This window comes from Aeromonas sp. 130281 (genome assembly GCF_056642115.1).
Genome location: NZ_JBWVQS010000005.1, coordinates 171,483 through 228,036, shown reverse-complemented (window position 1 = coordinate 228,036; position 56,554 = coordinate 171,483). Strand labels below are relative to the sequence as shown.

General features: G+C 63.4%; 52 protein-coding genes, 1 tRNA gene and 1 other RNA gene (2 of these 54 only partly in view). 29 read left to right on the top strand and 25 right to left on the bottom strand.

All coding sequences use genetic code 11. The features are described 5' to 3' along the window. Positions 1-121: the 3' portion of a GTP cyclohydrolase II gene (ribA, locus tag AC1IN8_RS14945; RefSeq protein WP_005327814.1), read on the top strand. It extends 473 nt beyond the left edge of the window; the window shows 121 of its 594 coding nt (coding positions 474-594); its start codon lies off the left edge, out of view; its stop codon occupies positions 119-121. Between the two features lie 71 nt (positions 122-192). Here the strand turns inward: ribA and AC1IN8_RS14940 are convergent, their stop codons facing one another. After that, complete coding sequence (locus AC1IN8_RS14940) at positions 193-1,119, bottom strand: LysR family transcriptional regulator (protein WP_479759405.1); 927 nt, start codon at positions 1,117-1,119, stop codon at positions 193-195. Positions 1,120-1,212: 93 nt separating this feature from the next. Between AC1IN8_RS14940 and AC1IN8_RS14935 the strand changes: the two genes are divergently transcribed. Beyond that, positions 1,213-2,433 carry an MFS transporter gene (locus AC1IN8_RS14935; RefSeq protein WP_479759403.1) on the top strand — a complete coding sequence of 407 codons (1,221 nt, stop codon included), beginning with the start codon at positions 1,213-1,215 and terminating at the stop codon, positions 2,431-2,433. A gap of 13 nt (positions 2,434-2,446) precedes the next feature. Here the strand turns inward: AC1IN8_RS14935 and AC1IN8_RS14930 are convergent, their stop codons facing one another. From AC1IN8_RS14930 to AC1IN8_RS14910, 5 genes are all read right to left on the bottom strand, one after another. After that, entirely contained in the window at positions 2,447-3,001 is a 555-nt protein-coding gene (locus tag AC1IN8_RS14930) for a VOC family protein (RefSeq protein WP_265436952.1), read from the bottom strand. Then, positions 2,995-3,759, bottom strand: coding sequence for a DNA repair protein (locus tag AC1IN8_RS14925; protein ID WP_247626372.1), 765 nt, complete (start codon positions 3,757-3,759; stop codon positions 2,995-2,997). Before AC1IN8_RS14925 ends, AC1IN8_RS14930 begins: the two co-directional genes overlap by 7 nt. Before the next feature lie 159 nt (positions 3,760-3,918). Next, the gene (gene nfsA / locus AC1IN8_RS14920; RefSeq protein WP_139745560.1) at positions 3,919-4,644 is read right to left on the bottom strand and encodes an oxygen-insensitive NADPH nitroreductase; all 726 of its coding nucleotides are present in this window, start codon (positions 4,642-4,644) and stop codon (positions 3,919-3,921) included. 67 nt (positions 4,645-4,711) lie between these two features. Then, a complete protein-coding gene (locus AC1IN8_RS14915; protein ID WP_042650274.1) occupies positions 4,712-6,274 on the bottom strand; it encodes an AbgT family transporter in 1,563 nt (520 codons plus the stop codon). Between the two features lie 154 nt (positions 6,275-6,428). Further along, positions 6,429-8,369, bottom strand: coding sequence for a putative bifunctional diguanylate cyclase/phosphodiesterase (locus tag AC1IN8_RS14910; protein ID WP_162519326.1), 1,941 nt, complete (start codon positions 8,367-8,369; stop codon positions 6,429-6,431). Between the two features lie 169 nt (positions 8,370-8,538). Here AC1IN8_RS14910 and AC1IN8_RS14905 point away from each other — a divergent pair, with 169 nt between their 5' ends. From AC1IN8_RS14905 to AC1IN8_RS14890, 4 genes are all read left to right on the top strand, one after another. Next, positions 8,539-9,240: a DUF2982 domain-containing protein gene (locus AC1IN8_RS14905; protein ID WP_139439587.1), complete on the top strand. Its 702-nt coding sequence runs from the start codon at positions 8,539-8,541 to the stop codon at positions 9,238-9,240. Positions 9,241-9,317: 77 nt separating this feature from the next. Beyond that, positions 9,318-10,262 carry a LysR family transcriptional regulator gene (locus AC1IN8_RS14900; RefSeq protein ID WP_202045912.1) on the top strand — a complete coding sequence of 315 codons (945 nt, stop codon included), beginning with the start codon at positions 9,318-9,320 and terminating at the stop codon, positions 10,260-10,262. Positions 10,263-10,308: 46 nt separating this feature from the next. Continuing rightward, positions 10,309-11,331 carry a response regulator gene (locus AC1IN8_RS14895; RefSeq protein WP_139439326.1) on the top strand — a complete coding sequence of 341 codons (1,023 nt, stop codon included), beginning with the start codon at positions 10,309-10,311 and terminating at the stop codon, positions 11,329-11,331. Between the two features lie 110 nt (positions 11,332-11,441). Then, on the top strand, positions 11,442-11,873 hold the full coding sequence (locus AC1IN8_RS14890; RefSeq protein WP_042650276.1) for a PAS domain-containing protein: 432 nt from the start codon (positions 11,442-11,444) through the stop codon (positions 11,871-11,873). A 67-nt stretch (positions 11,874-11,940) separates the two neighbouring features. Here AC1IN8_RS14890 and ltaE read toward each other — a convergent pair whose 3' ends face one another. The 3 genes from ltaE to AC1IN8_RS14875 form a co-directional block, all read right to left on the bottom strand. Next, a complete protein-coding gene (gene ltaE / locus AC1IN8_RS14885; protein ID WP_319912425.1) occupies positions 11,941-12,957 on the bottom strand; it encodes a low-specificity L-threonine aldolase in 1,017 nt (338 codons plus the stop codon). Positions 12,958-13,043: 86 nt separating this feature from the next. Next, a complete protein-coding gene (locus tag AC1IN8_RS14880; RefSeq protein ID WP_479759399.1) occupies positions 13,044-13,751 on the bottom strand; it encodes a Rossmann-fold NAD(P)-binding domain-containing protein in 708 nt (235 codons plus the stop codon). A 71-nt stretch (positions 13,752-13,822) separates the two neighbouring features. Then, on the bottom strand, positions 13,823-14,230 hold the full coding sequence (locus AC1IN8_RS14875; protein ID WP_111913373.1) for an XRE family transcriptional regulator: 408 nt from the start codon (positions 14,228-14,230) through the stop codon (positions 13,823-13,825). A gap of 178 nt (positions 14,231-14,408) precedes the next feature. Here AC1IN8_RS14875 and AC1IN8_RS14870 point away from each other — a divergent pair, with 178 nt between their 5' ends. Continuing rightward, positions 14,409-15,308, top strand: a complete 900-nt coding sequence (locus AC1IN8_RS14870; protein ID WP_202045918.1) for an aldo/keto reductase — start codon at positions 14,409-14,411, stop codon at positions 15,306-15,308. Positions 15,309-15,384: 76 nt separating this feature from the next. Here the strand turns inward: AC1IN8_RS14870 and AC1IN8_RS14865 are convergent, their stop codons facing one another. Then, entirely contained in the window at positions 15,385-15,663 is a 279-nt protein-coding gene (locus AC1IN8_RS14865; protein ID WP_162519307.1) for an RNA recognition motif domain-containing protein, read from the bottom strand. Positions 15,664-15,874: 211 nt separating this feature from the next. Continuing rightward, positions 15,875-16,417 (bottom strand): hypothetical protein, encoded by a 543-nt coding sequence (locus tag AC1IN8_RS14860; RefSeq protein WP_319912427.1) that lies wholly within the window; start codon positions 16,415-16,417, stop codon positions 15,875-15,877. Positions 16,418-16,581: 164 nt separating this feature from the next. Between AC1IN8_RS14860 and mepA the strand changes: the two genes are divergently transcribed. The 21 genes from mepA to nuoN all read left to right on the top strand — a co-directional run bounded on the left by mepA (position 16,582) and on the right by nuoN (position 37,217). Next, positions 16,582-17,325 carry a penicillin-insensitive murein endopeptidase gene (gene mepA, locus AC1IN8_RS14855; RefSeq protein ID WP_139439333.1) on the top strand — a complete coding sequence of 248 codons (744 nt, stop codon included), beginning with the start codon at positions 16,582-16,584 and terminating at the stop codon, positions 17,323-17,325. Between the two features lie 42 nt (positions 17,326-17,367). Then, complete coding sequence (locus AC1IN8_RS14850) at positions 17,368-17,973, top strand: LemA family protein (RefSeq protein ID WP_162519308.1); 606 nt, start codon at positions 17,368-17,370, stop codon at positions 17,971-17,973. Beyond that, positions 17,970-18,704: a TPM domain-containing protein gene (locus tag AC1IN8_RS14845; RefSeq protein ID WP_479759396.1), complete on the top strand. Its 735-nt coding sequence runs from the start codon at positions 17,970-17,972 to the stop codon at positions 18,702-18,704. Before AC1IN8_RS14850 ends, AC1IN8_RS14845 begins: the two co-directional genes overlap by 4 nt. Positions 18,705-18,726: 22 nt before the next feature. Next, positions 18,727-19,344, top strand: a complete 618-nt coding sequence (locus AC1IN8_RS14840; protein WP_139439743.1) for a TPM domain-containing protein — start codon at positions 18,727-18,729, stop codon at positions 19,342-19,344. A 268-nt stretch (positions 19,345-19,612) separates the two neighbouring features. Then, positions 19,613-19,700 (top strand) — tRNA-Ser (locus AC1IN8_RS14835). Positions 19,701-19,756: 56 nt separating this feature from the next. Next, a non-coding RNA gene (locus tag AC1IN8_RS14830) (RtT sRNA) lies at positions 19,757-19,885 on the top strand. 436 nt (positions 19,886-20,321) lie between these two features. Then, on the top strand, positions 20,322-21,080 hold the full coding sequence (locus AC1IN8_RS14825) for a flagellar motor protein (protein ID WP_025327212.1): 759 nt from the start codon (positions 20,322-20,324) through the stop codon (positions 21,078-21,080). After that, a complete protein-coding gene (locus AC1IN8_RS14820; protein ID WP_162519115.1) occupies positions 21,055-21,933 on the top strand; it encodes a flagellar motor protein MotB in 879 nt (292 codons plus the stop codon). Before AC1IN8_RS14825 ends, AC1IN8_RS14820 begins: the two co-directional genes overlap by 26 nt. A gap of 258 nt (positions 21,934-22,191) precedes the next feature. Beyond that, complete coding sequence (locus tag AC1IN8_RS14815) at positions 22,192-22,596, top strand: NADH-quinone oxidoreductase subunit A (protein ID WP_025327214.1); 405 nt, start codon at positions 22,192-22,194, stop codon at positions 22,594-22,596. Positions 22,597-22,625: 29 nt separating this feature from the next. After that, entirely contained in the window at positions 22,626-23,300 is a 675-nt protein-coding gene (locus tag AC1IN8_RS14810; protein WP_025327215.1) for a NuoB/complex I 20 kDa subunit family protein, read from the top strand. A gap of 2 nt (positions 23,301-23,302) precedes the next feature. After that, positions 23,303-25,108 (top strand): NADH-quinone oxidoreductase subunit C/D, encoded by a 1,806-nt coding sequence (nuoC, locus tag AC1IN8_RS14805; RefSeq protein WP_406569485.1) that lies wholly within the window; start codon positions 23,303-23,305, stop codon positions 25,106-25,108. 72 nt (positions 25,109-25,180) lie between these two features. Continuing rightward, complete coding sequence (gene nuoE, locus AC1IN8_RS14800; protein ID WP_236661542.1) at positions 25,181-25,720, top strand: NADH-quinone oxidoreductase subunit NuoE; 540 nt, start codon at positions 25,181-25,183, stop codon at positions 25,718-25,720. Then, positions 25,717-27,105: an NADH-quinone oxidoreductase subunit NuoF gene (nuoF, locus tag AC1IN8_RS14795; RefSeq protein WP_479759394.1), complete on the top strand. Its 1,389-nt coding sequence runs from the start codon at positions 25,717-25,719 to the stop codon at positions 27,103-27,105. Before nuoE ends, nuoF begins: the two co-directional genes overlap by 4 nt. Positions 27,106-27,163: 58 nt before the next feature. After that, positions 27,164-29,893 carry an NADH-quinone oxidoreductase subunit NuoG gene (gene nuoG / locus AC1IN8_RS14790; protein ID WP_479759393.1) on the top strand — a complete coding sequence of 910 codons (2,730 nt, stop codon included), beginning with the start codon at positions 27,164-27,166 and terminating at the stop codon, positions 29,891-29,893. After that, on the top strand, positions 29,890-30,858 hold the full coding sequence (nuoH, locus tag AC1IN8_RS14785) for an NADH-quinone oxidoreductase subunit NuoH (protein WP_025327220.1): 969 nt from the start codon (positions 29,890-29,892) through the stop codon (positions 30,856-30,858). Before nuoG ends, nuoH begins: the two co-directional genes overlap by 4 nt. Before the next feature lie 7 nt (positions 30,859-30,865). After that, on the top strand, positions 30,866-31,408 hold the full coding sequence (gene nuoI / locus AC1IN8_RS14780) for an NADH-quinone oxidoreductase subunit NuoI (protein WP_025327221.1): 543 nt from the start codon (positions 30,866-30,868) through the stop codon (positions 31,406-31,408). Between the two features lie 9 nt (positions 31,409-31,417). Next, on the top strand, positions 31,418-31,969 hold the full coding sequence (gene nuoJ / locus AC1IN8_RS14775) for an NADH-quinone oxidoreductase subunit J (protein WP_139434264.1): 552 nt from the start codon (positions 31,418-31,420) through the stop codon (positions 31,967-31,969). After that, positions 31,966-32,274 (top strand): NADH-quinone oxidoreductase subunit NuoK, encoded by a 309-nt coding sequence (nuoK, locus tag AC1IN8_RS14770; RefSeq protein ID WP_005314891.1) that lies wholly within the window; start codon positions 31,966-31,968, stop codon positions 32,272-32,274. The genes nuoJ and nuoK overlap by 4 nt, the downstream gene beginning before the upstream one ends. Then, positions 32,271-34,118 carry an NADH-quinone oxidoreductase subunit L gene (nuoL, locus tag AC1IN8_RS14765; RefSeq protein ID WP_479759390.1) on the top strand — a complete coding sequence of 616 codons (1,848 nt, stop codon included), beginning with the start codon at positions 32,271-32,273 and terminating at the stop codon, positions 34,116-34,118. The genes nuoK and nuoL overlap by 4 nt, the downstream gene beginning before the upstream one ends. Positions 34,119-34,186: 68 nt before the next feature. Continuing rightward, on the top strand, positions 34,187-35,704 hold the full coding sequence (nuoM, locus tag AC1IN8_RS14760) for an NADH-quinone oxidoreductase subunit M (RefSeq protein ID WP_139434262.1): 1,518 nt from the start codon (positions 34,187-34,189) through the stop codon (positions 35,702-35,704). 49 nt (positions 35,705-35,753) lie between these two features. Further along, positions 35,754-37,217, top strand: a complete 1,464-nt coding sequence (nuoN, locus tag AC1IN8_RS14755; protein WP_139434261.1) for an NADH-quinone oxidoreductase subunit NuoN — start codon at positions 35,754-35,756, stop codon at positions 37,215-37,217. 296 nt (positions 37,218-37,513) lie between these two features. Here the strand turns inward: nuoN and purL are convergent, their stop codons facing one another. Continuing rightward, entirely contained in the window at positions 37,514-41,407 is a 3,894-nt protein-coding gene (gene purL, locus AC1IN8_RS14750; protein ID WP_479759388.1) for a phosphoribosylformylglycinamidine synthase, read from the bottom strand. A gap of 149 nt (positions 41,408-41,556) precedes the next feature. On the opposite strand from purL, the gene mltF reads away from it, so the two are divergent. After that, entirely contained in the window at positions 41,557-43,050 is a 1,494-nt protein-coding gene (gene mltF / locus AC1IN8_RS14745; RefSeq protein ID WP_479759386.1) for a membrane-bound lytic murein transglycosylase MltF, read from the top strand. 344 nt (positions 43,051-43,394) lie between these two features. Here mltF and AC1IN8_RS14740 read toward each other — a convergent pair whose 3' ends face one another. The 13 genes from AC1IN8_RS14740 to fdx form a co-directional block, all read right to left on the bottom strand. Next, positions 43,395-43,625, bottom strand: a complete 231-nt coding sequence (locus tag AC1IN8_RS14740; RefSeq protein WP_247626392.1) for a zinc ribbon domain-containing protein — start codon at positions 43,623-43,625, stop codon at positions 43,395-43,397. Between the two features lie 88 nt (positions 43,626-43,713). Further along, positions 43,714-45,213: a ribosome biogenesis GTPase Der gene (gene der, locus AC1IN8_RS14735; protein WP_106886585.1), complete on the bottom strand. Its 1,500-nt coding sequence runs from the start codon at positions 45,211-45,213 to the stop codon at positions 43,714-43,716. Positions 45,214-45,287: 74 nt separating this feature from the next. Beyond that, positions 45,288-46,472, bottom strand: a complete 1,185-nt coding sequence (gene bamB / locus AC1IN8_RS14730) for an outer membrane protein assembly factor BamB (protein ID WP_479759384.1) — start codon at positions 46,470-46,472, stop codon at positions 45,288-45,290. After that, positions 46,465-47,115, bottom strand: a complete 651-nt coding sequence (locus AC1IN8_RS14725) for a YfgM family protein (RefSeq protein ID WP_041205942.1) — start codon at positions 47,113-47,115, stop codon at positions 46,465-46,467. Before AC1IN8_RS14725 ends, bamB begins: the two co-directional genes overlap by 8 nt. A gap of 3 nt (positions 47,116-47,118) precedes the next feature. Further along, positions 47,119-48,396 (bottom strand): histidine--tRNA ligase, encoded by a 1,278-nt coding sequence (gene hisS / locus AC1IN8_RS14720; RefSeq protein WP_319916101.1) that lies wholly within the window; start codon positions 48,394-48,396, stop codon positions 47,119-47,121. A gap of 139 nt (positions 48,397-48,535) precedes the next feature. Beyond that, the gene (gene ispG / locus AC1IN8_RS14715; RefSeq protein WP_005324272.1) at positions 48,536-49,651 is read right to left on the bottom strand and encodes a flavodoxin-dependent (E)-4-hydroxy-3-methylbut-2-enyl-diphosphate synthase; all 1,116 of its coding nucleotides are present in this window, start codon (positions 49,649-49,651) and stop codon (positions 48,536-48,538) included. Between the two features lie 10 nt (positions 49,652-49,661). Beyond that, on the bottom strand, positions 49,662-50,591 hold the full coding sequence (locus tag AC1IN8_RS14710; protein ID WP_479759383.1) for a RodZ domain-containing protein: 930 nt from the start codon (positions 50,589-50,591) through the stop codon (positions 49,662-49,664). Next, entirely contained in the window at positions 50,581-51,372 is a 792-nt protein-coding gene (tapF, locus tag AC1IN8_RS14705; RefSeq protein WP_025327234.1) for a PilW family type IVa pilus biogenesis/stability lipoprotein TapF, read from the bottom strand. Before tapF ends, AC1IN8_RS14710 begins: the two co-directional genes overlap by 11 nt. A gap of 12 nt (positions 51,373-51,384) precedes the next feature. Beyond that, positions 51,385-52,488: a dual-specificity RNA methyltransferase RlmN gene (gene rlmN, locus AC1IN8_RS14700; protein ID WP_265436135.1), complete on the bottom strand. Its 1,104-nt coding sequence runs from the start codon at positions 52,486-52,488 to the stop codon at positions 51,385-51,387. Between the two features lie 168 nt (positions 52,489-52,656). Beyond that, positions 52,657-53,085, bottom strand: a complete 429-nt coding sequence (gene ndk, locus AC1IN8_RS14695) for a nucleoside-diphosphate kinase (protein WP_005324280.1) — start codon at positions 53,083-53,085, stop codon at positions 52,657-52,659. A gap of 271 nt (positions 53,086-53,356) precedes the next feature. Continuing rightward, a complete protein-coding gene (pepB, locus tag AC1IN8_RS14690) occupies positions 53,357-54,649 on the bottom strand; it encodes an aminopeptidase PepB (RefSeq protein WP_479759381.1) in 1,293 nt (430 codons plus the stop codon). 412 nt (positions 54,650-55,061) lie between these two features. After that, positions 55,062-56,366, bottom strand: a complete 1,305-nt coding sequence (pepB, locus tag AC1IN8_RS14685) for an aminopeptidase PepB (protein ID WP_479759379.1) — start codon at positions 56,364-56,366, stop codon at positions 55,062-55,064. A gap of 159 nt (positions 56,367-56,525) precedes the next feature. Then, positions 56,526-56,554, bottom strand: the 3' end of a protein-coding gene (fdx, locus tag AC1IN8_RS14680) for an ISC system 2Fe-2S type ferredoxin (RefSeq protein ID WP_005324284.1). The gene runs 310 nt beyond the window's last position; 29 of the gene's 339 nt are visible here — the last part of the coding sequence; its start codon lies off the right edge, out of view; its stop codon occupies positions 56,526-56,528.

The window sequence follows — 56,554 nt, the reverse complement described above, 5'->3', positions numbered from 1 at the left end:
GATGGAATCCTTTGGCATTCCGGTGGCCGAGCGCGTCCCCCTGCAGGAGGGTCGCAATCCCCACAACGAGTTCTATCTCTCCACCAAGGCCAACAAGCTGGATCACCTGTTCAAGAAGTGATGGCTCGCAGCCTGGCACCGGCATGAAAAACGCCTCCATCGGGAGGCGTTTTTGTTGGCGATCTTGCGGCCCTATCTGTTCTCCCCCAGGTTGTTGTCCCTCAGGGCACCATCCGGGGTTGGCTCTGGCTTGGCCTGTGCCAGCAGGAAATCCCGCAGCGCCCGGTTGGCCATGGAGAGGGGATCCCCCCGCCGCCAGGCCACGCAGAGATCGAGGAAGATGGGCGGAGCAAAGGGGATCCCGCTGAGAGTCGTCTCCTCCTCCAGCGCCATGCGCAGGAAGGTGGTCACGGCGAACCCTTGTCTCACCACCGCCTTGAGCAGGGGGATGAGGTTGCTCTCGAAGCCGATGTTCGGCTCTATTCCCAGGCCTTGTGCCAGCGCCTCCATGTGCTCTCTGTGGTAGAAGCCCCGCCGGAACATGGCGAGCTCCTGGTTGAAGAACTGGGGCAGCGAGACAGCGCCGGCCCCCCGCAGAGGATGCTCCTCCCCCACCACCATCAGCATCTCTTCCCGCAGCAGCTGGGCCCCCTCGAGCGCAGGCGGCAAGTCGCTGGTGATGAGGATGGCCAGATCCAGGCTGCCGTCCACCATGCGACTGAGCAGTTCCCGGGTGCCCGCCTCCTCCACGCGGATCTTCAAACCGGGGTAGCGATGCTTGAACGCCATCAGGATCGGCGGGAAGTAATAGGAGCCCATCATGTAGGGGATGCCGATGCGCACCTCCCCCCGCTCCAGTCCCTTGAGCTCGGCCATCTCCGCCTCTGCCTGGTGCATCTGCAGCAGCAGCCGCTCGGCATGACGGCAGAGCACCTCCCCCTCCGGGGTGAGCCGCACGCTGCGATCCTGCCTGTCGAACAGGCGCAGATCGAGTTGTTGCTCCAGCTTGGCGATGGCCATGCTGACGGCCGGTTGCGCCACGTGCAGGCCCTGGGCGGCCTTGGTAAAGGAGCCCGCGTCCCGCACCGCCAGCAGGTAACCGAGCTGTTTCAGATCCATATCAATTCCATTTATCATACTGATAACTTAAATATATTATATTTATATAAGGCGACCCACTACTCTGCACAAAAGTCGTCGGGACAACTCCAAATGATCGAAGTAGGCAGTCGCGAATGGATACGCGCCACCCTGGCCCTCAGCCTGGGATCCTTCCTGGTATTTCTCAATCTCTATCAGACCCACCCCCTGCTGCCTCTGCTGGCGGAGGTGTTCTCCGTCAGCTCCCTGTCGGCGGGATGGACCCTGGCGGGCTGCACCGCGGGGCTCGCGGGCTCCCTGCTCATCTGTGCCCGCCTGGCGGACAGGTTCGGGCGACGGCGGATCATGTTGTGGACCCTGACCGGCGCCATCCTGCTCTCCCTGTACATTCCCTGGGTGACCCGCTTCGATCTGCTGGTGTGCCTGCGCGTGCTGCAGGGGGCGCTCCTGGCCGGGTTGCCTGCCACCGCCATCGCCTACATGGGAGAAGAGTTCAGCAAGCGCGCCCTGCTCTCGGCGGTGGGGATCTATATCGCCGCCAACTCCCTCGGCGGCATCGCCGGCCGTGTGGTCGGCGGCCTGCTGGCAGGCTGGTTCGGGGACTGGCAGCATACCTTCCTCGGGATCGGGTTCATCAGTCTCGCCCTGTTGCCGCTGGTCATCTGGCTGCTGCCTGCCCAGACCCGCTTCGTGGCTGTGGAGGCCGCCCCGGGGCAACTGCGCCGCGCCATCCAGAGCCACCTCGGCAATCCCTTGCTGCTGGGGGCCTATCTCATCGGCGGGCTCAACTTCATGGTCTTCCTGAACCAGTACAGCTACCTCACCTTCCTGCTGGCCAAGGCCCCCTTCTCCCTGCCGACCCAGTGGCTCGGCATGCTGTTTCTGACCTACCTCACCGGCACCCTCGCCTCCTCCCTGAGCGGCCGCTGTGCCCATCGCTTTGGGGCGCAGCGCCTGCTGCTGGCGGGGATCACCCTGATGGCGCTCGGCAGCCTCGCCCTGCTGCAGGGGACCCTTGCCACCATCATAGGGGGTCTGCTGGTCTCGAGCTTCGGCTTCTTCCTCGCCCACGCCTGCGCCAGCGCCTGGGTCGGTCAGCATGTGGAGCACAACAGGGCGCTCGCCTCGTCGCTCTATCTGGTGGGGTATTATCTGGGGGCCAGTCTAGGGGGGCTTTACTTGCATCCCTTCTGGGAGCGGGGGGGTCTCTGGGGATTGGTGCTCGGCATCGAGCTGGTCTTGTGCGTCACCGCCGCCTTGAGCCTCTGGCTCGGTCATCTCAAGGGGCGCGCGGCGCCGCCCCTCTCCTGTCACGCCTCGTCACGCCAGTGACGGGGCCCGCAGCTCACAAGCCGTCGTAATAGTCCGCCGGCACCGGCACCACGGCACCTGTGTGCAGCTCCTCGTCGATCACCTCGCTCAAGGGGCGCAGATGAAACTTGATCTGCCCCGACGGCAACATCAGCCCCACATCCGGGTTGCGCCCGTCGTCCATGTTGGCCGTCTTGAACGCAAGCCCGGGATGGGCGGCCACCAGGGCCGTGAGCGAGGGCACCACCAGCTCTATGTGCTCCAGCCCCGCCTGATGGGCGCGGCCCGCCTTGGGGGCGGCCAGCTCGATGCAGGGAACCGTGACCTGCTGCCAGCAGACGGGTTGATGCAGGCGATAGGTGGCGATGGGGCGGCCCCCTATCATCCCCTCCACCAGCAGCACCCCATGGCGCGCCAGCGTCTCTTTGAGGGCGAGGTATTCCGGCAGGGTGGCGGCGCGATAGCAGAGATGATCCACCTGGGGGGCCTCGCACTCCCCCATGAGGGCGTGCATTTCAGTGAGCAGTTGGCAAACGAATGGGGCCATGGGCCCCAGCGTGGTATCCAGTGGATGAGACATGATCACCATTTCTTCTTGGGTTGGAACAGGACATCTAGCTCGTCCGCTTCTTTGTCCTTGATGTTTTGCAGCTCCTTCTCGCTGTGCTGCTGCAGATGCTCTTCCAGCTGGCGCATCCCCTGGCGCATGTCCTCTTCCCGCGCCAGCAGGTAGGGATCCTTGTCGGAGACATTGGCCAGGGCGCCGAGCCCCTTGGTATAGAGCTGGCGACAGGTGCCGTACTGTCCCTGGATCTGGGCATCCATGGCCCGCTTGATCAGGTTGGCGATGTTGATCTTGAGCTGCATCAGCTCGAGGCGGCGATCCTCCTGGGCGAACCCCTGAGGATCTATCTTGCCCTTGTTGTGCTCGACCCGCAGCACGGCCCGCATCTTCTTGGCCAGTTGCAGCATCTGGATCGCCTGACGGTCGGACTCCGGGGTCTTGAAGTGCCCTTCGTCCTGACTGCTGTAGTTCTCCTGCACGTTCTTGATCTGGGTCTGGACGTCGAGGATGCGCTGCTTGACCTGGGGGTTCGGCATCACCTGCACTATGGCGCGGTAGGCATCCAGGATCCTGTGTTGCAGCAGCAGCACCATGTTCTTGGAGAAGGGCACCAGGTTGACGTTCAGCAGCACCTCTTCGGTCTCGTCCGCCACCGCCTTGTGGCGGGCGATGGCCTGGCGCTTGTCGGCTTCCGCCTTCTGTTTGTATTGCTGCACCACGTTATAGGCGATGACCAGAAACAGGAGTGCGCCAATCGACAGCAATATCAAGGTTAAAATCATAGGGTATTCACACTCCTGTCCCAATCCAATTGCGTGATCCTACAACAGCTTACCCGCATAGGGTAGCGCCCAGATCGCACCTTGCCTCACAACAACGCAAGGGAGCCGCGGCAAGGGCGATGCCCGGGGCCTCATGCTCAATATCGCCCGCCGCCCCCATTACTTGAGGCAAAACCCCTTCGACTGGAGGAATCCCAGCATGAAGGGACGCGCCTCCTTGCCGAGGATGGCCTTGATCTGTCCGCTCCAGGTCTGCACCTTGTTGTTGCTGCTGCGGGCCAGGTAGTAGTCGTGGATTTGGCTGTCGTATTGCGCCAGCAGGGCGCGATCGAGCGTCTCTGGATAGCGGTTCTCGTGCACCACCAGCGCGCGGGGCAGCCGCGGCTTCTGCTCCGGCTGCTGAGCGGGATGACCCAGACAGAGACCGAACAGCGGGATCACCTGATGGGGCAGCCCCAGCAGCTCGCTCACCGCCGCCGGGTTGTTGCGAATGCCGCCGATGTAGACGCCCCCCAGGCCCAGAGACTGGGCCGCCAGCAGGGCATTCTGGGCCATCAGGGCCCCGTCGATGGCCCCTATCATGAGCTGCTCCACGAAGCCGGTCTGGGCCTCCGGCACTATCTGGCTGTGGCGCTGATAGTCGGCGCAAAACAGCAGGAACTCCGCCGCCTCGGCCACGTAGGCCTGGTGCCCGGCCAGCTCGGCCAGGGTGGCGCGCAGCCCCTTGTCCGTCACCCGGATAAGGCTGTTGGCCTGCAGGAAGCTGGAGCTGGAGGCGCTCTGGGCCGCGCTCAGTATCTGATCGAGTTGCGAGGCGCTGATGGGCTCAGGGGTGAACTGACGAATGGAGCGATGGGAAAGGATGAGATCTATGGTCGGGTTCATGGTGCCTCCAAAATGAAGGTCACACTGTACCCAAAAAAAGCGAGGGGCCCAAGGCCCCTCGTCACCCTCAGGGGGCAGGATAGACATAGGGGGCCTGCAGCCCGAGCGGGAAGCCCAGCGCCCAGTAGAGCAGCAGGAAGCAGGTCCAGCTCACCAGGAAGGCCAGGGAGTAGGGCAGCATCATGGAGACCAGGGTGCCGATACCGGTGCTCTTCACATACTGCTGGCAGTAGACCACCACCAGGGGGAAGAAGACCATCAGCGGGGTGATGATGTTGGAAGCGGAATCCCCTACCCGATAGGCGGCCTGGGTCAGCTCCGGCGAGATCCCCACCGCCATCAGCATGGGCACCAGGATGGGGCTGATGAGCGCCCACTTGGCCGAGGCCGACCCCACCACCAGGTTGACGCTGGCGGTGAGCAGTATCATGCCGACTATGGTCACTTCCCCCGGCAGTGCCAGGGCGTGGAGCACCTCGGCGCCGGAGAGGGCCAGCAGGGTTCCCAGGTTGGAGTCACCGAACGCCTTGATGAAGAGGGCGCAGAAGAAGGCCATCACCATGTAGGAGCCCATCTTGTTCATGGTGGCCGACATGGCATCGATCACATCCTTGCCGCTCTTGAAGCTCCCCGCCACGAAGCCGTAGACGATGCCGGGCAGGATGAAGAGCAGGAAGATGAGGGGCACGATGGACTTCATCACGGGCGCCGCGAAGGTGGTGAGCGATCCATCCGGTGCCCGCATCGGCGAGTCGTCCGGGGACAGGGCCAGCCCCAGCAGCACCACGGCCGCCAGCATGGCAAACCCGGCCCAGTTGAAGGCCCGGCTCTCCTGCGCGCTGTAGCGCCCCATCTCGTCGGCACTCTCCAGATCCTCGTTGAGGGGCACCTGCTTGAGGCGCGGCTCCACTATCTTCTCGGTGACAAACCAGCCCACGCAGATGATCAGCAGGGAGGAGGCACCGGTGAAGATGATGTTGCACAGGGTGTTGACCATGTAGTCGGGGTCGAGCAGCTGGGCCGCCGACTGGGTGAACCCCTGCAGCAGGGCATCCCCGCCGGAGGGGAGGAAGTTGGCGGCGAAGCCGCCGGAGACCCCGGCAAAGGCCGCGGCTATGCCCGCCAGCGGGTGACGGCCCGCCGCATGGAAGATGATGCCGCCGATGGGGATCACCAGCACATAGCCCGCATCTGCCGCCGTATGGCTGACGATGGCCACCAGGATCAGCATGGGGGTCAGGAAGCGCGCCGGGGTGACCTTGAGCAACTTCTTCAGGCCGGTGTTGATGAAGCCGGACTGCTCGGCCACCCCGACCCCCAGCATGGCCACCAGCACTATGCCAAGGGGCGCAAAGCCGGTGAAGGTGGTGACCATGCTGGCGAGAAACTCGGCCAGCCCTGCCCCGGTCAACAGGTTGTTGACCACCACGGCCTCCCCGGTGCGGGGATTGACCAGATCGAAGGAGAACTGGGAGCCTATCCAGGAGCCGACCCAGACGATCAGCAATGCATAGAGGAACAACATGGCGGGATCCGGCAGCTTGTTGCCCGCCTTCTCGACCCCGTTCAGGAAGCGGTTCAACCAGCCATTGGGACTGGCCGGACGCTCGTTCACTGCGGCTTGACTCATTATGGTGATACTCCATTACCAAGGAATGAGCGCGCATACTAGCGATAACGTCTAATGAATCCCATGATATGAGACAAAAATTCGATTAATTATGTTTAATTTGGCATGTCACGCTCCTGAAATGGGAGATGCCGCACACTTATCGGCAAGGATCTCAACGACTTGCCAGCGGATAGTGGCCAAGCTTGCAGCGGATCCCGAAGCCTGCCGCCGCCACCTCCTCCGGGGTCATGGGGGGGCTGAACAGGAATCCCTGGAAGACGTGACAGCCCTGGGCCCGCAGGGCCGCCAGCTCGTGCTCGTCCTCCACCCCTTCCGCCAGGATCCCGAGCCCCAGGCTGGTGGCCATGGCCACTGTGGCCCGGATCACCGGCAGGTTCAGCCCCACCACGAAGGAGCGATCCAGCTTGATGGTGTCGATGGGCAGGCGGTTGAGGTAGGCGAGCGAGGAGTAGCCGGTGCCGAAGTCGTCGATGGCGATTTTGATCCCCTGCTCGCTCAGGGCGTCGAGGATCTCGATGCAGCCCTTCATGTCCAGCATCAGCACGGTTTCGGTCAGCTCCAGGGTCAGCAGGCCCGCCTCGACATTGGACTCCCTGAGCTGCTGCGCCACCTGCCCCGGCAGGGAGGCGGAGAGCTGGAAGCCGGAGAGGTTGACCGAGACCGGCACCCGCACCTGCCATTGACGCTGCCACTCCCCCATCTGGGCCAAGGCGGTGGCGAGCACCCAGCTCCCGATTTCACGGATAAGCCCCATCTCTTCGGCAAGCGGGATGAACTCCGCCGGCGAAACGTGCCCGAGCACTGGGTTGTACCAGCGCAGCAGGGCCTCCAGACCGATGAGCTTCCCCTGGGCCACGTCCACCTGGGGTTGATAGCGCAGGCTCAGCTCCCCCCGGCCGACGGCCTTGGCCAGAAACTGCTTCAGGGTGAGCTTGCGGTGCAGGCTCTGCTGCATGCTGGGGGTGAAGCGCTGCCAGCGCAGGCGCCCCATCTGCTTGGCCTGGTACATGGCCATGTCGGCGCGGGTGATGAGATTGTCCCCGTCGTCCGCGTCGTCCGGATAGATGGCGATGCCGATGCTGCCGCCTATGGTGACCTCGGGCACCCCGCTCAGCTGCAGCGGCTTGCTCATCTGGGAGAGCATGAGATCCGCCACCTCCTGCGCCCGCTCGCTGGCCTGACCGAGGGGCACCAGGGCGGTGAACTCGTCCCCACCGAGGCGCGCCAGCTCCACGTCCCGCGGGCAGATCTGCTTGAGCCGGCCGGCCACCCGCTCCAGCAGGCGATCCCCCGCCTTGTGGCCATAGTTGTCATTGACCAGCTTGAAGTTGTCCAGATCCATGAACACCAGGGCAAAGCGCCCCCCCAGGCCGCAATAGGCCTCGAGGGACTTCATCAGGCCGTAGCGATTGAGCAGGCCGGTGAGGGAGTCGTGCCAGGCCAGGTGACGGTGTTCCAGCTCCTCGAGCTTGCGATCCGTGATGTCCCGCATGGTCAGCAGGATCCGGGCCCCCTGCTGGATGTGGCGGAACTGATACTGGAACCAGCGCATCCCCTTCCGGGTCCGGCACTCCCCCTCGGCCACCACCTCTCCCACCCGGGAGAGCCGGGTGTAGAAGGCCTCGTCGTCACCGGAGAAGACCTGGGCAAGCCGGGTGATGCCAGTGCCAAAGCACATGTCGAAGTGGTGGTTGCCGCTCTCGAGGCCCCCCTCGTTGTCGAACAGGCAGGCCAAAGTGTCGCCGGTGGCGAGGGAGGATTCCTGATAGAGGGTATCGGCATCGATGACCGCCTCCGTCATCATCATCTGGCGCCCGGCGAGCTGGATGCCGGAGAGGCGCAGATAGACCTGCTTTTTGACCCCCTTGGGGGAGAGGGTCCACCACTCGTTGTAACTGCGATCCTGTTGAAAATCACCGAGATAACGCTGCAACAGCAGATCGATGGCGGCGGCCATGTCGGCCGAGAAGTCGCGGGATTGCAGCTCGGCCAGGGAGCTCGCCTCCCACAATCCCAGGGCGGAGCCATTGGCCCAGTAAATGTGGTGACGCTGGATGTCATAGACCCAGATGGGCGTATGGAGCACGTCCATTGCGGTAAGCAGGCGTTCGTCTAGCGTATTCATGTTGCGTGATGATTCATGCTGAAAGCTCATGGCAGAACCAGCCTGGATCCGTCTTTGGCAAACGCGTCCGTGCTGGTACAAAATCCGTTCCGACCCATAATCTGGAAACAGGCAGCTGAAAAAGGGCCGAAATCATATGAAAACGCTACATGTGATCCCCATGGTCAGAAGAAATGGGCTCACACTGGTACTGTTGGGCATGGTCATAACCATTACTATGATTTTTATACTTTTTTTCTTTCCTGAACAACTACTAATGCCGGTCATCTTCCTCCTGCTGACGGGTCTGATGACAATTCTTGTCGGGGCGCTGAAACTGGCTGAGCCTCATTTTAGTCTCTCTCTGTGTCAGGATTGTCTGCAATATCACCATAAGTACGGTGGCTGGATCCTGAAATGGAGAAATATTCAGCGAATTGACCAGCCACGTATCCATTTAGGGTGGGATCTGGTGCCCCTGCCCTACATTGGTTTGAAGATTAAGGATTACGACGATTTCTTGACGCTGATCACACCCAGGCTGGCCGTTCGCCTGCTGACCGAGCAGCGCGCCGTGCTGTTGCAGGCCATGAACAGCGAGCGTCCCGACTGTCTCACCGGAGGCTGCGGCAGCGGTCTGCTGGGCGAGGGGCTGCTGGAGGAGAGCCGCTTTCGCTCCCCCTCTGGCCAGCAGTACGATGGGGTGATCGCCATGCTGGGCAACCGCATGGCCAGACTGCGGGATCTGCTGGGTTATGATCTGCTGGTGCCGGACAACAGCCTGGATCGCCCCCCCGCCGACTTCGTCCATCTGCTCAATCAGTACCAGCGCGAGTCGAATCTAATCCAGATCAATTAAACGCCGGATTGCGCTTGCCAAGCCTGGCGACTCTTCATAAGGTCACTGGCTTGTTACAAACACCCCCTAAGCCGCTTATGAAGTACATCGAAGAGTTCTATCTGTTCGTCAAGGTGGTGCAAGAGGGCGGTTTCTCCCACGCCGCCGCCGCGCTGGGCATGCCGACCGGCACCATCAGTCGACGCATCTCACAACTGGAAGAACAGCTCGGGTGCGCCTTGCTGCACCGATCCACCCGCAAGCTGCGCCTCACCGACGAGGGGCTGCGCTATTACGAGCGCCTGTGCACGCCGCTGGCCGAAATCGAGCAGGCGACCGGCGAGATCCAGGGCCAGGAGAGGGACATCAGCGGCCTCATCCGCCTCGCCGCGCCCATCGCCCTCTCCAATACCATCCTGGTCGACATGCTGGCAGACTTCGGTCTGCGCTATCCCGGGGTGCAGTTCGACATCAGCCAGACCAATGACCACGCCCCCCTCTGCGATCAGGACAGGGATCTGGTGTTTTTCAACGGCGAGCTCTCCCAGACCCTGCCCAATGCCCTCTGCCTCGGCCACATCGAGTACGGCCTGTTTGCCTCCCCCCTCTATCTGGAGAAGATGGGCATCCCCTCCCACCCGGCCCAGCTGGAAGAGCACGATCTCATCTACTGCTGGCCCCACCAGCACTGGCAGCTGAGCGGTCGGGATCAACAGACGGTGCAGATCAAGCGGACACCGCGCCTGAACGTCAACCAGACCCAGGCCGCGGTGCGGGCGGCCCGGCGCCACCTCGGCATCGTCAATGCCCCCCTGCACTATGTGCACCCCTTCCTGCAGGACGAGCAGCTGGTCGCCGTGCTGCCGGACTGGCAGTCGGGCAAGCGCCCCTTCTACATGCTCCAATGCCAGCCCCAGTTCACGCCGTTGCGTGTTAAGATGTTTGCCGATTTCGTCGAGAAATACTCTGCACGCTATCGCCATCATCAGCGGGACGATCAATTTTTGCCGGCCATGCCGCTGCCCGTTGCATCTGACGGTTGATCGCCCACACTTAGCGCAATCCTCGTTGCACAGGTCAGCTAACACTATGAATGTATTGATATGTGATGACTCGGGGTTCGCTCGCAAGCAGTTGATGCGCGCCCTGCCTGCCGGCTGGAATGTCACCCTGCACCAGGCCGCTGACGGCCTGGAAGGGGTCGAGCAGATCCTGATGGGCCACGGCGATCTGATCTTTCTCGATCTGACCATGCCGGAAATGGACGGCTATGGCGTGCTGGAGACCCTCAAGCGCGAGGGACTGCGCAGCAAGGTGATCGTGGTCTCCGGCGACATCCAGCCGGAAGCCCACGCCCGCGTCATGGCCCTCGGGGCCCTCGATTTCATCAAGAAGCCGGCCTCGCCCGAGAGCCTGCTCGCCCTGCTCGGCCGCCACGGCCTGTGGCAAGCGGCGCCCCAGCCGGCCGCCGCCCCCGCCCTTGCCACCGCCGGTCACGCCCCCCTCGAGAGCACCATTCAGTTCACCCCCGAGCTGCGGGATGTCTATCAGGAGCTCGCCAACGTCGCCATGGGCCAGGGGGCCGATCTGCTGGCTCGCCTGCTGGATGCCTTCGTGGTGCTGCCCATCCCCAACGTCAACGTGCTGGAGGTCTCCGAGCTGCACATGGCCCTCTCGGCCGCCGCCGAGTCGGACACCCTCTCCGCCGTCTGCCAGGGCTTCATCGGGGCCGGCATCGCCGGCGAGGCGCTGCTGCTGTTTCACGATGCCAGCTTCCAGGATCTGGCACGCCTGATGAACCATCAGGGGGTGCTGGATCACAACGCCGAGCTGGAGCTCTTGATGGATACCGCCAACGTCTTGATCGGGGCCTTCCTGCGCGGCTACGCCAACCAGCTCGACACCCCCTTCAGCCAGGGCCACCCCGTGGTGCTCGGTCAGCACAGACCCATTAGAGATCTCATTCGCACCAACCAGAGCCGCTGGCGCCGCACCCTGGCCATCGAGATCAACTACCGGGTGCAGGGCTATGCGGTGCAGTGCGACCTGCTGCTGCTGTTTACCGAAGACTCCATCGCCACCATGAACAACAAGATCATGCATATGCTCTAGCGCTAGTGGTGTGATCCCATCGCCAGCATCAATCACGAGTTCATGCATATGCTCTAGCGGTGATCCCATCGCCAGCATCAACAACACAGACTCAGGCACCAGGAGTGACCATGGAAATCCGGGAATTTCATTGGCTGATGAACATAGTCCAGAACCTGGACGTGGGGCTGGTCGTGCTCGACAAGGGCTACCGGGTACAGGTATGGAACGGCTTCATGGAGAGCCACAGCGGCCGGCTGGCCGGCGAGGTGCGCGATCAGGTGCTGTTCGACCTCTTCCCCGACGTGGATCGCGCCTGGCTGGAGCGTAAGGCAAACATGGTGTTCAAGCTCAACAACCGCGCCTTCAGCACCTGGGAGCAGCGCCCCTATCTGCTGCGCTTCTCCAACTATCGCCCCATCACGGGCTCGGCCCCCCACATGTACCAGAACCTGACCCTGGTGCCCCTGGCCGATTTCGGCGGCGAGGTCACCCATCTGGCCATCATGATCTACGACGCCACCGACGAGGCCATGCTGATCACGGGCCAGCGCCAGGGATGAGCCCTCGGCACAGAGACACAAGAAGGGCGCCATCAGGCGCCCTTCTTTTCATGCTTGCCGATCACCCTCAGCCGTTCAGGAACTCGGTGAAGGCATCTATTACCTCGTCGATGTCGTCATCGGTGATCTGCAGATGGGTCACCAGCCTCAGCTCCCCGTAGCCGGAGAAGAGGATGCCGCGCTCCTTCATGAAGCCGAGCAGGGTGGCGGGATCTCCCTGGGTCAGGCGCAGGAACACCATGTTGGTCTGCACCTCTTCCATATTGAGCGAGATACCGGGCAAGGAGGCCAGCCCCTCAGCCAGGCGCCTGGCACGGCGATGATCGTCCGCCAGCCGGGTGACGTGCTGATCCAGGGCAAACAGCGCAGCCTGGGCCAGGATCCCCCCCTGACGCATGCCGCCCCCCAGCATCTTGCGCAGCCGTCTGGCCCGCGCGATGAAGCCATGGGAGCCCACCAGCAATGAACCGACCGGCGCCCCCAGCCCCTTGGAGAGACAGACGGAGATGCTGTCGAAGGGGGCCGCTATGGCCGCGACCGGCTCGCCGCTCGCCACCACCGCATTGAACAGACGGGCCCCGTCCAGGTGCAGCAGCAAGCCGTGTTCATTCACAAAATCGCGCATCTCGCGCAGGTAGGACAGCGGCAGCACCTTGCCGTTGTGGGTATTTTCAAGGCACACCAGCCGGGTCTGGACGAAGTGGGCGTCATCGGGGGCGATGGCGGCCCGCACGTCCCTCAGCGCCAGGGTACCGTCGGCCTGCATGGGAACAGACTGCAGGGCCACAGAGCCCAGCACGGCAGAGCCCTGCGCCTCGTAGCGATAGATGTGGGAGGCGGAGCCCAGCACAGCCCCCTCCCCGCGCTGGCAGTGGCTCATCATCGCCAGCAGGTTGGACATGGTGCCGGATGGCACGAACAGGGCCGCCTCTTTGCCCAGCAGCTCGGCACCCCGACGCTCCAGCGCATTGATGCTGGGATCTTCCCCGTAGACATCATCGCCCACCTCGGCGTGCAGCATGCTCTGGCGCATGGCTTCCGTGGGTTGGGTCACGGTATCACTTCGTAAATCGATATAGCGCATGTCATCCTCCTGATGCAGGAGCATGACATTAACCAGCCGGCACCATGCTGGCAAGGGATGGGGGGCGGGAATGTGAGCCCGGCGGCTCACCAGGGCAGCGGCTGGCCGCGCAGGTCCACGAAGCGGCCGGAGTGCGCCAGGGTCAGCGAGGCCAGGAGATCCAGCAACTGCGGCGCCACCAGGGCGGGATCCTGCAACAGGGCGGGGTCAAGCCCCTGCCGGAAGGGTTGCTGCATGGGGGTGTCCATGAGCCCGGGGTGGACCGTGATGACGCCGGCGCCGGGGAAGCGCTCGGCCCACTCGGCGGCCAGGATCCTGGCCCCCATGTTGAGGGCCGCCTTGCTCATCCGGTAGCTGTAGCGCCCGACGGCCTCCAGGTTGCCGGTCCCCAGGCTGCCCGCCAGATCCGAGACAGAGCAGAGCCACAGCCGGCTCTCGGGGCTCATGAGCCGGCTCAGGCTGGCACCCAGGGCCAGGTGGGGCCAGGCATTGGCCTGCAGACTTTCCCCCAGCCACTGGGGGCTTACCTCCTCCACCCGCCGCTCCGGCATGTGATTGAGATCGTGCAGCAGGCCTATGGTGTTGATCACCACAGTCGGCAGCGTGGTGGCGTCATAGAGGGTGAACAGGGCCTCGAAGGAGAGCGGGTCCACCTCCTGCAACGGGAAATAGCAGGCGGGATCCAGCCCTTTGGGCAACTGTCTGCCCGCCAGCAACCACTCTTCGCCACGTCTGGCGAGTTCGTGGGCCAGGGCCCCCCCCAACCCGCCACTGCCCAGGATCAGATAACTCATCTGTGTGTCCTTGGATTTGTCCATTGCTTAGAGGGTATCAGAAGAATGGCGCCCTGCCGGGGCCCGCGGCCTCAGGCCTCTGCCAGATGACGGCCGAACTCCCGCGCCCGCGCCAGATCCAGGAAACCGTCCGCCTGCTTGTGGCTGCGCAGGAACTGGTAGTAGGCGAGCAGGGTGACCAGGTGCTGCTCGTCCGGCAGCGGCTGGCCGGGGAGCGTCTCCTGCACCAACGCCCCCGCCGCCGCCAGCGCGTCCCTGTCCACCACCTCGGCCTGGCGGTAGAGATAACCGCAGCCGGTGGCGAGCCACTCTAGGGAGCAGTTCGCCCCCATGGCGATCTGGTTCGCCTTGCCAAGGCCGGGCTCGGCCCCTTTCAGATACTTGCGGATCAGGGCCTCACTCAGCCCCACCTTGCGGGCGAAGGCGCTGACGCTGCCCTCCCCGATCAGGCTCTGCAGCCTGGCGGCAAATCCTTCCATCACCACCTCTCCATCGTCTTTCTGGCCCGCCTCTGCGCCCGGGCACCGTTATCGGTCAGAACCATAGTTCGAATTCGCGAGGGGGGCATTATTGCCTTGTCCGCCAGAAGAGACCAAGATGCTGGCAGCATTGATTCTGCCTTTTTTTGTCCGTCTCTTTATCCGTAGAGGAGTCACCATGTCCGTATCCCGTCTTGCCCTGCACCATCAAGGCCCCACCTTCTCCCGCCTCATCATGGGCTACTGGCGCCTGATGGAGTGGCAACTCTCCCCGGCCGCCCTGCTGGATCTGATGAAATACCACCTGGATCTCGGGGTCACCACCATAGATCACGCCGACATCTACGGCGGCTACCAGTGCGAGGAGGCCTTCGGCCAGGCCCTGCGTCTGGAGCCCTCCCTGCGCAGCCGGATGGAGATTGTCAGCAAGTGCGGCATCGCCCTCACCGCCAAGCCGGAACACGCCCTCAATCACTACAACACCAGCAAGGGCCACATCGTCGCCAGCGCCGAGGCCTCCTTGCAAAAGCTCGGCACCGATCACCTGGATCTGCTGCTGATCCACCGCCCCGACCCTCTGATGAATGCCGACGAGGTGGCCGAGGCCTTCATCAGCCTCAAGCAGGCGGGCAAGATCAAGCACGCCGGCGTCTCCAACTTCACCCCCCACCAGTTCAATCTGCTGCAATCACGCCTGCCCTTTCCCCTGGTCACCAACCAGCTGGAGATCTCGCCGCTGCACCAGGAAGGGACGCTGGATGGCGCCCTGGATCAGTGCCAACAACTGGGCATCAAGCCCATGGCCTGGTCCTGCCTCGGTGGCGGACGGCTGTTCAACGATCCCGCCTATGCCCCGCTGCGAGCCGAGCTCGAGCAGATCCGCCAGGAGGTGGGGGCCCAGCACCTGGAGCAGGTGGTCTACGCCTGGGTGATGATGCTGCCGAGCCAGCCGCTGCCGCTCATCGGCTCGGGCAAGCGGGAGCGGATCGCCGCCGCCGTGGCGGCGGAGTCCATCGTGCTCAACCGCCAGCAGTGGTTCCGCATCCGCAAGGCCGCCCTGGGTTACGATGTGCCCTGATCCCGCCCGCCACTGAGCGGGAGGCAAACAAAAACGGCATGGATTGCTCCATGCCGTTTTTCGTTATCGAGACGATTCAACGATGGCGCTGGGGGCGACCACGAGGTGCATCTGTCTTCGGTTTGGCCTGGTTGACTGTGATGGTCCGGCCACCTATTTCGGTGCCATGCAACTCGGCGATGGCCTTCTCGGCATCCCCGTTGACAGGCATTTCAATGAAGCCAAACCCCTTGGACTGACCGGTATCGCGATCGATGATGATATCGACCTTGTCTACCTGCCCAAATTGGCTGAACACGGTTGTCAGTTCGTCGGCCGTCATCCGGTACGACAGATTACCTACGTAAATCTTCATGCCATCCACTCTCGATTCAAGGTGCCTTCTCTATGCATCCACCGACCTGGAGTAAGGGCACAACCCCCCTGCCGGACCAGCCATGGCATCATGCCGTGGCACTCCCTGCCTCGAGGCCCAAGTCGTTGATCTCTTGGACTATCGGAGCAGGAAAGATCAATTCGAATCAGAGGGAGTATCTGAGCTTTGCGATAGATTGTCGAGAAAATAGTCAGGCTGGCTGCAGCGCGGCCAACAACCGGCTCAGGGCGCGGCGGCTGTGCCAGGCCCGTTTAAAACCGAAGCGATAGACGCCGGGGGCCACCTCATGGGTGCCTTCCCGGGTCAGACCCAGCAAGGCGGTGGCGTCGGCCAGGGCCTCCCCATCCAGCCCCAGATCCAGGCTGAAGTCGAGCCACTGACCGTCGTGCCCCACCTTGCGATCTCGCTCTATGCCCACCAGTGCCGCCCTCGGCAGGGCCAGGGCCCTGTCTTCGCCACCGTTGAGCAGATAGAGGTGATGGTCGTCCCAGGCGAGCTCCGCCAACCGCCAGCGCTGCCAGTTGCGCGGCAACACCATCATCACCAGCACTATGCCGCCAAACACCAGACCGACCCAGGGCAGCAGCCCCATCTCGGGATAACCCAGCAAGAGCGCGGCCACCACAGTCCCCAGGCTCGCCAGCAACAGGCAGATCATGACCCCGTAGAAGCGCCGCGCCGGGGGCATCAGCCAGTTCACTCCCCCCTGCGATGCCAGTTCACTGACTCTCATCTCATCCTCCTCACATGATGGAAACGGCCCTGCCGCATCGGTGTTGGCCCGCATTGTGCGCGAGCCCGCCCATGGGTTGCAACCGGCGCGGCAGCACGGATGACGGCCAACCGCAACTCTTGGTATGCTTGGGGCTGTCTGAGCCCGCCATCTTCAGGAGTTCCATGTTCGCCACTGCCCTGCTGCTCACCACCAGCGCCCTCTATGCAGAAGCCATCGGCGGCTACGCGGCCGGTTGCCTTAAGAATGCCGTGGCCCTGCCGCTGACCGGGCCCGGCTATCAGGTGATCCGCAGCAAGCGGCTGCGCTATTACGGTCACCCCGATCTCATTCACTACCTGCAGGGCCTGGCCAACCAGACCAGGCTGGCCGGCATGCCGGATCTCTATATCGCCGATCTCGCCATGGCGCGGGGCGGCCCCTTCACCTCCGGTCATCGCAGCCACCAGACCGGCCTCGATGCCGACATCTGGTTTCGCATGGCCGACAGGCCCATCAGCAAGTGGGAGCAGGATGCCCCCAAGGAGTGGGCGCTGATCGACGAGCCCAGCTACCGTATGCTGCCCGGCCGCTTCGGCCCCCGGCAGCTCAATCTGCTGCGCCTCGCCGCCAACAAGCCCGAGGTTGCGCGCATCTTCGTCAACCCCGTCATCAAGGCCGAGGTGTGCAAACGGGCGGCCGATGAACCCTGGGTCGCCAAGCTGCGCCCCTGGGTCGGCCACTTCAGCCACTTTCACGTCAGGTTGCGCTGCCCGGCAAACAGCCCGGATTGCCAGCCCCAAGCCCCCATCCCCCCCGGCAACGGCTGCGATGCCGAGCTGGCCTCCTGGCTCAAGGACAAGCCCCAGTTGCCCAAGGTCTCCATGAGCTACCGAGCCCCCGTCTTGCCGAAGCGTTGTGAGGGCTGACCACAAGCTGCTATGGTGAGCCGATATCCGTCAGAAATTTCAATGGAGAACAACAAGATGGCCACTTCACTCCGGCACAGGGCCACCCAGTGCCTGCTGACTTTCACCCTGCTGCTGGGATTGACCGGGTGCGGCATGAACAACATTCCCACCCTGGATGAGCAGGTCAAGGCGAGCTGGGGGCAGGTCGAGAACCAGTACCAGCGCCGGGCCGATCTCATTCCCAACCTGGTGGCCACCGTCAAGGGGTACGCCAGCCACGAGCAGGAGACCCTGAAAGCGGTCACCGATGCCCGTGCCCGGGTCGGCAGCGTGCAGGTGAGCGATCCCTCCCAGCTCAAGGCCTTTGAAGCGGCCCAGGATCAGCTCTCAAGCGCCCTCTCCCGCCTGATGGTGGTGGTGGAACGCTACCCGGATCTGAAGGCGGATCAGCAGTTCCTGACCCTGCAGGCCCAGCTGGAAGGCACCGAGAATCGCATCGCGGTGGCGCGGCGCGACTACATAGAGGCGGTACGCCAGTTCAATACCGAGATCCGCACCTTCCCGGGGGTCATCTGGTCCAAGCTGCTCTATTCGGATCTCGAGGCCAAACCCAGCTTCAGCGCCAAACCCGGTGCCGATGAGGCGCCCAAGGTCAGCTTCCAATGACGATGATGCTGCGCGCGCTGCTCCCCTTGCTGCTGCTCTGGACGGCGGCGCTGCACGCCGCCCCCGCTTTTCCGACGTTGAGCGGCCGGGTGGTGGATGAGGCGGCCCTGATGTCACGCAAGCAGGCCCACCAGCTGACCCAGCAACTGGCCGCCTTCGAGAAACGCAGCGGCATCCAGCTGGTGGTGGTCTCCATCGACAGCCTGGATGGGGAGACCATAGAGGAGTACGGCTACCAGCTCGGCCGCCACTGGGGCATAGGCCAGAAGGGCAAGAACAACGGCGTGCTGCTGCTGATCGCCCAGGATGAGCGCAAGGTGCGCATCGAGGTGGGCTATGGCCTGGAGGGCGCCCTGCCCGATGCCATCGCCGCCAACATCATCCAGACCCGGATCCTGCCCTCCTTCAAGCGCGGCGACATGGTGGCTGGCGTGGTCGCTGGCAGCCAGGGCATCATGCAGGCCCTGGCCGGGGAATACCAGCCGGTGGACAACGCCAGCAAGGAAGACAAGCTCGGCGGCCCCTGGCTCTTCATCCTGGTGGTGGTCGTGATGCTAGTGCTGCACAACCTGCGGGGAGGCGGTGGCGGCGGTGGTCGCGGCCGGCGCCGCGCCGCTTACATGGCCGGCGGTTTCGGCGCCGGACGCTCCGGCGGTGGCTTTGGGGGCGGCGGCGGTTTCAGTGGCGGTGGTGGCAGTTTTGGGGGCGGTGGTGCCTCCGGTGGTTGGTAATCAGGGAGCAAGAGACAAGACAATGATTTCAAAACAGTTCTATCACACCTTGCAGGCCAGGGTACGACAAGCCGAGCAGGCCACGGACGCCGAGCTGGTCACAGTGCTGGCCCCCGCCAGCGATGGCTACCGCTACATTCCGACCCTCTGGGCCGCGCTGCTGGCCATGCTCACTCCCCTGCTGGTGTTCCAGCTCGGCTTCTGGCTCGGCTGGTACGAGATCCTGCTGGTGCAGTGGTCGGTCTGGCTGCTGCTGAGCCTGCTGTTCCACTGGACCCCCATCAAGATGCGGCTGATCCCGAAAAAAGTGCGTCAGCACAGGGCGGCCCTGATGGCCCGCCTGCAGTTTGTCGAGCAGGGACTGCACCGCACCCGCGACCGGCTCGGGGTGCTGATCTTTGTCTCGGTGGCGGAGCACTATGTGGAGATCCTGGTGGATGACGGCATCGCCCAGCACATAGACAACGCGCTGTGGCAGCAGATCATCGACGACTTCGTGGTGCGGGTGCGCAACAAGGAGGTGGAACAGGGCTTCCTCGAGTGCGTGGATCGCACCAGCGCCATCCTGACCGATGCGTTTCCGGCCACCCGGGATCAAAACGAGTTGCCCGACAGCCTGATCATTTTGGACAAACCCTGAGGCGGCTTAAAAAACCGGCATTCTGTGCAAGGGATAGGCATTCGATAAAGATTCTGAAAAATAAGGGGAAAAGTGTTTGACCCCGAGTCAGCTTTCCCCTAAATTACGCCCCGTTCCAGCGCAACGGTGCAGCGAACGACGTGGTGATTGAACACGTTAAACAGCAGTCGAAAATTTGGTGAGGTGTCCGAGAGGCTGCCCACCGACGAAGTCGGTAAGTAAGCACGCGCAGCGTGCTCCGAAAGCCACTTCAAAGAAGTAAAAATTTGGTGAGGTGTCCGAGTGGCTGAAGGAGCACGCCTGGAAAGTGTGTATACGGCAACGTATCGAGGGTTCGAATCCCTCCCTCACCGCCAAATTATAAAAAACCGACCTCAGGGTCGGTTTTTTGCATCTGGTGGCATAAGAACACCCGATGCCGATGGAGGGAGGGTGAGAAGCCTCGCCGGGTTCGAGCAGAGCAGCTTGCTGCGATGAACGGCCAGAGGCCGCCCCGAAGGGGTGAGCCACGCAGTGGCGAATCATCCCTCCCTCACCGCCAAATAAAGTAAAAGGGCCTGTCGCAAGACAGGCCCTTTTACTTTATCCGGTGATGGGCGGCTCGGTTCGGACCCTGGTTCGACAAGAGGGCAGGACAGCCCCCTTGGACAGCCGAAGGCTGCCCGCAGGGTGAGCGCGAGTCAATCCCGACCCACCGCTACACAGTGCCGGCTTCCACTACCACTCCTCGCCCGTCACTCTTTTTTCATCACCGAGCCGTTGGCGCAATCTCTCTCCACTTCACCAAAGCCCCACACGCCCGTTTGCTGCCATGCAGGCACCCGCCAGCCCTCATGATCCCGCAGCTCGGGCCGACACAGGAGGATGAACCCGTGCCGGTCTGCCTCCGAATATTGCTCACCGATTGTATTTCGTTTTGAAAAACTGATAGTTAAATGACTACACTAGCCACACACAACGCATAGGGATATGGACAAATGAGTCTTATTGGTTTGCTGCTGGCCCTGGCTGCCATCCTGGGTGGCAACATCATCGAGGGGGGACACCCCAGCGCCCTGCTCGATCTCCCCGCCTTTCTCATCGTGATCGGGGGCACAGTGGGTGCCGCCCTGACCCAATTCCCCTTCTCCGTGGTTGGCAAGACCTTCAAGCGTTTCAAGTGGCTCATCTCTCCCCTGCGCCTCGACATGCTGGAGCAGGCCCAGTTGCTGGAGACCCTGGCAGGCAACGCCCGGCGCAGCGGCATGCTGGCACTGGAGGGGATGATCGATGACATCAAGGATCCCTTCCTGAAAAAAGGGGTGCAGATGATGGTGGATGGCTACGAGAAGACCAAGATCCACGAGGTGCTGGAAAACGAGATCGAGTTCGAGCAGGAAGATCTCGAGCAGACCGTCAAATTCTACGAAGCCATGGGGGGCTACTGCCCGACCATGGGGATAGTCGGGGCCGTGTTCGGCCTCATTCACGCCATGGGGCTGCTGGATGCGCCGGACAAGCTCGGTGGCGCCATCGCGGTGGCCTTCATCGCCACCATCTACGGGGTCGGCGCCGCCAACCTGATCTTCCTGCCCTTTGGCAACCGCTACAAGGGCTTCGCCCACCAGATCCGCCACTACAAGGAGATGACCCTGACCGGCATCCTCTGCATAGTGGACGGCGAGTCGCAACAGCGGCTGCAAGTGACCCTTGAACCCTACCTCGGAGGCCATGGTGGCGAAAAAGAAAAAGGCTGAAGCACCGGAGAACCATGAGCGCTGGCTGGTCTCCTATGCCGACTTCATGACCCTGCTGTTTGCCCTGTTCGTGGTGCTCTACTCCTTCGCCATGGCCAAGCAATCGGAGACCCGGGTGCTGATCCAGGGCTTTATCGAGTCTCTTGGCAAGATAGGCCTCATCTCTCTGCCCGCCGGCTCTCCCGTGATGCAGGGGGGGACCGGCATCCTGGAGCCGGAGTCCAAGACCACGCCGGGCACCTCCCAGAAGGAGGAGGTACTGGACACCCAGGCGCCGGCCGCCGCGGCCGATCCCTTCAACGAGACCATAGGCGCCTCGGAGAAACCCAGTGCCACCGAGTCATGGCCCCACAAGACCAAGGAGCAGGAGTGGGCCGCCCTCACCAAGCAAAAGCTGGATCAGCAGCTCAAGAGCCAGATTGAGTCCAAGGAGATCGAGGTGGAGCAGCTCGGCAGCCAGCTGGTGATCCGCATCGGCGAGAAGACCCTGTTCCCGGCCGATTCGGCCTTCCTGCAGCCCCAGTTCATTCCCCTGGTCAACAAGGTCTCCGACGTGCTGGCCGATATTCCGGGCATGGTGGTGGTCACCGGCCACACCGACAACTCCCAGGCGCCGGTGGAGCTCTATCGCAACAACTGGGAACTGTCGGTGCTGCGGGCGGCCACCATAGTCCATACCCTGCTCACCAACCCCAAGCTGGACTCGCGGCGCGTCATCGCCCAGGGCGTGGCAGACACCCAGCCCCGCTTTGCCAACGACACCCCGGCCCATCGCCAGGCCAACCGCCGGGTGGAGATAGTGCTCTCCCAGGGCAAGGCGGCTGAGCAAGCCCTTCCCCTCCTCCCCCCCTGATGAAAAGACCCCGCCATGCGGGGTCTTTCGTTTTGCCGATTAGTTTATTTCTCAAGCAGATCGGCTGTTTTCCCCACCACGTAAAAGCAATTGAAAATGATTCTCAAATGAGAAAATTGACCCCGCTAGCAAAACGCGATTTTCCTCCCGTTGATTAATAATTAATCCTTTGAAATGACATGTAAATCAGTATGGAACTGGCATAATACGTAGCATCCTTGTTAAGTCACATGATTAATTCGGTTAGGGAAAACACCTATGTTTGCTGATATTGCTGTCCAGCATTGGGCCTTTGCTGTCTACGTCATTGGGGCCATCTGCATCTGCCTGACCATGATAGGCGTCGCGGCCTTGCTGGGGGGACGAGCCTATGGCCGTGCCAAAAACAGGCCCTTCGAATCGGGCATCGATTCCGTCGGCAATGCCCGTCTGCGTTTCTCCGCCAAGTTCTACCTGGTCGCCATGTTCTTCGTCATCTTCGACGTCGAGGCGCTCTATCTCTTCGCCTGGTCCGTCTCCGTTCGGGAGAGCGGCTGGGTCGGTTTCATCGAAGCCACCATCTTCATCACCCTGCTGCTGGTAGGCCTCATCTACCTGTGGCGCATCGGTGCCCTCGACTGGGCCCCGAAGAAACGCGTCCTGACTGACAAGAAGCCAGACTGATTTACCGATTATCCCTTTGAGGTTGCACCATGAAGTACACCCTGACCCGGATTGACCCGGATGCGCCCGTTGAGCGCTACCCCCAGGAACAGCGCCAGACCGTCGATGACCCGCTGGCGCAGCAGGCGACCCGCGGCATCATGATCGGGCGCCTCGAAGAGGTGCTGCAAGACACCGTCAACTGGGGCCGCAAGAACTCCCTCTGGCCCTACAACTTCGGCATCTCCTGCTGCTATGTGGAGATGTGTACCGCCTTCACCTCCCCCCATGACGTGGCCCGCTTCGGCGCCGAAGTCATCCGGGCTTCGCCCCGTCAGGCGGATTTCATGGTGATCGCCGGGACCCCCTTCATCAAGATGGCCCCCGTCATCCAGCGCCTCTATGAACAGCTGCTCGAACCCAAGTGGGTCATCTCCATGGGCGCCTGTGCCAACTCGGGCGGCATGTATGACATCTATTCCGTGGTGCAGGGGGTGGACAAGTTCCTGCCGGTCGACGTCTACATCCCGGGCTGCCCGCCCCGTCCCGAAGCCTTCCTGCAGGCCCTGATGCTGCTGCAGGACTCCATCGGCAAGGAGCGCCGCCCCCTCTCCTGGGTGGTGGGTGATCAGGGGATCTACCGTCCCCAGATGCAGGCCGAAAAGGATCGCAAGCGGGAAGAGCGCATCCAAGTCACCAACCTGCGCACGCCGGATGAGATCTGATCATGAAACTGACTCGAGAATTCCCAAGCAACTACACCATGGCCCAGGGGCAGATGGCGGATCACGCCGATGCCCAGGTGGTCGGCGAGCTGTTCGCCCACTTCGGTGCCGAGCGCTTCACGGTACAGAGCACCCGTACCGGGGTGCCGGTGATCTGGCTCTCCCGCGATCTGCTGCTGGACGTGATGGGCTTTTTGCAAAAGCTCCCCTCCCCCTTCGTGATGCTGTTTGATCTCAGCGCCACCGACGAGCGGATGCGCAGCCATCGCCACGGCCTGCCGGGCAGCGACTTCACCGTCTTCTATCACCTCATCTCCATCGACCGTAACGCCGACGTGATGCTGAAGGTGCCGCTGATGGAGAGCGATCTGCACCTGCCCACCGTCAGCCGCCACTTCCCCAACGCCAACTGGTACGAGCGGGAAGTCTGGGATCTGATGGGCATCACCTTCGACGGTCACCCCCATCTCACCCGCATCATGATGCCCAAGAGCTGGCAGGGACACCCGCTGCGCAAGGACTACCCGGCCCGCGCCACCGAGTTCGATCCCTTCATGCTCGATGCGGTCAAGCAGGATCAGGAGCAGGACAACCTGCTGTTCAAGCCGGAAGAGTGGGGCATGGCCCGTGGCAACGAGAACGAGGACTACATGTTCCTGAACCTCGGCCCGAACCACCCCTCGGCCCACGGCGCCTTCCGCCTAGTGCTGCAGCTCGACGGGGAAGAGATCCGCGACTGCGTGCCCGACATCGGCTATCACCACCGCGGTGCCGAGAAGATGGGCGAGCGCCAGTCCTGGCACAGCTACATCCCCTACACCGATCGGGTCGAGTACCTGGGCGGCGTGATGAACAACCTGCCCTATGTGCTGGCGGTCGAGAAGCTGGCGGGGATCAAGGTACCCAACCGGGTCGACATGATCCGGGTGATGATGGCGGAGCTGTTCCGCATCCAGAGCCACCTGCTGTTCCTTGGCACCTACATCCAGGACGTGGGGGCCATGACGCCGGTCTTCTTCACCTTCACCGACCGGCAGAAGATCTACACCATCATCGAGGCCATCACCGGCGCCCGCATGCACCCGGCCTGGTTCCGCATCGGCGGTGTGGCCCACGATCTGCCCACCGGCTGGGCCCGCCTCATCCAGGACAACCTGCTGAGCTGGCTGCCCAAACGCTTGATGGAGTATGAGAAGGCCGCCATGCGCAACAGCATATTGCGCGGTCGCACCATAGGCGTCGCCGCCTACAACACGGCGCAGGCGCTCGCCTGGGGCACCACGGGGGGCGGTCTGCGGGCCACCGGCCTCAACTTCGACGTGCGCAAATGGCGCCCTTATTCCGGCTACGATCAGTTCGAGTTCGAGGTGCCGGTGGGCAGCAACGGGGATGCCTACGACCGTGCCACCGTGCGCATCGAGGAGATCCGCCAGAGCATGCGCATCATAGAGCAGTGCATGAAGAACATGCCGGAGGGGCCCTTCAAGGCGGATCACCCGCTCACCACGCCGCCCCCCAAAGAGCGCACCCTGCAGGACATCGAGACCCTGATCACCCACTTCCTGCAAGTGTCATGGGGCCCGGTGATGCCGGCCGCCGAGTCCTTCCAGATGATAGAGGCGACCAAGGGCGTCAACAGCTACTACCTGACCAGCGACGGCTCCACCATGAGCTACCGGACCCGGATCCGGACCCCGAGCTTTGCCCACCTGCAGCAGATCCCCTCGGTGATCCGCGGCCAGATGGTGTCGGACCTCATCGTCTACCTGGGCAGTATCGATTTCGTTATGTCAGATGTGGATCGTTGAGTCCTCTCGCCCCGGCCGACGGGGCGAAGGGCAAGACGCGCAGTAAAGGGAAAAGCCACAAAAGGTCAAGTCATGAGCCAATGTCAGTGTCACAATAACCAGACCCCCCAAGGGCAAGGGGCATGCAGCAGCAAACAGGGCGATTTCGTCCTGAGCCAGGCTGAGCGCGATGCCATCGAACATGAGAAACACCACTACGAAGATCCCCGTGCCGCCAGCATAGAAGCGCTCAAGATAGTGCAGCAGGCCCGCGGCTGGGTGCCCGACGGCGCCATTCACGCCATCGGTGCCGAACTCGGCATCCCCGCCAGCGACGTGGAGGGGGTCGCCACCTTCTACAGCCAGATCTTCCGCCAGCCGGTGGGGCGCCACATCATCCGCGTCTGCGACAGCATGGTCTGCTACATCAACGGCCACGAGCAGCTGCTGGCCGGTCTGAAAGAGGTCGTCAATCTGGCCCCCGGCCAGACCTCCCCGGATGGCCGCTTCACCCTGCTGCCCGTCTGCTGCCTCGGCAACTGCGACAAGGGGCCGGCCATCATGATCGATGACGACACCTATGGCGGACTCGATCCGGTGACGTTGCTGAAAACCCTGGAGGCTTACCCATGAGCATTCAGCCAGGCAGCAAGACACTCGCCTCCCTCGGCACCGCCAACCGCATTGCCCGCGCCCCCGAGACCCATCCCCTCACCTGGCGGCTGCGGGATGACGGCCAGCCGGTGTGGCTCGAGGAGTATCAGGCCAAGCAGGGCTATGAGGCCGCCCGCAAGGCACTGGGCCAGATGAGCCCGGATGAGATCGTCAGCACAGTCAAGGACGCCGGCCTCAAGGGGCGCGGCGGCGCCGGGTTCTCCACCGGGGTGAAGTGGGGCCTGATGCCCAAGGACGAGAGCATGAACATCCGTTACCTGCTCTGCAACGCCGACGAGATGGAGCCGAACACCTACAAGGATCGGCTGCTGATGGAGCAGCTGCCCCACCTGCTGATCGAGGGGATGATCATCAGTGCCCGGGCCCTCAAGGCCTATCGCGGCTACATCTTCCTGCGCGGCGAGTACGTGGATGCCGCCATCCACCTGCGCCGCGCGGTGGAAGAGGCCAAGGCCGCGGGGCTGCTTGGCAAGAACATCCTGGGCTCGGGTTTTGACTTCGAGCTGTTCGTCCACACCGGCGCCGGCCGCTACATCTGTGGCGAAGAGACGGCGCTCATCAACTCCCTGGAAGGACGGCGCGCCAACCCGCGGGCCAAACCCCCCTTCCCCGCCGTTTCCGGCGTCTGGGGCAAGCCCACCTGCGTCAACAACGTCGAGACCCTGTGCAACGTGCCCGCCATCATAGGCAACGGCGTCCCCTGGTATCAGGGGCTGGCGCTGCCGGGGTCGGAAGATCACGGCACCAAGCTGATGGGCTTCTCCGGCAAGGTGAACAACCCCGGCCTCTGGGAGCTGCCGTTCGGCATCACAGCCCGCGAGCTGTTCGAAGAGTACGCAGGCGGCATGAAGGCCGGCTATCGCCTCAAGGCGTGGCAACCTGGCGGCGCCGGCACCGGCTTCCTGCTGCCCGAGCACCTGGATGCCCAGATGTACGCAGGCGGCATCGGCAAGGTGGGCACCCGCATGGGTACCGGCCTCGCCATGGCGGTGGATGACAGCATCAACATGGTCGGACTCTTGCGCAACATGGAGGAGTTCTTCGCCCGCGAATCCTGCGGCTGGTGCACCCCCTGCCGCGACGGCCTGCCCTGGAGCGTCAAGATCCTGCGGGCCCTGGAGCGAGGCGAAGGGCAACCCGAGGATCTCGCCACCCTGGAGCAGCTGGTCAGCTTCCTGGGGCCAGGCAAGACCTTCTGTGCCCATGCCCCCGGCGCCGTCGAGCCCCTTGGCAGTGCCATGAAGTACTTCCGGCCCGAGTTCGAGGCCGGGGTCAAGGCCCCCCATGACAATCACAAGCTGTTCAAGGGTATCCAGCCCAATCTGCTGGGCGAGCGCTGGTAATACGCCAGGACGCATCGGGCAATAGCCGATTTCACAAAACAGGTTTCAGGGAAGTTGTATGGCAACCATTCATGTAGACGGTAAAGAGTTCGAGGTAGACGGGGCAGACAACCTGCTGCAAGCCTGTCTGTCGCTGGGTCTGGACGTCCCCTATTTTTGCTGGCACCCGGCGCTCGGCAGCGTCGGCGCCTGCCGCCAGTGCGCGGTCAAACAGTACCAGAATGCCGACGACAAGCGCGGCCGCCTGGTCATGTCCTGCATGACCCCCTCCACCGATGGCACCTATATCTCCATCGAGGACGAAGAGGCGAAGGAGTTTCGCAAGACGGTGGTGGAGTGGCAGATGACCAACCACCCCCACGACTGCCCGGTGTGCGAAGAGGGTGGCGCCTGCCACCTGCAGGACATGACGGTGATGACGGGCCACAACAGCCGCCGCTACCGCTTCACCAAGCGCACCCACCAGAATCAGGATCTCGGCCCCTTCATCAACCACGAGATGAACCGCTGCATCGCCTGCTATCGCTGCGTGCGCTACTACAAGGATTACGCCGGCGGCGAGGATCTGGGGGTCTACGGCGCCCACGATAACGTCTACTTCGGCCGGGTCGAGGACGGCACCCTGGAGAGCGAGTTCTCCGGCAACCTGGTGGAGGTCTGCCCCACCGGCGTCTTCACCGACAAGACCCACTCCGAGCGCTACAACCGCAAGTGGGACATGCAGTTCGCCCCCAGCATCTGCCAGCAGTGCTCGGTCGGCTGCAACATCAGCCCGGGGGAGCGCTACGGCGAGCTGCGCCGCATCGAGAACCGCTTCCACGGCGCCCTGAACCACTACTTCCTCTGTGATCGTGGCCGCTTCGGTTACGGCTATGTCAACCAGGCCGACCGCCCGCGCCAACCCCTGCTGCAGGATGGCAATGACAAGCTGGCCATCACGGTGGATGGCGCCCTCAACCGCGCCGCCGATGCCCTGCGCACCGCAAGCGGCATCATCGGCATCGGCTCGCCGCGCGCCTCGCTCGAGAGCAACTTCGCCCTGCGCGAGCTGGTGGGCGCCGCCAACTTCTACGCAGGCGTCGAGCAGAGCGAATGGGCCTGCCTGCAGAAGATGCTGCATGTGCTGCACCAGGGCGGGGTACGTACCCCCAGCCTGCGCGACATGGAAGAGGCAGACGCCGTCCTGGTGCTGGGTGAAGATGTCACCCAGACCGCCGCCCGCATCGCCCTGGCCCTGCGCCAGGCGGTCAAGGGCAAGGGACGCGAAATAGCCCGCAAGCTGAAGGTGGATCTCTGGCAGGTCGCCGCGGTGCAGACGCTGGCTCAGAATGAGCGCTACCCCTTGCTCATCACCAGCCTGGATCAGACCCGTCTCGACGACGTGGCCGCCGATACACTGCACGCCCCCCACGCCGATCAGGCCCGCCTCGGCTTTGCCATCGCCCACCTGCTCGACGGCTTGGCCCCTGCCCCGCAGGATCTGGACGTCGATCAGCTGGCCCAAGCCAGCCGCTGGGCCGAGCTGCTCGGCAATGCCAAGAAGCCCCTCATCATCGCAGGCAATGGTGCCCGCAACCAGGCGCTGATCGAGGCGGCCAGCAACATAGCTCACGCCCTCAAGGGTCGCGGCCAGGCCGTGGAGCTGGCGCTGGTGGCCCAGGAGGCCAACAGCCTGGGGCTGGCCATGCTGGCCGGCAACGCCGCCCCGCTGGAAGCCGCCCTCGAGCGCATCGAAGGGAGCGAGTCCCTTGCGCTGATCACCCTGGAGAACGATCTCTATCGCCGCGCCCCCCGCAACCGGGTCGATGCCACCATCAAGCGCCTGCAGCATCTGCTGGTAGTGGATCATCAGGACACCGGCACCGCCCGGCAGGCCCACCTGGTGCTGCCTGCCGCCAGCTTCGCGGAGGCCGATGGCACTGTGGTGAACATGGAAGGCCGCGCCCAGCGCTTCTTCCAGGTCTATGCCCCCGCCTTCTACGACGCCGACATCCAGGTGCGCGAGGGCTGGCGCTGGCTGGCCGCGCTGCAAGGCATGCTGGACGGCAAGTCCCCGCGCTGGAGCACCTTCGACGAGGTGAGTGCAGCCTGCGCCGCCTCTGCCCCGCTGCTGGTCACCATGCGCGAAGCCGCCCCCAACGCGGGACTGCGCATCCGCGGCATGAAGCTCGCTCGCGAGCCGCACCGCTACAGCGGCCGCACCTCCATGCTGGCGGATCAGAACGTGAGCGAGCCCCGTGTGGCGCAAGATCCCGACTCCCCGTTCGCCTTCTCCATGGAAGGCTATGCCGGCGCCCGCCAGCCCCTGCAACAGGTGCCGTTCGCCTGGGCACCGGGCTGGAACTCCCCCTCTGCCTGGAACAAGTTCCAGGACGAGGTGGGTGGCAACCTGCGGGCCGGCGATCCCGGTCGTCGTCTGCTGGAGCCAGGCAGCGAGTCCCTCGGCTGGTTCGACACCATTCCCGCCCCCTTCAGGGCAGAAACAGCCCTGCAGGTGGTCAGTTATGACCAGCTGTTCGGTGGCGACGAGCTCTCCGCCCGCAGCCCCGTCATCCAGGCCCGCATGGGGGACCCCGAGCTGGTGCTGAACCCGGCCGACGCCGCCCGTTTGGCCCTTCATGCCGGCCATCTGGTGGCCTTCTCCTGGGGGGGTCACCACTGGCGGCTGACCCTGCGTATCAGCGAGCGGCTGGCACCAGGCCTGCTCGGCCTGCCCCTGGGGGCCCATGGTCTGCCGACCGCGCTGCACCAGGCCTATGTGACTGACTTGCAGGAGGCCATCGCATGAGCAATGAGCTGATCGATCTGTTGCTGGAGGTAGGCAAAGCCTTGATCGTGCTGGTGGGGATCGTGGGGGCTGGCGCCTTCATGAGCTTCATCGAGCGCCGTCTGCTAGCGCTCTGGCAAGACAGGTACGGCCCCAACCGGGTGGGCCCCTTCGGCCTGCTGCAACTGGCGGCCGACATGGTCAAGATGTTCTTCAAGGAGGACTGGATACCGCCGTTCGCGGATCGCCGGATCTTCGTGCTGGCCCCCATCATCGCGTTTACCGCCTTCATCCTGGCGTTTGCGGTGGTGCCCATCACCCCCACCTGGGGCGTGGCGGATCTCAACGTGGGGCTGCTCTACATCCTGGCCATCGCAGGGCTTGCTGTCTATGCCGTGCTGTTCGCCGGCTGGTCGAGCAACAACAAGTACTCCCTGCTCGGCAGCCTGCGCGCCTCGGCCCAGACCCTCTCCTACGAGGTGTTCCTCGGCCTGTCGCTCATGGGCATCGTCATCCAGACCGGCAGCTTCAACCTGCGGGATATAGTGGAAGCGCAAGCCGGTTTGTGGAACGTAATCCCCCAGTTCCTGGGCTTCATCACCTTCCTGTTTGCCGGGGTTGCCGTCACCCACCGCCACCCGTTTGACCAGCCGGAGGCCGAGCAGGAGCTCGCCGACGGCTATCACATCGAGTACGCGGGCATGAAGTGGGGTCTGTTCTTCGTGGGCGAGTACATCGGCATCGTGCTGATCTCCTCCCTCATCGTGACCCTCTTCTTTGGTGGCTGGCACGGCCCCTGGCTGCCGCCCTTCATCTGGTTTGCCCTGAAGACCGCCTGTTTCATGGTGTTCTTCATCCTGCTGCGGGCCTCCCTGCCCCGCCCGCGCTTTGACCAGGTGATGTCCTTTGGCTGGAAAGTCTGCTTACCGCTTACCTTGCTCAACATGCTGGTAACCGGCGCCGTCGTGCTTATGAACGTGCAGTGAGGCACCAATGAAAATTACGAGCATTATCAAGGGTGTTGGCACCCAACTGCGCAGTCTGGGGATGGTTTTCTCCCATGCCTGGCGCCCCCGCGAGACCCTGAACTACCCGGAGCAGCAGGTTTATGCCGCCCCCCGTTTCCGTGGCCGCATCGTGCTGACCCGGGATCCGGACGGTGACGAGCGCTGCGTGGCGTGCAACCTGTGCGCCGTGGCCTGCCCGGTCGGCTGCATCTCGCTGCAAAAAGCGGAGCGGGACGACGGTCGCTGGTACCCGGAGTTCTTCCGCATCAACTTCTCCCGCTGCATCTTCTGCGGCCTGTGTGAAGAGGCCTGCCCCACCACCGCCATCCAGCTGACGCCGGATTTCGAGATGGGTGAGTATCGTCGCCAGGATCTGGTGTACGAGAAGGAAGATCTGCTGATCAGCGGCCCCGGCAAATACCCGGACTACAACTTCTACCGCATGAGCGGGATGGCCATCGACGGCAAGCCCAAAGGGGATGCCGAGAACGAAGCCAAGCCCATCGATGTCAAGAGCCTGCTGCCCTAGGAGTCAATCATGGAACTGGCATTTTATGCCGCGGCCCTGGTCGCCGTTTACAGCACGCTGCGGGTCATCAGCACCAGCAACCCCATGCATGCGCTGCTCAATCTCATCATCTCCCTCATCGCCGTGGCCATGATCTTCTTCTGCCTGGGGGCCTCCTTCGCTGGCGCCCTGCAGGTGATCGTCTACGCCGGCGCCATCATGGTGCTGTTCGTGTTCGTGGTGATGATGCTGAACCTGGGGTCCGCCCAGGATCAGGAGCGCAACTGGCTCACCCCCATGACCTGGGGTGGGCCTGCCCTGCTCTCCCTCATCCTGCTCGGCTTCCTGGCCCATGGCATTCTCGGGGTCACCGGCGGTGAACTCGGACTGACCGACGTCAGCGCCAAGGAGGTCGGCATAGCCCTGTTCGGCCCCTATGTGCTGGCGGTGGAGCTCGCCTCCATCCTGCTGCTGGCGGGTCTGGTCACCGCCTATCACCTTGGCCGTGAAGACAAGAGCGGGGAAGTGCTCTCCGTCCCCAAACCCACAGCTCGCCCATCCCAGGAAGGAGGTCAGTCATGAATGGAATCCCAATGGAGCACGGTCTGCTGCTGGCCGCCATCCTGTTCTGCATCGGGCTGTGCGGTCTGCTGATCCGCCGCAACCTGCTGTTTATCCTCATGAGTATCGAAATCATGATGAATGCGTCCGCGCTGGCGTTCGTGGTGGCGGGTAGCCGCTGGGCCCAGGCCGACGGCCAGATCATGTACATACTGGTGATTTCTCTGGCGGCAGCGGAGGCCAGTATCGGCCTCGCCCTGTTACTGCTGCTCTATCGTCGTTACCACACCCTGAACGTGGACACTGTGAGCGAGATGCGCGGATGAGCCTCCTATACCTGACTTTCCTGTTCCCCCTGCTGGGGTGGCTGCTGCTGGCCTTCTCCATCGGCCGTCTCGGCGAGCGCAGCGCGGCACTCATCGGTGTCGGCAGCATAGGCCTGTCGGCCCTGACCACGCTCTGGGTTGGCATCGACTTTCTCGGCAACATGCCGGAAGGCGGCGTCTATACCCAGACCCTGTGGCAGTGGATGTCGGTGGGCAGCTTCACCCCCACTTTCCGTCTGGCGCTGGATGGGCTGTCGCTGACCATGCTCGGGGTGGTGACCGGGGTGGGTTTCTTCATCCACCTGTTCGCCTCCTGGTACATGCGCGGGGAAGAGGGCTACTCCCGCTTCTTCACCTACACCAACCTCTTCATCGCCAGCATGGTGTTCCTGGTGCTGGCCGATGATCTCTTGTTCGTCTACCTCGGCTGGGAAGGGGTGGGGCTGTGCAGCTACCTGCTGATCGGCTTCTACTACCGCAACCCGGCCAACGGCGCCGCCGCCCTCAAGGCCTTCGTGGTGACCCGGGTCGGCGACGTCTTCCTCGCCATCGGGCTCTTCGTGCTCTACCGCGAGCTCGGCACCCTCAACATCCACGAGCTGCTGGTGCGTGCCCCCGCGATGTTTGCCGAGGGCTCCCCTGCCCTGTCGTTCGCCTGCCTCATGCTGCTCGGCGGCGCGGTCGGCAAGTCAGCCCAGCTGCCGCTGCAAACCTGGCTGGCAGACGCCATGGCGGGCCCGACCCCGGTCTCGGCGCTGATCCACGCGGCCACCATGGTGACCGCCGGTGTCTACCTCATCGCCCGCACCCACGGTCTGTTCCTGCTGGCCCCGGAGATCCTCCATCTGGTGGCCTTGGTCGGTGCCATCACCCTGGTGCTGGCAGGCTTTGCCGCCCTGGTCCAGACCGACATCAAGCGGATTTTGGCCTACTCCACCATGAGCCAGATTGGCTACATGTTCCTGGCCCTGGGGGTCGGCGCCTGGGAAGGGGCCATCTTCCACCTGATGACCCACGCCTTCTTCAAGGCGCTCTTGTTCCTCTCCGCCGGTGCCGTGATCGTCGCGACCCACCACGAGCAGAACATCTTCAAGATGGGGGGCCTGCGCAAGAGCCTGCCGCTGGTCTATGCCTGCTTCCTGGTGGGGGGCTCGGCCCTGGCCGCGCTGCCGCTGGTCACCGCCGGCTTCTACAGTAAGGACGCCATCCTCTGGCAGGTGCAGGCCAGTGGCCAGAGCGCCCTGCTGTGGGCCGGTCTGGGTGGGGCCTTCCTGACCTCCCTCTACACCTTCCGCCTCATCTTCATCGCCTTCCACGGCAAGGCGCAAACCGAGGCCCACGCCGGTCACGGCCTGGCCCACCAGCTGCCGCTGCTGGTGCTGCTGGTGCTCTCCACCGGGGTTGGCGCATTGATAGTGCCGCCGCTCGCCGGGGTACTGCCGGCAGGCCCGGGGGATCATATTGAAGAGGGACGCCACAGCCTCGAGATCCTCTCCGGCGTCATCGCCGTGGCAGGCATTGCGCTCGCCGCCTTCCTGTTCCTCGGCGAACGTCGCCTGGAGAAGGGGATCGCCGAGAGTGCCGTCGGCCGCGCGCTCAGCACCCTCTGGTTCAATGCCTGGGGCTTTGACTGGCTCTATGACTGGATCTGGGTCAAGCCCTACCTGCTGACAACTCGCTTGCTCGGCAAGGACCCGCTGGATCGGATGATGAACCTGCCCGCCGTGCTGGCCCAGGGGGGTCACCAGCTGCTGGCCTGGACAGTCTCCGGCAAGCTGCGCTGGTACGCCGCCTCCATGGGGATGGGCGCCGCCCTGATCCTGGCCCTGCTGCTGCTCGGCTGATCCATGAGCCCAATATGTGTGGCAGGCCCGGGGCCTGCCCGACTAGAACCTAGACGAGAGCTGATATCGTGACCTTACTCTGGATCTTGTTAATTCCTTTTATCGGCGGCTTGCTCTGCTGGCAGATGGAGCGGCTCGGCGGACAATTCGTTCGCTGGGTAGCCCTGCTCTCCATGAGCGCCTGTCTGGTGCTCTCCGGTGCCATCTGGCTGGGGGGTGACTTCTCCCTCGCAAGCCCCGGCCTCCCCGTCTGGGCGGCCGAGTGGCAGCAACCCTGGATCCCCCGCTTCGGCATCTCATTGCACCTGGCGGTAGACGGCCTGTCCCTCCTGATGGTGATGCTCACCAGCTTCATCGGGGTGCTGGCCATCCTCTGCTCCTGGAAGGAAATCGTGCAGCGCATCGGCTTCTTCCACCTCAATCTGCTGTGGATCCTGGGGGGCGTGCTCGGCGTCTTCATGGCGGTGGACCTGTTCCTCTTCTTCTTCTTCTGGGAGATGATGCTGGTCCCCATGTACTTCCTGATCGCGCTCTGGGGCCACTCGGTCACCGACGGCAAATCCCGGATCAACGCGGCCACCAAGTTCTTCATCTACACCCAGGCGAGCGGCCTCATCATGCTGGTGGCCATCCTGGGCCTGGTGCTGACCCACCACGCCAGCACAGGCGTCTTCACCTTCAACTATCAGGAGCTGCTGAACACCCCCATGAGCAGCACGGTACAGTGGCTGCTGATGCTGGGCTTCTTCATCGCCTTCGCGGTCAAGATGCCCCTGGTGCCCCTGCACGGCTGGTTGCCGGACGCCCACAGCCAGGCACCGACCGCGGGCTCGGTGGACCTGGCGGGCATCCTGCTCAAGACCGCCGCCTACGGCCTGCTGCGCTTCACCCTGCCGCTGTTCCCCGAGGCCTCCGCCGAGTTCGCCCCCTACGCCATGCTTCTTGGCCTGTTCGGCATCGTCTACGGCGCCCTGCTGGCGTTCGCCCAGACCGACATCAAGCGTCTGGTGGCCTACACCAGCATCTCCCACATGGGCTTCGTGATGATCGCCATCTATTCGGGCAGCGAGCTGGCCCTGCAGGGGGCCGTGGTGCAGATGATCGCCCACGGCCTCTCCGCCGCCGGTCTCTTCATCCTGTGCGGCCAGCTCTACGAGCGGCTGCACACCCGGGATCTGCGCCTGATGGGCGGCCTCTGGGGTCGGCTGCGCTACCTGCCCGGCGTGATGCTGTTCTTCTCGGTGGCCTCCCTTGGCATGCCGGGCACCGGCAACTTCGTCGGCGAGTTCCTGATCCTCATCGGCAGCTTCCAGGTGGCCCCCATCATCACCATCATCGCCACCTTCGGCCTGGTGCTGGCCTCGGTCTACTCCCTCATCATGCTGCAGCGCGCCTGCTTCGGTACCCCCAAGGACGAGAGCGTCCTCAAGGGCCTGGACAGACGGGAGCTGGCCATGATGCTGACCATAGCCGGCCTGCTGGTGCTGCTCGGTCTCTACCCGCAACCCGTGCTCGACACCGCCAGCAGCAGCCTGCTGAGCGTGCTGCACTGGTACGCGCTGCCAGCCACAGGAGCACTGCAATGATGCCCTCTCCTTCTCTCTCCCCTTCCTTGTCCACGCCGGGAGCCTTGTCATGACGTTTACCGCCGCCCAACTATTGGCCCTGCTGCCCCTGTTGCTGACCACGGGGGCCATGGTCGCCCTGATGCTCGCCATCGCCTGGAAGCGCTGCGATGACACCGCCTTCGTGGTGACCATCACAGGTCTCAACCTGGCGCTCTTCTCCCTGCCCATCGTCATGGCCCAGGGAGATCAGGGGGTCACTCCCCTGCTGCAAGTGGACGCTTACGCGGTCTTCTACATGGGGCTGGTCCTCATCGGGGCCCTGGCCACCTGCACCTTCGGTCGCTCCTGGCTCAAGGGCTACCCGGACAACCGGGAAGAGTTCTATCTGCTGCTGCTCATCGCCACCGCAGGCGGCCTGGTGCTGGCGGGTTCCCGTCACCTCGCGTCGCTGTTCATCGGGATCGAGATGCTGACCCTGCCCATGTTCGGCCTGGTGGGCTATGCCTACCGCGAGCGCCACTCCCTGGAGGCCAGCATCAAGTACATGGTGCTCTCCGCCGCCGCCACCGCCTTCCTGCTGTTCGGCATGGCGCTGCTCTATGCCCAGGCGGGCAGCCTGAGCTTCAGCGATCTCGGCCTGACCCTGGCCCAGAGCCCGGCTCACCACCCGCTGCTGATGGGGGGCTTCGGCCTGATGCTGGTGGGCTTCGCCTTCAAGCTCTCCCTGGCCCCCTTCCACCTCTGGACCCCGGATGTCTACGAAGGGGCACCTGCACCTGTGGCCACCTTCCTCGCCACCGTGAGCAAGATAGCCGTGTTCTGCGTGCTGCTGCGCTTCTACCTGGCGGTACCGGCCACCTCGGATCCCATGATCCACTGGCTGCTGGCGGCCATGGCGGTCATCTCCATCGTGGTCGGCAACCTCCTGGCGCTGATCCAGACCAACATCAAGCGGATGATGGGTTACTCCTCCATCTCTCACTTCGGCTATCTGCTGGCAGTGGTGGTGGCGAGCCGCCTCGGCCAGATGCCGGTGGAAGCGGCCGGTGTCTACCTGCTGATGTACCTCTTCACCAGCCTGGGGGCCTTCGGCGTCATCAGCATGATGTCCAGCCCCTATCGCGGCAAGGATGCGGACTCCCTGCACAGCTATCGCGGTCTGTTCTGGAAACGCCCCTATCTGACCGCCGTCATGACGGTGATGATGCTCTCCTTGGCGGGCATCCCCATGACGCTCGGCTTCATCGGCAAGTTCTACCTCATCGGCGTCACCGTCGAGGCGCAGCTGTGGTGGCTCTCCGGCGCCATCGTGCTCGGCAGTGCCCTGGGGCTCTACTACTACCTGCGCGTCATGGTCACCCTCTACCTGCGCGAACCCGGCATGCAGCTGCGCGATGCCAGGGCCGACTGGGCCTTCTCCTCCGGCGGGCTTGTGGTGCTGCTCTCCGCCATCCTGGTGGTGCTGCTCGGCATCTATCCCCAGCCGGTCATCAGCCTGGTGCAGGGCTTCCAGCACGTGGTGCTGCGCTAACCTCAAGTACAGCCCACACAGAAAAACCGGCCCTCATGGCCGGTTTTTTATGTCCGCCAAGCCCCAAACCGGCTTGCCCGTCTGAGAAGCGGCGCCAGAGCGGTGTCCCTCAATCAATGCAGGTCCGGAGTACCTCATCCTCCAGCAAACGGCTGACGGAGCTGCGAGCACGGGGATGACCCGCTCGCCCCCCCATCGCGCTCGTCTCTGCCTGCCCTCCCCATCGTCAGATCAAGGCCCATAAAAAAACCGGCCACGGGGGCCGGTTTCTGATTCTCTACCACGTCAGCGCGGGATTAACCCAGACGCACGCGAGCGTTGCGGAACATTCGCATCCAGGCGCCGTCCTCGCCCCAGTTGTCCGGGTGCCAGGAGTTCGCCACTGTGCGGAACACCCGCTCCGGGTGCGGCATCATGATAGTAGCGCGGCCGTCCGTGGTGGTGACCGCTGTGATGCCCGCCGGAGCCCCGTTCGGGTTGGCCGGGTACTGCTCGGTGACCTGACCGCGGTTGTCCACGAAGCGCAGTCCCACCAGGCCGCTCTGTTGCAGCGCGGCAAGGTGAGCGGCGTCGCGCACTTCCACCCGCCCTTCCCCGTGGGAGACGGCGATGGGCATCACCGAGCCCGCCATGCCGGCGAAGAAGGCGGAGGGGGAGTCCTGCACTTCCACCAGGCTGAAGCGCGCCTCGAAGCGCTCGGAGCGGTTGCGCACGAAGCGCGGCCAGAGATCGGCCCCCGGGATGAGGTCCCGCAGGTTGGACATCATCTGGCAACCGTTGCACACGCCCAGCGACAAGGTATCGCCGCGCTCGAAGAAGCGCTGGAACTGCTCGCGGGCTCCGTCGTTGAACAGGATGGACTTGGCCCAGCCTTCCCCCGCCCCCAGCACGTCGCCGTAGGAGAAGCCGCCGCAGGCCACCAGGGTCTGGAACTCTTCCAGCTTGATGCGACCGGACAGGATGTCACTCATATGCACATCCACCGCCGCGAACCCGGCGCGATCGAACGCCGCCGCCATCTCCACGTGGGAGTTGACCCCCTGCTCGCGCAGCACCGCCAGACGGGGGGAGACCCCGCGGGCGATATAGGGGGCGGCCACGTCCTCGGACGGGTTGTAGGTCAACCTGGCCTGCAGACCCGGATCGGTGGCGTCCTGACGGGCGGCATGCTCCTGATCCGCGCACTCCGGGTTGTCCCGCAGGCGCTGCATCTGCCAGCTGGTCTCGCCCCAGAGGGTGCGAAGTGCGGTGCGGCTGGCGCGGTACACTTCGGTGCCGGCGCGCTGGAACAGGATGAGGTCATCTTCACGCACCGTGCCCAGCACGTGGGAGCAGGCCGCCAGACCGTGACCGGCCAGCAGGGTCAGCACCGCTTCCTTGTCGTCGCGGCGCACCTGGATGACCGCCCCCAGCTCTTCGTTGAACAGCGCCGGCAGCAGGTCGCCACCGATGCGATCGAGCTGGATGTCGAGGCCGCAGTGACCGGCAAACGCCATCTCGGTCAGGGTGACGAAGAGGCCGCCGTCGGAGCGGTCGTGGTAGGCGATCAACTTGCGATCCGCCACCAGCGCCTGGATGGCGTTGAAGAAGCCCTTGAGCTGGACCGGGTTGTCCAGATCCGGGGCGCTCTGCCCAAGCTGGCGATAGACCTGGGCCAGGGCGGAGGCGCCGAGGCGCTGCTTGCCGTTGCCAAGGTCAATCAGGATAAGGTCGGTCTCCCCGAGATCGGTCCGCAGTTGCGGGGTCACGGTATTGCGCACGTCCTCGACCCGCGCAAAGGCGGAGATAAGCAGGGAGAGCGGCGAGGTGACGCTGCGCTCCTCACCCTCTTGCTGCCAGCGGGTCTTCATGGACATGGAGTCCTTGCCCACCGGGATGGTGATGCCAAGGGCCGGGCAGAGCTCCTCGCCCACCGCTTTCACGGCTTCGTAGAGGCCCGCATCTTCCCCCGGGTGACCGGCGGCGGACATCCAGTTGGCGGAGAGCTTGACCCGCTTGAGGGAGCCGATATGAGCCGGTGCCAGGTTGGTCAGGGCCTCGGCCACCGCCATACGGGCCGATGCAGCATGAGACAGCAGTGCCACCGGGGTACGCTCCCCCATGGACATGGCTTCGCCGTGATAGCTGTCGTAGGTGGCGGCGGTGACGGCGCAATCGGCCACCGGGATCTGCCAGGGGCCGACCATCTGGTCGCGGTTGACCAGACCGGTCACGGTGCGATCGCCGATGGTGATGAGGAAGGACTTCTCCGCCACAGTCGGCAGACGCAGCACCCGCTCGGCGGCGTCGCTGAGGGTGATGCCGTCCAGTTGCAGCGCCTTGCCCTGGGCGGGCAGGGTCTGCACGTCGCGGTGCATCTTGGGCGCCTTGCCGAGCAGCACGTCCAGCGGCAGGTCGATGGGCTGGTTGTCAAAGTGGCTGTCGGAGAGGGTCAGATGCTTCTCTTCGGTGGCGGTGCCGATCACGGCATAAGGAGCGCGCTCGCGCTCGCACAGGGCCTTGAACAGGGGCAGCTTCTCCTGGGCGACCGCCAGCACATAGCGCTCCTGGGACTCGTTGCACCAGATCTCCAGCGGGCTCATGCCCGGCTCGTCGCTGGCGATGGCGCGCAGGTCGAAGCGACCGCCGCGCTCGCCGTCGTTCACCAGCTCCGGCATGGCGTTGGAGAGGCCACCGGCCCCCACGTCGTGGATGAAGACGATGGGGTTGTCATCGCCGAGTTGCCAGCAGCGATCGATCACCTCCTGGCAACGGCGCTCCATCTCGGGGTTGTCCCGTTGCACCGAGGCGAAATCGAGGTCTTCGGCAGACTGGCCGGAGGCCATGGAGGAGGCGGCGCCGCCCCCCAGGCCGATGTTCATCGCCGGTCCGCCCAGCACGATCAGCGCCGCGCCGACCGGGATCTCCCCTTTCTGGACGTGCTCGCTGCGGATGTTGCCGATACCGCCCGCCAGCATGATGGGCTTGTGGTAACCGCGCACTTCGACGCCGTTGTGGCTCGGCACCTGCTCTTCGAAGGTACGGAAATAGCCGAGGATGGCGGGACGACCGAATTCGTTGTTGAAGGCGGCACCGCCGAGGGGCCCCTCCTGCATGATGTCAAAGGCGCTGACGATGCGGCTCGGCTTGCCGAAATCCTGCTCCCAGGGCTGCTCGAAACCTGGGATGCGCAGGTTGGAGACGGAGAAGCCCACCAGGCCCGCCTTGGGCTTGGCGCCACGGCCGGTCGCACCCTCGTCGCGAATTTCGCCGCCGGAGCCGGTGGCGGCCCCCGGGAAGGGAGAGATGGCGGTCGGGTGGTTGTGAGTCTCCACCTTCATCAGGATGTCGACGCGCTCCTGGTGATACTGGTACTCGCCGCTGGCGGGGCTCGGGAAGAAGCGGCCACCCTGGCTGCCTTCCATCACGGCGGCGTTGTCTTTATAGGCAGACAGGACATGATCCGGCGTCTGCTCGAAGGTGTTCTTGATCATCTTGAACAGCGACTTGGGCTGCTGCTCACCGTCTATGGTCCAGTCGGCGTTGAAGATCTTGTGACGGCAGTGCTCGGAGTTCGCCTGGGCGAACATGTAGAGCTCGATGTCGTTGGGATTGCGACCAAGCCGGGTGAAGTTCTCCACCAGGTAGTCTATTTCGTCATCGGCGAGCGCCAGGCCCAGCTCGATGTTGGCCGAGGCCAGAGCGCTGCGGCCACCGCCCAGCACGTCCACCTGGGTGAAGGGGCGCGGTTCGTGATGGGCAAACAGGGCGGCTGCCTGGCTCGGCTCATCGAACACCACCTCCATCATGCGATCGTGCAGCAGGGCCGCGACCTCGCCACGCTGGGCTGCGGTCAGCTCGCCCTTGGCCTGCACGTAATAGGCAATGCCGCGCTCCAGCCGCTTGACCTGGTTCAGGCCGCAGTTGTGGGCGATGTCGGTTGCTTTGGAAGACCAGGGGGAGATAGTGCCGGGGCGGGGGGTAACGAGAAACAGCTGACCGCTGGGGGTGTGTTCAGGGATGGTCGGGCCGTAGCGCAGAAGCTGGCCCAAGGTCGCTCGCTCCGGGGGCGAGAGCGGGCTCGAAAGCTCGGCAAAGTGCACGTATTCGGCATAGACGTCTGCTATCTCTACTCCTCTCTGTGCGCAGCTCTGCAGCAGCTTGTGGACACGAAACTCAGACAGTGCTGGGGCACCACGCAAGATTTCCATATACCTTTCTCACCAAGTTTTAGAGTGTGGGGGGATTTGAGACGCGCGTATTATAGGGATCAGGCTCACCGCGAACAAACGTTTTTCTCATCTCCCACGATGTGACTCCCTCCACACTCTCTGGTATAAAGGTGCCTCTCTTTTGACAAATGCCGATTTTTTCAACAAGGGTACTCACCTACTTGCGCTGCATTTTTCGACTGTTTATCGGGATGTTGCTGACACTGGCCCTGGCCGGCTGTGACTTCTATTCCCCCTCCAGCCAGCTGGAGCAGATCCGCCAACGGGGCGAGATCCGTGTTGGCACCCTCAATGGTCCCACTTCCTATTACCAGCGTGACGACACCGCCCAGGGGTTCGATTACGAGCTGGCGCAGCACTATGCCGACTGGCTGGGGGTCAAGCTGACCATAGTCCCGGCCTACTCCACCGCCGAGCTGGTCGAACAGCTGCAAAAGGGCAAGCTGGATCTCGCCGCCGCCGCCATCGTCGTGACCCCGGAGCGGCGCAAGCTGTTTCGCTTTGGCCCCGGCTTCTACCAGGTCTCCCCCAAGCTGGTCTATCGCAACGGCTCCCCCAGACCCAAGGATCTCGGCGACATCAAGGGCACCATAGTGGTGCCTGCCGGCTCCACCGGCGAGGATCTGATGAAGGAGATGGCCAGCCAGTACCCCAATCTGAGCTGGCGCATCAACCGGGACGCCGACGTGGAAGAGCTGCTCAAGCAGGTCGCCGACGGCGAGGTGGACTACACGGTGGTGCAGGACACCGTACTGGCCCGCACCCAGCGCTACTACCCCGAGCTCACCGAGGGGCTGACCCTCGCCAGCAAGCAGACAGTGGCCTGGGCCATGACCAAGCTGCCCGATGACAGCCTCTACGCCAGCATCATCGACTTCTTCGGCCAGCGCTTCATGGATGGCTCCATCGCCAAGCTCGACGAGAAGTACTTCGGTCATGTGCAGAACTTCGATTTCGTCGACACCCGCACCTTCCTCAAGCGGGCCAAGAGCCTGCTGCCCAAGTACCAGGCGCTGTTCCAGACCCACGCCAAGGAGATTGACTGGCGCCTGCTGGCCGCCATCAGCTATCAGGAGTCCCACTGGGACCCCCAGGCCCGCTCCTACACCGGGGTGCGCGGCATGATGATGCTGACCGAACCCACTGCCAAGGCGATGGGGGTGAACGATAGAACCCACCCGGAAGAGAGCATCAAGGGGGGCGCCCGCTACCTGCAGGAGATGATGGAGAAGGTGCCGGACTCGGTGCCGGCGGACGAGAAGGTGTGGTTTGCCCTCACCGCCTACAACATCGGCTATGGCCACATGATGGATGCCCGCCGCCTGACCAAGCAGCTCGGCAAGAACCCGGACGCCTGGAGCGACGTGAAAGAGGTGTTGCCCCTGCTGCAGCAGTCACGCTGGCATCGCAAGGTGCGCTACGGCTATGCCCGGGGTGGCGAGGCGCGCAACTACGTCAACAACGTACGCCAGTACTACCAGAGCCTGCTCTGGCTCGACAACGAGCAGCAGAAGGCCCATCGCCGCGAGGCTCTGGACGAGGACGACGGCAGCGAGCAGGCCCCCCCGGCACAGCGCCCCGCCATCATCGCCGAGGTGGTCAGCCAGATCATCACCCCCTGAGCCCTGCGGGGTGTGTCGTCTGGGGGAATTCTCTGTTACCATTCCCCCAGACCAGAGCCTGTCTGAGAGAGGCTTATTGCAATACATTCATCAACTTGCGATACCGATGGCAACCCATGCCAGGGAGCCGTCAGCGTCGCCGGGATGACCAGGGAGGAAAACCAGATGCGAACACGCAGAAGAGCCACGTTGACCAGAAAAACCAGATGCGCCTGGAGCCCCAGACGCAAGCTGAAACTGGCCGACATGAAACGCAAGATATGGCACCGCAACCGCTCCTATACCTTGCTGATTGCGGAGCACACAGCATAAACCCGGCCAAGGCCGGGTTTTTTAATGCCTTTTTATGCCTCGACCGGCGTCAGCTCAAACTGGACACTACGTTTGGAGACCAGGCTGTTGCAGTGGTTGCAGAAGTAATCCACCGCCCCGCAGGCCCGAAGCCGTTCAAGCTCATGCAGGCAGGTCGGGCACAGGGCCCGGATCCGATAGCGGGCATGGCACTGGCCGCAGCTCGCCTCTGGGCTGCGGCTGTCCAGCTCGGCCTGGCAGGCCGGGCATGTCAAGAGACTCATGGTCATCTCCTCTCCAGGGCAGGCGCGCCGGGCTCGCCCCTCATCTTGCAGATAAAAAAACGGCTGCCACCAGGGCAGCCGTCAGGGCTTATTTCTTGCTCTTGTTCTTGGCCTTGAGCAGGCGATCCCGTTGCCGCTCCTGGCTCAGGGTCAGGGTGTTCTTCTTGCCCTCGAAGGGGTTGACCGACTCCTGGAACTCGACCCGGATCGGGGTACCCATGATCTTCAGGGACTTGCGGAAGTAGTTGATGAGATACCGCTTGTAGGAGTCCGGCAGATCGTTCAGCTGGTTGCCGTGGATCACGATGCGCGGCGGGTTGTAGCCACCGGCGTGGGCATACTTCAGCTTGACGCGACGACCGTTGACCATGGGCGGCTGGTGATCTTCCTGCGCCATCTGCATGATGCGGGTCAGCATGGCGGTGCTGGTACGACGGGTGGCGGACTGGTAAGCCTCGTTGATGGACTCGAACAGGTGGCCGACACCGCTGCCGTGCAGGGCGGAGATGAAGTGGACGCGGGCGAAATCGATGAAGCCCAGACGACGGTCCAGCTCGTTCTTGATGTCTTCCTTCACCTTCTGATCCAGACCGTCCCACTTGTTCACCACCAGCACCACGGAGCGGCCGCTGCTCAGCACGAAGCCGAGGATGCTCAAGTCCTGATCCGTGATGGTCTCGCGGGCGTCTATCACCAGCAGGCAGACGTTGGCGTCTTCGATCGCCTTGAGGGTCTTGATGACGGAGAACTTCTCCACCGTCTCGTGCACCTTGCCGCGGCGACGCACGCCTGCGGTGTCGATGACCACGTACTTCTGCTCGTCACGCTCCATGGGGATGTAGACGGAGTCGCGGGTGGTGCCCGGCATGTCATAGACGATGACCCGGTCTTCACCCAGCATGCGGTTGGTCAGGGTGGACTTGCCGACGTTGGGGCGACCGACGATGGCGAACTTGATGGGCAAGTCGGCGAACGGGGTCTCCTTGGTGTCTTCCCGGGTGTCGAGATCACCGGCGGCCACCATGCGCAGCAGGGCTTCTTCGTCGAAGTCCTCCTCTTCCTGCGCCTCTTCTTCGGCGGCAGCCTCGACCAGGGTCTCAAGGTGGGGGGCCAGCGCCAGCTCCAGCAGGCTCAGCACCCCACGACCGTGGGCGGCGGCGATCTGGTAGACCTCCCCCAGCGCCAGGCCGTAGAACTCGGAGACCGCGGAGTCACCGTCGATGCCGTCGGTCTTGTTGGCGACCAGGAACACCTTCTTGTGGGTCTTGCGCAGGTGCTCGGCGATGGCCTGATCCGCGGCGGTCAAACCGGCACGGGCATCCACCATGAAGAGCACCACATCGGCTTCCTCGATGGCCAGCAGGGACTGCTCGGCCATCTTCAGCTCGATCCCCTCCTCGGTGCCATCGATACCGCCGGTATCGACCACGATAAATTCCAGCTCGCCCAACTTCGCCTGGCCGTATTTACGGTCCCGGGTCAGGCCGGGGAAATCGGCAACCAGGGCATCCCGGGTACGGGTCAGGCGGTTAAACAGGGTGGATTTCCCCACGTTGGGGCGGCCCACCAGGGCTACTACAGGAGTCATAAAAGCCTCATTCTCAAGACGACAAAGGCTCCGGGTCCGAAGACCAGGAGCCGGATATTCAGATTGACGGGCGATCAGGGACGCTTGATAGCGTACAACTTGCCGCCACGGCTCTGCACATACAGGGTGTCACCGTCCACCAGGGGCGCGGCATAGAGACCACTGCTGTCGAGCTGCTGCATGGCCTTGATGGACCCGTCGGTCCGATCCAGCCAATACAGGTAACCTTCCACATCGCCGACCACCACGTAGTCACCCAGGACAACGGGAGCGGTCACGGTGCGGTTTTCCAGCTGGGTGTTGGACCACAGCTCAAGACCATTGCGCCTGTCGACCGCAAACAGATGGCTGCGGCTGTCGGTCAGCACGATGGCATTGCCGGTGACCGCCATGTCGCGGTAGCCGGAATACTTGCGCTTCCACACCTCGTCACCCGTCATCAGCTTGCGGGCCATCAGCTGGCCATTGTAGGCGATGGCATAGAGCTCATCACCGGCAATCAGCGGGCTGGCGTCCACGTCGACCATGCGATCCAGCTCGGTGGCGCCGCGCGGGTCGGCCACCTTGGACTGGCGCACCGGCTGGCCGTTGCTCAGCAGGGCGATGCCCACCTTGCCATCGGCACGGCCATAGAGCACGGCGCCGTTGGTGATGACCGGGGTGCTGGCACTGCGCAGGGTCAGGGGCGGCTGCTCTTCGGACAGGGTCCACTGCAGCTTGCCCTCATCGGTGTCGAGCGCCATCAGACGGCCAGAGGTGGTCAGCACCACCACGCGACCATCCTCGACGGCGGGGCTCGCCACCACTTCACCGGGTACAGTGGTCTGCCACAGCACTTCCCCGTTCGCTTCGTTCAGGGCGTAGACCACCCCGTTCTCGGAGCCGAGGAACAGCTTGCCATAGCGGGAGACCAGACCGCCGGAGAGGCGGGCGCTGCGCTTGTCGGCGTTGATGGGCAGGTCTGCCAGATCCACGCTCCACAGGGTCTCGCCACTATTGCGATCGAAGGCGGTCACATCCCCGTCACGGGCGGCGGCATAGATGTGATCCTCTTCCACCACGGGTTGCAGCTGGGAGTAGAAATCGCCTATGCCATCCCCGACGGAGGAGGACCACTTGGTATCGGCACTGAAGACGGACTCCACCACGGGCAGAGGCGCCATCGGGGTCAGGTCTTCCTCGGAGCTGAACAGGGAGCAGCCCTGCAGGGCCAGGGAGACTGCCACCCCCAGCGCCATTTTCTTGTACAGATTACGCATCCGGAGCCTCACCCGCAGTGACCGCTGGCAGCGCCAGATCGTCCATCTTCAGCTTGAGTTCGGCGCTGCTCTGCAGGCCGCCGGCATCGGCCGCCACCTGATAGGCATCGCGCGCCTCTTCGGGCTTGCCCTGCCCCAGCAGGACATCACCACGCACTTCCGCCACCTGGGCCTTGAAGGCGTCGTTGTTGATCTTGCCAAGCTGGGCCAGGGCCTCGTCGGCCTTGCCCTGATCCTTGAGCACCCGGGCCAGGCGCAGGGCGGCGATGGGCTTGATGCTCTCGTCGCCGTTCGCGGCCACCTGGGTCAGCTGCTCGGCAGCCAGATCCAGCTTGCCCGCCTTGACCGCAGCCGCGGCCAGTTGCAGGGCGGCCAGCTCGGCATAGGCGTCGCCCTGATGGGCGCTGATGAAGCTCTTGGCCTGCTCGAGGGCGGCATCGTCCCCCTTGGCGAGCTGGGCTGTCATGGCGTTGTAAGCCTGAGAGGCGGCTTCCTGGTTGGTCTGCTGCAGCTCGTTGTAGTAACGCCAGCCAAAGAGGCCGACCAGACCGATCACGGTCCCGGCGAGTACCGAGGTGCCGTTCTCTTTCCACCAGCTCTTGATGACCTCAACCTGTTGTTCTTCAGTGGTATACACTTCCACAGCTTACTCTCCTTTAGCTGCCAGCAGGGCGATGGCGGCATCGACCGAGACGGTCTGTTGCTCGGCCTGGCCACGCAGATATTTGATGGTGATCTCCCCGCTTTGCACCTCGGTCTCGCCGAGGATCAGGGCAATGGCCGCGCCGCTCTTGTCGGCACGCTTGAGTTGTTTCTTGAAGTTGCCGCCACCGCAGTGGCTCATCAGACGCAGGTCCGGCAGGGCGTCGCGCAGCCGCTCGGCAAGCCGGAAACCAGCCTGCTCAGTCCCCTCGCCCACCATGCAGAGATAGACATCCACCGCCGGGCGGATATCGGCGTTGAGCTCAAGGGTTTCGAGCATCAGCACCAGACGCTCCATGCCCATGGCAAAGCCCACGGCCGGGGTGGCCTGACCGCCGAGCTGCTCCACCAGACCGTCGTAACGGCCACCGGCCAGGACGGTGCCCTGGGCCCCCAGGCTGCTCGTCACCCACTCGAACACGGTGAGGTTGTAGTAGTCGAGACCGCGCACCAGACGCTCGTTCACCTCGTATTGGATGCCAGCGGACTCGAGCAGGCGCTTGAGCCCCTCGAAGTGGGCCAGGCTCTCTTCGCCCAGGTGATCGAACAGACGGGGCGCACCGACCAGGATGGCCTGCACTTTTTCGTCCTTGGAGTCGAGCACCCGCAGCGGGTTGCTGTACATGCGGCGCTGGCTCTCTTCGTCCAGCTCGCTCTTGTACTGCTCCAGGTAGGCGACCAGGGCATCACGATAGGCGGCCCGTTCTGCACTCTGACCCAGGGTATTGAGCTGCAGAGTGACGTGATCCTGGATGCCGAACAGACGCCACAGACGGTGGGTCAGCATGATGAGCTCGGCGTCGATGTCAGGCCCGTTGATGCCGAACAGCTCGACCCCGAACTGGTGGAACTGGCGATAACGGCCCTTCTGGGGACGCTCGTGACGGAACATGGGGCCCATGTACCACATCCGGCGTTCCTGGTTGTAGAGCAGGCCGTGCTCGATGCCGGCACGGACGCAGCTGGCTGTCCCTTCCGGGCGCAGGCTCAGGCTGTCGCCGTTGCGGTCTTCGAAGGTGTACATCTCTTTTTCGACCACGTCGGTCACTTCACCGATGGCGCGCTTGAACAGATGGGTCTGCTCGACAATGGGCATGCGCACTTCGCTGTAGCCGTAGCTGGCGACGACCTGGCGCAGGATCTGTTCCACTTTCTGCCATACCGGGCTCTGCTCCGGCAGGCAATCATTCATACCGCGAATAGCTTGGATCTGTTTTGCCACGTTGATACTCGAGAAAAAGAGGTAAAATTTGGCCGCATTATAGGGATTTTCGGCCCCGAGGTAAAATCAGGGTGCCCGGATGCGGGATTTAAAATCAACAACCTAAAGCCGGGGCCACCCCAGGTGGCCCCTCAATGGTTCAACCTTTGTCCACCTGGATCTGGTTGGCCGGATCCAGCATGGCCGCCCGGGCGCGGATACGGCGCTCCAGGGTCGGGATGAGATCCTTGTTGTCGAGCCTGTCGACACGCTGGCCCCCTTCGTAGAAGGCACTCTTGTTGGCGGCGCCCGCCAGCCCCAGATCCGAGACCAGCGCCTCGCCCGGGCCGTTCACCACGCAGCCGATGATGGAGACATCCATCGGGGTGATGATGTCCTCGAGCCGCTCTTCCAGGGCGTTCACCGTCCCTATCACGTCGAACTCCTGGCGGGAGCAGGAGGGACAGGCGATGAAATTGATGCCGCGGGAGCGGATGCGCAGGGACTTGAGAATGTCGAAGCCCACCTTCACCTCTTCCACCGGATCGGCGGCCAGGGAGATGCGGATGGTGTCGCCTATGCCATCGGCCAGCAGCATGCCGAGCCCGATGGCGGATTTCACCGCGCCGGCGCGGAAGCCGCCTGCCTCGGTGATCCCCAGGTGCAGCGGCTGGTCGATCTGCTTGGCCAGCAGGCGATAGGCACCGACCGCGAGGAAGACGTCGGAGGCCTTGACGCTCACCTTGAAGTTCTCGAAGTTGAGGCGATCCAGGTAATCCACGTGGCGCATGGCCGACTCGAGCAGGGCTTCCGGGGTCGGCTCGCCATACTTTTCCTGGATGTCACGCTCCAGAGAGCCGCCGTTGACGCCGATGCGGATCGGAATGTTGTAATGACGGGCACAGTCGACCACGGCGCGCACCCGCTCTTCGTTACCGATGTTGCCCGGGTTGATACGCAGGCAGTCGGCACCGTATTCGGCCACTTTCAGGGCGATGCGGTAGTCGAAGTGGATGTCGGCGACGATGGGAATGCGGGTCTGCTGCTTGATGAGCCGGAAGGCTTCCGCCGCTTCCATGGTGGGTACCGAAACCCGGACTATGTCAGCACCGACCCGCTCGATCCGCTGGATCTGCTCGACGGTGGCGGCGACATCCGTGGTCTTGGTGTTGGTCATGGTTTGCACCGTGATGGGGGCGTTGCCCCCAACCGGCACATTGCCGACCATGATCTGCCTGGATTGACGACGAATAATGGGGGATTCGTGAGCGGACATGGCGGACAGATTACTCCTGCGGCAGTGAGAAGCGAGCAGTCCGGCCGTTGTTGTAACGGCTCATGTCGAAGGACTTGCCCTGGTATTCGAGATTGACCGCCATGGGCGCGCCAATGATGAATTTGAGTGGCTCGGGTCCTTCCAGCACAAGTTCGTCATTCGCCTTCTTCAGACCGCTGAACAGGGTCTTGCCGTTGGCATCCTTGACATCCAGCCAGCAGTCGGCGGTGAAGCTCATCTTGAGCTGGGGCGCCTTGCCAGGTTCGGTGGCGGCCGTCTCTGCCGGCGCCAGGGTTGCCTCAGCAGATGAAGCCTCGGTAGACAGGGCGGCACTGGTCGCGGCAACGACGTCCGGCGCGGTGGCGGCGGCGTCACTCACAACGACTTCAGTCGCCACGGCCTCGGAGGCCACGGGCAATACGGGGTCGGCCACGTCCACCGTGGGCGTCACGTTGGCGACCGAGACTGTCTGCGCCGTGCCCATTTCGCTCGCCGCCAGGGCTTCATCCCCGGCGGAACGACGTGCCGTGCTCTGCCACCACCAGGCGATGGAGAGGGCGATCAACACCAGGATCACCAGCCAGGTCACCACCTTGAGCCGACTGTCGTTGGCTTGCTGGCGGGAGCGGCGGGAGAAGCTCTGCATGTCGATGTTATCGGGCGGCGTCAGTCCCAGCTTGTCGTAGGCCGCGAGTATGGTCTCCTCGGGAATGCCGACCAGCTTGGCATAGGCGCGCAGATAGCCGCGAATGAAGGTGTGGGACGTATGCTTGTCATAGGTATCCGCCTCGATGGCGGCGATCAGGGTCAGACGAAGGTGAATGCGGGACGCAACCTGCTCTCGTGTCCAGCCAAGCTGTTCACGGGCGTTGCGCAGCAGCTGGCCTGGGCCCACTGCCTGGGAGTCGTCTTGAAAATCGTGTGGCTGTTCAGTAGTCATTGGCTAAGTAACGCTTGGCTTGTTGCGAAGTGGGATATTGCCTTACCAGCTCAGTCCCGAATTGGTGAAGTAATGCCGGTTTGTCCATGGCCTGGGCCAGCCGCAGCCGGAGCCAGAGGCTCTCCTCGTTTTCGTCTGCCACTTCGGCAAAACGCACGAGATAAGACTGCACATCAGGCAGCTTGCCATCTTTCATGGAAAGCTCGGCCATGTCCAGCAATAACCTTGGATTGCGGGGATTATACCCCAAGGCCAGACGATAGTACTCGTTGGCCTTGTCATTTCTGTTATTTTGCATCGAGCAGAGCGCCGCATTCTCGTAGGTATCGGCGATCTTGACGTAATCTGGCTGGCTGACCGCCTGCAGGAATGCCTTCTCCGCCTCCTCGAAACGCCCACGGTTGCACAGGAAGGCACCGTAGTTGTTCATCGCGTCAGCATTGGTCGGATCCATGGAGAGCGCCTTCTTGTAGTTCTCCTCGGCCGCCTTGAAATCGGATACCTGCTGGTAGAAATAGGCGAAGCCGATGTAGACCTGAGGATTGCTGGGATCGTACTGGAGGGCCCGGTCAAGGTTGAACTTGGCCTGTTCGGCATTGCCCTGACGCAGGTATTGAATACCCAGATCGAGACGGGTCTGGGCAGCCGCCTTGAAGTCGGGACCCACTTCACGCTGGGTCGAATTCTGGCCAGCGTAAGTGGTCTCGGTGACACAGCCAGGCAGCGCGCAGAGCGCTGCCACTACGATCAATGTACGGATATCCATTTCCTGTCTATACAATGGCTTAGCGAGTTAAACCATTTTGACGGAAATCCCATCCTGTTGCATCCGATTTTTCATGGTGCGCTTGGTGCGGTCGATCACCTCCCCCACCAGCTGGCCGCAGGCCGCGTCTATGTCATCCCCGCGGGTCTTGCGGACGATGACGGTCAGGCCGTATTCCATCAGTACCTTGGAGAAACGGTCGATGCGGCTGTTGCTCGGCTTGCCGAACGGGTTGCCCGGGAAGGGGTTGAAGGGGATCAGGTTGATCTTGCAAGGAGTCTCTTTGAGAACCTGCGCCAGCTCGTGGGCATGTTGCATGTCGTCATTGATATGATCGAGCAGCACATACTCCACCGTCACTCGGCCGCCATTGGCGTTGGATTTGGCCAGATAACGGCGCACCCCCGCGAGGAAGGCCTCGATGTTGTATTTGTCGTTGATCGGCATGATCTCGGAGCGCAGCTTGTCGTTCGGCGCATGCAGGGAGATGGCCAGGGCCACATCGATCTGGTCCCCCAGCATGTCCAGTGCCGGTACCACACCGGAGGTGGAGAGGGTGACGCGGCGCTTGGAGATGCCAAAACCGTAGTCATCCATCATCAGGCTCATGGCCGGCACCACGTTGGCGAGGTTCAGCAGCGGCTCGCCCATGCCCATCATCACCACGTTGGTGATGGGGCGCTTGCCACCGACTACCTTGGCGGCACGCCAGACCTGGCCGATGATCTCGGAGACCTTCAGATTGCGGTTGAAACCTTGCTGGGCGGTGGAGCAGAAGGTGCACGCCAGGGCGCAGCCGACCTGGGAGGAGACGCAGAGGGTCGCGCGATCCGCCTCCGGGATATAGACGGTCTCGACTTCCTGATCCCCGACCTGCAGGGCCCACTTGATGGTGCCATCCGAGGAGCGTTGTTCACGGCTGATCTCGGGGGCCCGGATCTCGGCAATGGCCTTGAGACGCTCACGCAACGCCTTGTTGACGTTGCTCATCTGATCGAAGTCATCACAACCGGAGTGGTAGATCCACTTCATTATCTGATCTGCCCGGAACGGCTTCTCGCCCAGCTCGACGAAGAAGGCACGCATGGCATCCCGATCGAGATCCAGCAGGTTGGTTTTTGTTTCGCTCATCAAGGGCCTCAGCTCACACACTTCATAAATTATCGGCTGACCTACGTCAGGGGGCGGCATTGTACAAATAATGGGTCTGCCTTTCCACCTGGAGAATAAGTGGATATTGACCGAATGACCAAAAAACAAAAGGGAGCCGAGGCTCCCTTGGGGTTCTTTCGACAGAAATCAGCCGCGCGGGCAGATCTCGGCGTCGGAGAAGAAGTAGGCGATTTCACGGGCGGCAGAGGCCGGGGCATCGGAGCCGTGCACCGCGTTGCGATCGATGCTCTCGGCGTAGCAGGAGCGCAGGGTGCCGGCCAGGGCCTCTTTCGGGTTGGTGGCGCCCATGATTTCGCGATGACGGCGAATGGCGTCTTCCCCTTCCAGCACCTGAACCATGACGGGACCCGAGGTCATGAAGGCGACCAGGCCATCATAGAAAGGCTTGCCCTGGTGTTCGGCGTAGAAACCGGCGGCCTGCTCGCTGCTCAGGTGCAGCATCTTGGCGGCGACCACTTTCAGGCCGGCGCTCTCGAAGCGGCTGTAGATGGCACCGATCAGGTTCTTGCTGACCGCGTCCGGCTTGACGATAGAGAAGGTACGTTCGATAGCCATTGAGTTCTTTCCTTAACTACAGAGTTTTATTGTAGGAATCCATGTTCGGCGGCGATTATACGTAAACAAAAAACGAAATAACACACAAAAAAGCAACTTTTTATTAAACAAAAAATTCCTTGAAACAACATGGTGACTCATCTTGTGCCATGGCACTGAGAAAAAACGTGAGCTTGTGCACGATCGTCACGCTAACCCGCTAAAACCCTATCTATTGCTCATATTCCCAGCACCGTTGAAAAGGGCACCCCGAGGTGCCCTTTCTGCCTTGTCATGCCCCTCGGCGCGTCTCCGCCAACAAGGCATGGGCTATGGTACGCATCCCCAGGGTGTTGGCCCCGGGGGCCCAGAGGTTGTCACCGTTCTCGCTGAAACAGGCCGCCAGATCCACGTGCAGCCAGCCCCGCCCTTCATTGCCGACGAAGCGGGAGAGGAAACCCGCCGCGTTGGAGGCGCCGCCCGGGCCACCGCCCGGCACCGGACGGCTGTTGGCCGTATCGGCATAGTGGGACGGGCACTGCTGGCGGTGCCAGGGCTCGAGCGGCAGCGGCCAGGCCGGCTCCTGCTCCGCATCCGAATAGGCCATGGCGCGGCTCACCAGCCCCTTGTCGAGGCCGAACAGGGCGTTGTAGCGTCCCCCCAGGGCCATCACGGCGGCGCCCGTCAGGGTGGCGGCGTCTATGATGAGGGGCGCGCCGGATTCACCGGCGAGCTGCAGGCCGTCGGCCAGCACCAGGCGCCCCTCGGCGTCTGTGTTGACGATCTCGACCGTGGTGCCGTTCTTGTAGGTGAGGATGTCACCCAGCTTGTAGGCATGGCCGGAGACCAAGTTCTCGGCACAGCAGAGGATGAGCTTCACCCGCTTGTCGAGGCCACGCAGTATGGCCAGCGCCAGGGCGCCGGTGACGATGGCCGCCCCCCCCATGTCATGCTTCATGGTGAGCATGCCCTGGGAGGTTTTCATGGAGTAGCCGCCGGAGTCGAAGGTGATGCCCTTGCCCACCAGGGCCGCCGCCACGGGGGCGTTGCGATCCCCGGTGGGGTTGTAGTCCAGCTCCAGCATCACGGGTTCGCGATCGCTGCCGCGGCCGACCTGATAGAGACCGACCCAGCCCACCTGCTGCAAGGCTTCACCCTTGAGGATGCGATGGCTGATCCTGTCCGGCGCCAGCTCGGTGATGAAGGCCGCCGCCTCCACCGCCAGCTCCAGCGGCCCCAGCTGCTCCGGGGTGGCATTGGTCATCTCGCGCACCCAGCGCCCGCACAGCCAGCGCGCCTCCAGCTCCTCCCTGTCCTCTTCGGACGAGGTCGCCCACTGCAGCTCCACCTCGGCCTTGGGGGTCTGCAGTCCCTGGGCGAAGGCCCACTGCTGCTCGCGCTCCCAGTGACCGCACAGGGCGACCTTCTGGATCCCCTGACCACAGAGACGGCGGGCCGCCTGCTGGATGTCCAGCAAGGGGGACGCCGTCACCAGGTGGATCACCATGCCATCGGCACGGTGGGAGAGCAGCGCCCCCTCGCCCCACTCGGGGGCGGCAAATTCACGGCTCAGCCAGATATTCATGCCGTCACCTCCTGCAACCAGCGGGCAATCATGGATGCGCAGGCCTGGCCTGCCGGCATCTGGCGCACTTCACGGCGCCACTCGTGATTCAAACCGATGTTCATTCGGCAACCTCCTGCAACCAGCGCGCAATCATGGATGCGCAGGCCTGGCCTGCCGGCATCTGGCGCACTTCACGGCGCCACTCGTGATTCAAACCGATGTTCATGCAGCAACCTCCTGCAACCAGCGCGCAATCATGGATGCGCAGGCCTGGCCTGCCGGCATCTGGCGCACTTCACGGCGCCACTCGTGATTCAAACAGATGTTCATGCAGCAACCTCCTGCAACCAGCGGGCAATCATGGATGCGCAGGCCTGGCCTGCCGGCATCTGGTGCACTTCACGGCGCCACTCGTGATTCAAACAGCTGTTCATTCAGCAACCTCCTGCAACCAGCGCGCTATGGTGCGCAGACCGTGTCCCTTGGCGCCGGTCGCCCACAGCTCGTTGCCGGATTTCTGATAGGAGGCGGCGAGATCCAGGTGCACCCAGCCCTTGCCCTCGTCACGGACGAAGCGCGACAAGAACGCGGCGGCCGTGGTGGCACCTGCGGTGCCTTCGGCGGAGGCCACGTTGCCCAGCTCGGCGAAGGCCGAGGTGAGCTGCCCCACATGCCAGGGTTCCAGCGGCAGGGGCCAGGCCTTCTCGTTCTCGGCTTTCGCGGCGGCCAGGGCGCGCGCCTGCTCCCGTTCGTCTAAGGCAAACACGGCGTTGTAGTCGCGGCCCAGCGCCGTCTTGGCGGCGCCGGTCAGGGTGGCGGCATCGAGAATGTGGGCGGCGCCGCTGTCGGAGGCCGCCAGCAGGCCGTCGGCCAGCACCAGACGCCCTTCGGCGTCGGTGTTCTGGATCTCCACCGAGATGCCGTTCTTGTAGGTGAGGATGTCACCGAGCTTGAAGGCGTGGCCTGAGACCAGGTTCTCGGCGCAGCAGAGGATGAGTTTCACCCGCTTGTCGAGGCCGCGGCTGATGGCGAGCGCCAGGGCGCCGGTTACCATGGCGGCCCCGCCCATGTCGGACTTCATCGGCAGCATGTTGTCAGAGGACTTCATGGAGTAGCCACCGGAGTCGAAGGTGATGCCCTTGCCCACCAGGGCCGCCACCACGGGGGCGTTGCGATCCCCGGTGGGGTTGTAGTCCAGCTCCAGCAGCACGGGCTCGCGCTCGCTGCCGCGGCCCACCGACCAGATCCCGATATGGCCGGCCTCCCGCAGGGCTTCCCCTGCGGTGATGCGGGCGGTGACCTGATCGCCACCCAGGCCGCGGATCAGCAGCAGGGCGGACTCCGCCAGGCTCATGGGGTAGATCTCTTCCGGGCAACCGTTGGTCACCTCGCGCACCCAGCGGGTCGCCTTGACCAGCGCCTCCAGCTCGCAGGCATCCGCTGCGCTCTGCTCGCCGAAGTCCAGTTCACGCTGCCCTTTGGCGGCATAGAAGCCCTGGGCGAAGGCGTAGCGACGCTCCAGATCCCAGCCCTCACCGGCCAGGCTCACCCCCTTGATGCCGCTCGATTCGAGTCGGCGGGCCGCCCGCTGAATGGTGCGCAGGGCATCCTGCTGCTGGACGCTGGCCCCCAGGTGGATCAGGGTCTCCTCACCGCTGAAACTGAGCAGGGCGCCTTCACCCCAGTGGGCGGCAGCGGCCTGGGCGGATAACAGTACCTTCATCATGTCAGCCATCTTCTCTTGCTTCCTTTTCTTCTTGGCACGATTCATTAACAACGCGGGGTAACGGAGACAAAAAAGGCCGTTCCCCCGAGGGGTACGGCCTTCACCATATCATCACTGCACCATGGGATGCTGCACGCGCAATTCACTCATGTGTAATTAGCGGGTCAATCAATGACGCTCGGAGGCAAGGTTGATGG

What these genes read in the sequence shown, in the direction of transcription:
- AC1IN8_RS14870 (WP_202045918.1), top strand. Translation starts at nt 14,409, where the DNA reads ATGTCCGTATCCCGTCTTGCCCTGCACCATCAAGGCCCCACCTTCTCC.
- AC1IN8_RS14875 (WP_111913373.1), bottom strand. Translation starts at nt 14,230, where the DNA reads ATGGAAGGATTTGCCGCCAGGCTGCAGAGCCTGATCGGGGAGGGCAGC.
- nuoC (WP_406569485.1), top strand. Translation starts at nt 23,303, where the DNA reads ATGAAACTGACTCGAGAATTCCCAAGCAACTACACCATGGCCCAGGGG.
- purL (WP_479759388.1), bottom strand. Translation starts at nt 41,407, where the DNA reads ATGGAAATCTTGCGTGGTGCCCCAGCACTGTCTGAGTTTCGTGTCCAC.
- nuoN (WP_139434261.1), top strand. Translation starts at nt 35,754, where the DNA reads ATGACGTTTACCGCCGCCCAACTATTGGCCCTGCTGCCCCTGTTGCTG.
- nuoI (WP_025327221.1), top strand. Translation starts at nt 30,866, where the DNA reads ATGAAAATTACGAGCATTATCAAGGGTGTTGGCACCCAACTGCGCAGT.
- pepB (WP_479759379.1), bottom strand. Translation starts at nt 56,366, where the DNA reads ATGGCTGACATGATGAAGGTACTGTTATCCGCCCAGGCCGCTGCCGCC.
- ispG (WP_005324272.1), bottom strand. Translation starts at nt 49,651, where the DNA reads ATGTCCGCTCACGAATCCCCCATTATTCGTCGTCAATCCAGGCAGATC.
- AC1IN8_RS14880 (WP_479759399.1), bottom strand. Translation starts at nt 13,751, where the DNA reads ATGAGTTATCTGATCCTGGGCAGTGGCGGGTTGGGGGGGGCCCTGGCC.
- mepA (WP_139439333.1), top strand. Translation starts at nt 16,582, where the DNA reads ATGTTCGCCACTGCCCTGCTGCTCACCACCAGCGCCCTCTATGCAGAA.
- AC1IN8_RS14940 (WP_479759405.1), bottom strand. Translation starts at nt 1,119, where the DNA reads ATGGATCTGAAACAGCTCGGTTACCTGCTGGCGGTGCGGGACGCGGGC.
- nuoH (WP_025327220.1), top strand. Translation starts at nt 29,890, where the DNA reads ATGAGCAATGAGCTGATCGATCTGTTGCTGGAGGTAGGCAAAGCCTTG.
- nfsA (WP_139745560.1), bottom strand. Translation starts at nt 4,644, where the DNA reads ATGAACCCGACCATAGATCTCATCCTTTCCCATCGCTCCATTCGTCAG.
- nuoE (WP_236661542.1), top strand. Translation starts at nt 25,181, where the DNA reads ATGAGCCAATGTCAGTGTCACAATAACCAGACCCCCCAAGGGCAAGGG.
- pepB (WP_479759381.1), bottom strand. Translation starts at nt 54,649, where the DNA reads ATGAATATCTGGCTGAGCCGTGAATTTGCCGCCCCCGAGTGGGGCGAG.
- AC1IN8_RS14895 (WP_139439326.1), top strand. Translation starts at nt 10,309, where the DNA reads ATGAATGTATTGATATGTGATGACTCGGGGTTCGCTCGCAAGCAGTTG.
- nuoL (WP_479759390.1), top strand. Translation starts at nt 32,271, where the DNA reads ATGAGCCTCCTATACCTGACTTTCCTGTTCCCCCTGCTGGGGTGGCTG.
- ndk (WP_005324280.1), bottom strand. Translation starts at nt 53,085, where the DNA reads ATGGCTATCGAACGTACCTTCTCTATCGTCAAGCCGGACGCGGTCAGC.
- AC1IN8_RS14825 (WP_025327212.1), top strand. Translation starts at nt 20,322, where the DNA reads ATGAGTCTTATTGGTTTGCTGCTGGCCCTGGCTGCCATCCTGGGTGGC.
- AC1IN8_RS14900 (WP_202045912.1), top strand. Translation starts at nt 9,318, where the DNA reads ATGAAGTACATCGAAGAGTTCTATCTGTTCGTCAAGGTGGTGCAAGAG.
- ltaE (WP_319912425.1), bottom strand. Translation starts at nt 12,957, where the DNA reads ATGCGCTATATCGATTTACGAAGTGATACCGTGACCCAACCCACGGAA.
- AC1IN8_RS14910 (WP_162519326.1), bottom strand. Translation starts at nt 8,369, where the DNA reads ATGGACGTGCTCCATACGCCCATCTGGGTCTATGACATCCAGCGTCAC.
- AC1IN8_RS14890 (WP_042650276.1), top strand. Translation starts at nt 11,442, where the DNA reads ATGGAAATCCGGGAATTTCATTGGCTGATGAACATAGTCCAGAACCTG.
- nuoF (WP_479759394.1), top strand. Translation starts at nt 25,717, where the DNA reads ATGAGCATTCAGCCAGGCAGCAAGACACTCGCCTCCCTCGGCACCGCC.
- AC1IN8_RS14915 (WP_042650274.1), bottom strand. Translation starts at nt 6,274, where the DNA reads ATGAGTCAAGCCGCAGTGAACGAGCGTCCGGCCAGTCCCAATGGCTGG.
- rlmN (WP_265436135.1), bottom strand. Translation starts at nt 52,488, where the DNA reads ATGAGCGAAACAAAAACCAACCTGCTGGATCTCGATCGGGATGCCATG.
- AC1IN8_RS14860 (WP_319912427.1), bottom strand. Translation starts at nt 16,417, where the DNA reads ATGAGAGTCAGTGAACTGGCATCGCAGGGGGGAGTGAACTGGCTGATG.
- AC1IN8_RS14810 (WP_025327215.1), top strand. Translation starts at nt 22,626, where the DNA reads ATGAAGTACACCCTGACCCGGATTGACCCGGATGCGCCCGTTGAGCGC.
- nuoG (WP_479759393.1), top strand. Translation starts at nt 27,164, where the DNA reads ATGGCAACCATTCATGTAGACGGTAAAGAGTTCGAGGTAGACGGGGCA.
- AC1IN8_RS14925 (WP_247626372.1), bottom strand. Translation starts at nt 3,759, where the DNA reads ATGATTTTAACCTTGATATTGCTGTCGATTGGCGCACTCCTGTTTCTG.
- AC1IN8_RS14845 (WP_479759396.1), top strand. Translation starts at nt 17,970, where the DNA reads ATGACGATGATGCTGCGCGCGCTGCTCCCCTTGCTGCTGCTCTGGACG.
- bamB (WP_479759384.1), bottom strand. Translation starts at nt 46,472, where the DNA reads ATGCGTAATCTGTACAAGAAAATGGCGCTGGGGGTGGCAGTCTCCCTG.
- AC1IN8_RS14905 (WP_139439587.1), top strand. Translation starts at nt 8,539, where the DNA reads ATGAAAACGCTACATGTGATCCCCATGGTCAGAAGAAATGGGCTCACA.
- mltF (WP_479759386.1), top strand. Translation starts at nt 41,557, where the DNA reads ATGCCGATTTTTTCAACAAGGGTACTCACCTACTTGCGCTGCATTTTT.
- AC1IN8_RS14935 (WP_479759403.1), top strand. Translation starts at nt 1,213, where the DNA reads ATGATCGAAGTAGGCAGTCGCGAATGGATACGCGCCACCCTGGCCCTC.
- nuoK (WP_005314891.1), top strand. Translation starts at nt 31,966, where the DNA reads ATGAATGGAATCCCAATGGAGCACGGTCTGCTGCTGGCCGCCATCCTG.
- AC1IN8_RS14815 (WP_025327214.1), top strand. Translation starts at nt 22,192, where the DNA reads ATGTTTGCTGATATTGCTGTCCAGCATTGGGCCTTTGCTGTCTACGTC.
- AC1IN8_RS14740 (WP_247626392.1), bottom strand. Translation starts at nt 43,625, where the DNA reads ATGAGTCTCTTGACATGCCCGGCCTGCCAGGCCGAGCTGGACAGCCGC.
- AC1IN8_RS14840 (WP_139439743.1), top strand. Translation starts at nt 18,727, where the DNA reads ATGATTTCAAAACAGTTCTATCACACCTTGCAGGCCAGGGTACGACAA.
- AC1IN8_RS14865 (WP_162519307.1), bottom strand. Translation starts at nt 15,663, where the DNA reads ATGAAGATTTACGTAGGTAATCTGTCGTACCGGATGACGGCCGACGAA.
- AC1IN8_RS14850 (WP_162519308.1), top strand. Translation starts at nt 17,368, where the DNA reads ATGGAGAACAACAAGATGGCCACTTCACTCCGGCACAGGGCCACCCAG.
- der (WP_106886585.1), bottom strand. Translation starts at nt 45,213, where the DNA reads ATGACTCCTGTAGTAGCCCTGGTGGGCCGCCCCAACGTGGGGAAATCC.
- nuoJ (WP_139434264.1), top strand. Translation starts at nt 31,418, where the DNA reads ATGGAACTGGCATTTTATGCCGCGGCCCTGGTCGCCGTTTACAGCACG.
- AC1IN8_RS14710 (WP_479759383.1), bottom strand. Translation starts at nt 50,591, where the DNA reads ATGACTACTGAACAGCCACACGATTTTCAAGACGACTCCCAGGCAGTG.
- AC1IN8_RS14930 (WP_265436952.1), bottom strand. Translation starts at nt 3,001, where the DNA reads ATGGTGATCATGTCTCATCCACTGGATACCACGCTGGGGCCCATGGCC.
- AC1IN8_RS14820 (WP_162519115.1), top strand. Translation starts at nt 21,055, where the DNA reads ATGGTGGCGAAAAAGAAAAAGGCTGAAGCACCGGAGAACCATGAGCGC.